General features: G+C 48.9%; 34 protein-coding genes. 23 read left to right on the top strand and 11 right to left on the bottom strand.

Annotated elements, in window-relative coordinates:
* Positions 1 to 151: 151 nt before the first annotated feature.
* The 13 genes from OCU21_RS09390 to OCU21_RS09330 all read left to right on the top strand — a co-directional run bounded on the left by OCU21_RS09390 (position 152) and on the right by OCU21_RS09330 (position 15,178).
* Entirely contained in the window at positions 152 to 1,117 is a 966-nt protein-coding gene (locus OCU21_RS09390; protein ID WP_261807152.1) for an ATP-binding cassette domain-containing protein, read from the top strand.
* Positions 1,107 to 2,636 carry an ABC transporter permease/substrate-binding protein gene (locus tag OCU21_RS09385; protein ID WP_261807151.1) on the top strand — a complete coding sequence of 510 codons (1,530 nt, stop codon included), beginning with the start codon at positions 1,107 to 1,109 and terminating at the stop codon, positions 2,634 to 2,636. The genes OCU21_RS09390 and OCU21_RS09385 overlap by 11 nt, the downstream gene beginning before the upstream one ends.
* Positions 2,637 to 2,638: 2 nt before the next feature.
* Entirely contained in the window at positions 2,639 to 3,520 is an 882-nt protein-coding gene (locus OCU21_RS09380) for an NmrA family NAD(P)-binding protein (protein ID WP_261807150.1), read from the top strand.
* A 2-nt stretch (positions 3,521 to 3,522) separates the two neighbouring features.
* Complete coding sequence (locus tag OCU21_RS09375; RefSeq protein WP_261807149.1) at positions 3,523 to 3,951, top strand: Rrf2 family transcriptional regulator; 429 nt, start codon at positions 3,523 to 3,525, stop codon at positions 3,949 to 3,951.
* 714 nt (positions 3,952 to 4,665) lie between these two features.
* Positions 4,666 to 5,535: a ribosome biogenesis GTPase YlqF gene (ylqF, locus tag OCU21_RS09370; protein ID WP_261807148.1), complete on the top strand. Its 870-nt coding sequence runs from the start codon at positions 4,666 to 4,668 to the stop codon at positions 5,533 to 5,535.
* Positions 5,528 to 6,334, top strand: coding sequence for a ribonuclease HII (gene rnhB / locus OCU21_RS09365; RefSeq protein WP_261807147.1), 807 nt, complete (start codon positions 5,528 to 5,530; stop codon positions 6,332 to 6,334). Before ylqF ends, rnhB begins: the two co-directional genes overlap by 8 nt.
* A gap of 183 nt (positions 6,335 to 6,517) precedes the next feature.
* Positions 6,518 to 7,369 carry a DNA-processing protein DprA gene (gene dprA / locus OCU21_RS09360; protein ID WP_261807146.1) on the top strand — a complete coding sequence of 284 codons (852 nt, stop codon included), beginning with the start codon at positions 6,518 to 6,520 and terminating at the stop codon, positions 7,367 to 7,369.
* A gap of 157 nt (positions 7,370 to 7,526) precedes the next feature.
* Positions 7,527 to 9,605 carry a type I DNA topoisomerase gene (topA, locus tag OCU21_RS09355; RefSeq protein WP_261807145.1) on the top strand — a complete coding sequence of 693 codons (2,079 nt, stop codon included), beginning with the start codon at positions 7,527 to 7,529 and terminating at the stop codon, positions 9,603 to 9,605.
* A gap of 156 nt (positions 9,606 to 9,761) precedes the next feature.
* A complete protein-coding gene (gene trmFO / locus OCU21_RS09350) occupies positions 9,762 to 11,111 on the top strand; it encodes a methylenetetrahydrofolate--tRNA-(uracil(54)-C(5))-methyltransferase (FADH(2)-oxidizing) TrmFO (RefSeq protein ID WP_261807144.1) in 1,350 nt (449 codons plus the stop codon).
* Between the two features lie 183 nt (positions 11,112 to 11,294).
* Complete coding sequence (xerC, locus tag OCU21_RS09345; RefSeq protein ID WP_261807143.1) at positions 11,295 to 12,287, top strand: tyrosine recombinase XerC; 993 nt, start codon at positions 11,295 to 11,297, stop codon at positions 12,285 to 12,287.
* Between the two features lie 48 nt (positions 12,288 to 12,335).
* On the top strand, positions 12,336 to 12,860 hold the full coding sequence (gene hslV, locus OCU21_RS09340; protein ID WP_261807142.1) for an ATP-dependent protease subunit HslV: 525 nt from the start codon (positions 12,336 to 12,338) through the stop codon (positions 12,858 to 12,860).
* A 15-nt stretch (positions 12,861 to 12,875) separates the two neighbouring features.
* Positions 12,876 to 14,285 carry an ATP-dependent protease ATPase subunit HslU gene (hslU, locus tag OCU21_RS09335; RefSeq protein WP_261807141.1) on the top strand — a complete coding sequence of 470 codons (1,410 nt, stop codon included), beginning with the start codon at positions 12,876 to 12,878 and terminating at the stop codon, positions 14,283 to 14,285.
* A 14-nt stretch (positions 14,286 to 14,299) separates the two neighbouring features.
* Positions 14,300 to 15,178 (top strand): aldose 1-epimerase family protein, encoded by an 879-nt coding sequence (locus tag OCU21_RS09330; RefSeq protein WP_261807140.1) that lies wholly within the window; start codon positions 14,300 to 14,302, stop codon positions 15,176 to 15,178.
* A gap of 117 nt (positions 15,179 to 15,295) precedes the next feature.
* On the opposite strand, the gene plsY is transcribed toward OCU21_RS09330, so the two are convergent.
* Positions 15,296 to 15,919, bottom strand: coding sequence for a glycerol-3-phosphate 1-O-acyltransferase PlsY (plsY, locus tag OCU21_RS09325; protein ID WP_444979784.1), 624 nt, complete (start codon positions 15,917 to 15,919; stop codon positions 15,296 to 15,298).
* 382 nt (positions 15,920 to 16,301) lie between these two features.
* Here plsY and parE point away from each other — a divergent pair, with 382 nt between their 5' ends.
* From parE to OCU21_RS09275, 10 genes are all read left to right on the top strand, one after another.
* Positions 16,302 to 18,317, top strand: a complete 2,016-nt coding sequence (gene parE / locus OCU21_RS09320; RefSeq protein WP_261807138.1) for a DNA topoisomerase IV subunit B — start codon at positions 16,302 to 16,304, stop codon at positions 18,315 to 18,317.
* Positions 18,318 to 18,322: 5 nt separating this feature from the next.
* On the top strand, positions 18,323 to 20,800 hold the full coding sequence (parC, locus tag OCU21_RS09315) for a DNA topoisomerase IV subunit A (RefSeq protein WP_261807137.1): 2,478 nt from the start codon (positions 18,323 to 18,325) through the stop codon (positions 20,798 to 20,800).
* 339 nt (positions 20,801 to 21,139) lie between these two features.
* Entirely contained in the window at positions 21,140 to 23,401 is a 2,262-nt protein-coding gene (pflB, locus tag OCU21_RS09310; RefSeq protein WP_261807136.1) for a formate C-acetyltransferase, read from the top strand.
* A gap of 105 nt (positions 23,402 to 23,506) precedes the next feature.
* Positions 23,507 to 24,283, top strand: a complete 777-nt coding sequence (gene pflA / locus OCU21_RS09305; protein WP_261807135.1) for a pyruvate formate-lyase-activating protein — start codon at positions 23,507 to 23,509, stop codon at positions 24,281 to 24,283.
* 193 nt (positions 24,284 to 24,476) lie between these two features.
* Positions 24,477 to 25,439 carry a LysR family transcriptional regulator gene (locus tag OCU21_RS09300; RefSeq protein WP_261807134.1) on the top strand — a complete coding sequence of 321 codons (963 nt, stop codon included), beginning with the start codon at positions 24,477 to 24,479 and terminating at the stop codon, positions 25,437 to 25,439.
* Between the two features lie 384 nt (positions 25,440 to 25,823).
* The gene (locus tag OCU21_RS09295; protein ID WP_261807133.1) at positions 25,824 to 26,753 is read left to right on the top strand and encodes a manganese-dependent inorganic pyrophosphatase; all 930 of its coding nucleotides are present in this window, start codon (positions 25,824 to 25,826) and stop codon (positions 26,751 to 26,753) included.
* A 413-nt stretch (positions 26,754 to 27,166) separates the two neighbouring features.
* Positions 27,167 to 27,616 (top strand): GNAT family N-acetyltransferase, encoded by a 450-nt coding sequence (locus OCU21_RS09290; RefSeq protein ID WP_261807132.1) that lies wholly within the window; start codon positions 27,167 to 27,169, stop codon positions 27,614 to 27,616.
* Between the two features lie 143 nt (positions 27,617 to 27,759).
* The gene (locus OCU21_RS09285; RefSeq protein ID WP_261807131.1) at positions 27,760 to 28,686 is read left to right on the top strand and encodes a metallophosphoesterase family protein; all 927 of its coding nucleotides are present in this window, start codon (positions 27,760 to 27,762) and stop codon (positions 28,684 to 28,686) included.
* Between the two features lie 39 nt (positions 28,687 to 28,725).
* Positions 28,726 to 28,884: a hypothetical protein gene (locus OCU21_RS09280; RefSeq protein WP_261807130.1), complete on the top strand. Its 159-nt coding sequence runs from the start codon at positions 28,726 to 28,728 to the stop codon at positions 28,882 to 28,884.
* A gap of 28 nt (positions 28,885 to 28,912) precedes the next feature.
* Positions 28,913 to 29,251 (top strand): GNAT family N-acetyltransferase, encoded by a 339-nt coding sequence (locus OCU21_RS09275; protein WP_373875484.1) that lies wholly within the window; start codon positions 28,913 to 28,915, stop codon positions 29,249 to 29,251.
* 593 nt (positions 29,252 to 29,844) lie between these two features.
* On the opposite strand, the gene pyrE is transcribed toward OCU21_RS09275, so the two are convergent.
* From pyrE to OCU21_RS09225, 10 genes are all read right to left on the bottom strand, one after another.
* On the bottom strand, positions 29,845 to 30,480 hold the full coding sequence (pyrE, locus tag OCU21_RS09270; protein ID WP_261807155.1) for an orotate phosphoribosyltransferase: 636 nt from the start codon (positions 30,478 to 30,480) through the stop codon (positions 29,845 to 29,847).
* 139 nt (positions 30,481 to 30,619) lie between these two features.
* The gene (pyrF, locus tag OCU21_RS09265) at positions 30,620 to 31,402 is read right to left on the bottom strand and encodes an orotidine-5'-phosphate decarboxylase (protein WP_261807129.1); all 783 of its coding nucleotides are present in this window, start codon (positions 31,400 to 31,402) and stop codon (positions 30,620 to 30,622) included.
* Complete coding sequence (locus OCU21_RS09260) at positions 31,399 to 32,385, bottom strand: dihydroorotate dehydrogenase (protein ID WP_261807128.1); 987 nt, start codon at positions 32,383 to 32,385, stop codon at positions 31,399 to 31,401. The genes pyrF and OCU21_RS09260 overlap by 4 nt, the downstream gene beginning before the upstream one ends.
* Positions 32,382 to 33,170, bottom strand: a complete 789-nt coding sequence (locus tag OCU21_RS09255; protein ID WP_261807127.1) for a dihydroorotate dehydrogenase electron transfer subunit — start codon at positions 33,168 to 33,170, stop codon at positions 32,382 to 32,384. The genes OCU21_RS09260 and OCU21_RS09255 overlap by 4 nt, the downstream gene beginning before the upstream one ends.
* The gene (gene carB, locus OCU21_RS09250) at positions 33,167 to 36,361 is read right to left on the bottom strand and encodes a carbamoyl-phosphate synthase large subunit (protein WP_261807126.1); all 3,195 of its coding nucleotides are present in this window, start codon (positions 36,359 to 36,361) and stop codon (positions 33,167 to 33,169) included. The genes OCU21_RS09255 and carB overlap by 4 nt, the downstream gene beginning before the upstream one ends.
* 93 nt (positions 36,362 to 36,454) lie before the next feature.
* Complete coding sequence (locus OCU21_RS09245) at positions 36,455 to 37,534, bottom strand: carbamoyl phosphate synthase small subunit (protein WP_261807125.1); 1,080 nt, start codon at positions 37,532 to 37,534, stop codon at positions 36,455 to 36,457.
* Positions 37,531 to 38,850 carry a dihydroorotase gene (pyrC, locus tag OCU21_RS09240; protein ID WP_261807124.1) on the bottom strand — a complete coding sequence of 440 codons (1,320 nt, stop codon included), beginning with the start codon at positions 38,848 to 38,850 and terminating at the stop codon, positions 37,531 to 37,533. Before pyrC ends, OCU21_RS09245 begins: the two co-directional genes overlap by 4 nt.
* A complete protein-coding gene (locus tag OCU21_RS09235) occupies positions 38,847 to 39,809 on the bottom strand; it encodes an aspartate carbamoyltransferase catalytic subunit (protein WP_373875483.1) in 963 nt (320 codons plus the stop codon). The genes pyrC and OCU21_RS09235 overlap by 4 nt, the downstream gene beginning before the upstream one ends.
* Positions 39,810 to 40,075: 266 nt before the next feature.
* Positions 40,076 to 40,612, bottom strand: coding sequence for a bifunctional pyr operon transcriptional regulator/uracil phosphoribosyltransferase PyrR (pyrR, locus tag OCU21_RS09230; protein WP_373875482.1), 537 nt, complete (start codon positions 40,610 to 40,612; stop codon positions 40,076 to 40,078).
* Positions 40,613 to 40,741: 129 nt separating this feature from the next.
* The coding region (locus tag OCU21_RS09225) for a hypothetical protein (RefSeq protein WP_261807123.1) at positions 40,742 to 40,927 on the bottom strand (186 nt) is incomplete at its 5' end.

Raw genomic sequence — 40,927 nt, 5'->3', positions numbered from 1 at the left:
TCATTATACAGGGAAGATGAGATTTGTTTCCGGAAATGGTTTAAGGAAGGCGGTGCCTTCCTTTGAGTTTTTTGTGGGTTAAAAAGCTTGCAAAACTACAAAATGGTGTTATTATTAAAACAACAAGTTATTAATATAGTTACAAGTTGGAGTGAGAATCTTGATCGAATTTAAAAGAGTTACCAAAGAATATGAAAACGGCCCCGCGTTAGCAGCTATTGATCTACGTGTGGCCTCGCGGGAATTGTTTGTTTTAGTAGGACCATCCGGCAGTGGCAAAACCACCTTGTTGAAAACAGTCAATCGGCTGGTGGTGCCAACTAGCGGTCAAGTATTGATCGACGGGGTGGACGTTGCCGCTGGCAATTTGCAAGAATTGCGGCAACACATTGGGTACGTGCTACAATCCAGCGCGCTTTTCCCTAATATGACGGTACTACAAAACGCCAGCGTACAGTTGGAGGCCTTGAGTTGGTCTAAGGCGAAGATCCGGCCGCGGATCGAACGATTGTTGCAAATGGTGGATTTGGATCCGACCATTTACGCGAACCGGAAGCCGGCAGAGTTATCTGGCGGCGAGGCACAACGAGTTGGGATCGTCCGCGCCTTGGCCGCAGATCCGAAATTGATGTTGATGGATGAACCTTTTTCCGCGTTGGATCCTGTTTCCAAGCGGCAGTTGCAACAGCTGATTTTGAAATTGCATCGGGAGCTCGAGACAACGATCATTTTTGTGACTCATGATATGCATGAGGCAATGTTGTTGGCTGATCATGTGGCGGTGATCCATGGTGGCCATTTGCAACAAGTAGGGCGGCCGCAAGAAATCATCAACGCTCCCGCCAATGAGTTTGTGGCCAACTTTTTTAAAGATATTATTGAAGATCATCAAACACTGCGCCAAGTCGTAAAAGCGGGCTTTGGCCAAGCAGCGGGCCCCTCGCCCAGTCCAACGCTAGTGGCTTTGCCGCCAGAAACGACGATCTATCAATGGGCGGCGTTGATTCAGAACCAGCCGTTGCTTCAGGTCAAGGTTGACCAGACTACATTGGCCGCGACCGATTTAGTGAGTTACTTGGCCAGTTTAGAAAAGGAGGCTGTGACCAATGTTCAATGAAACGATCCATTACGCCCAAACTAATGGGCATGAGATCTTGGTGGCGTTAGGGCAACATATCGAGGTGGCCTTGATCGCCACGATCATCACCATCCTGATCGCGATCCCCTTGGCCGTGGTTTTAATGAACCATCGCCGCGGTGGTGAATTTGTACTACAAGTGGCTAGCGTCATTCAAACGATCCCTAGTTTAGCGATTTTGGGCTTGTTGATCCCCTTGGTGGGTATTGGGACCGTGCCAGCGATTATCGCGTTGGTCTTGTATGCGATCATGCCGATCTTCCAAAATACATACGCAGGTTTGACCAATATCGATCCTTTATTGATCGAGGCAGCTGATGCCATGGGGGTGTCCAAGCGTTATAAATTGTTGCGGGTCCAGATCCCTTTGGCAATGCCGATGATTCTGTCAGGAATCCGGATCGGCGTGGTGATGATCATTGGCACCGCTACTTTAGCGGCGTTGATCGGCGGTGGTGGTTTGGGAACCTATATTCTCTTGGGAATTCAAACCAATAACAATCCGGCCTTGCTGATCGGGGCGATTTTGGCGGCGGCCTTGGCTTTGGTGGCCAGCTGGTTGATCAAATTGCTCTCCCACACCTCGATGAAACGATTGCTGATCGGTCTGGTCGCCTTAGTGGCGGTTGGTGGTGGTGTTTATGGTGTGCGGGCAGCGACCGCACCGAAAACAGAAACCATCACCATCGCCGGTAAAATGGGGGGCGAACCGGAGATCTTGATCAATCTGTATAAAGATTTGATCGAAGCCGACAATAAGAATGTCAATGTGGTGCTCAAGCGGAATTTTGGCGGGACCAGTTTCCTATTCAAGGCGTTGAAGGCGCAACAAATCGATATTTATCCTGAATTTACCGGAACCGTGTTGCAATCGTTGGTCAAGAACGATTCGGCGATCAGTCATGATCCGCAAAGTGCTTATCAGGACGCGAAAAGCGGACTGGCCCAGCAATTCAAAATGAGTTTATTGCGGCCGATGGCTTATCAGAACGGTTATGGGATGACCGTCACCCGCCAGACCGCGGCGAAATATCAGCTTAAGACCATCAGTGATCTGGCCAAGTATCCACAACTGCGGGCGGGGTTCGATCCAGATTTCTTCCAACAAAGTGATGGGTACCCTGGTTTACAGAAAACCTATGGCCTGAATTTCAAAAACGTGAAAACTTTGGAGCCAGCTTTACGCTATCAGGCCTTGGCCCAAGGTGATCTGGATGTGAGTGACGCCTATACCACCGATCCACAGATCAAAAAGTACGATTTGGTGGTATTAACGGACAATAAGTCGTTCTTCCCACCTTATCAAGGTGCGCCCTTGATGTTAACGAGTTTTGCGCAGGATCATCCACAGATCGTGGCCAGCCTGGATCGGATCGCGGGGAAAATCTCCACGAAAGACATGCAGGCGATGAATTATCAGGTGACCGTTGAGCATCAAAAGGCTGCGGTGGTGGCGAAACAATATTTACAAGAACATCATTTACTTAAGGAGGACTAATCATGAAGACAGATTCGCAGCGATATTTGGTGACTGGTGCGACAGGTCATCTGGGCCAACGAGTCGTAGCTGATTTAGTGACGACAGTAGGCCCAACGCAAGTGACCGCCGCAGTCCACACCGTTGCTAAAGCAACGGCATTACAAGCTCAAGGGGTGGCTTTAACAGCTTTAGATTATGCTGATGTGGCCGGGATGACCAGCGCTTTTACTGGGCAAGACGTCGTGATCTACATTCCTAGTAAAACCTATGATCTACAACAACGGATCAATGAATTTGAGAATTCCTTACAGGCGTTGCAAGTGGCCCACGTTCCTAGTGTGATCTTTGTTAGTTTTTATGCAGATCAAGAAAACGATCCCTTTACCATGGCCCCTTACTATGCATATGTGCCGCGGCGTTTAGCTAGTAGCGGCCTACATTACGCGATCATCAAAAATTCTCTTTACGCCGATCCACTAGTTCCTTATTTTTCAGAACTGATCCAGCGCCGGGCCTTGATCTATCCCGTGGGCCAGCAGGCATTAACGTTCATCACTCAAGACGATAGTGCTAAGGCGATTGCGGCTCTGGCGACAAAATCACAACTACGGGATGCTGGACAAGTGTATACTATAACACAGGAAGAAAGTTTAACGATGCCTGAATTAGGTCGGATCATGACGACAGTCACTGGTCGACCGATCGGTTATCGACCGGTCACGAATGAACGCTTTCAGCAGATCTACGCTGCGGAGGGCGATGGCGCTGAGTTGGCCAGCATGTACGCTGCCGCCGCTTTAGGCCTGTTCAATATCGTAACTGACGATTTTGTCAAGATCACAGGTCATCGTCCTGAAAATATGAGCGACTTTTTATCGAGAAGTTACCCGGAGAGTGATTAAAAATGAAGTTTTCCCATAAATTAAGCGACGCGGTCCATATCTTAGCTTTTGTTTATGTTTATGCAGACGGTGATCTGTCCAGCAACGCGATCGCGGCCAGTATCGAAGCCAATCCCAGTATGGTCCGGCGGATGATGTCTACTTTAGTGAAGGCAGGACTACTCAATAGCCAGCCTGGAAAAGTGGCCTTACATTTAGCGAAAGCACCGGAAGATATCAGTTTGTTAGATGTTTATCTGGCGATCGAAGACAACCGTAATTTGCTCCACGTTGATGAGAAAACAAATCCGCTTTGTATCGTTGGGGGCAATATTCAGGGAACCTTGAACGGGATCTATGCCCAAGTGCAAAATGCCGCTGAAGCGAAGATGGCCCAAGTTTCGCTTCGCGAAATAATCGATGATATTTTGACGCGCCAAGCCCAAAAATAAGACCGGTTAGTAAGAAATCGACAAGTCGGTCAAATGTGATATTATGCTGATTTACTGGGTTGACCGGCTGACTGTTTTGAGTGACAGAGACAGGAAAATTTTAGTTGGGAACTTTAGCGATGGGACATCAGCAATGGCAGCAGAATTTATTTACGGGTGAAAAAAACTGAAGAGCTCCTGACTCAGATCCTTAAAGTGTGTGTCGTTGCTGACGTGCGGTCCATGGAAATTTGATGAGAGGACTGGTATTTCCGGAGGAACTTAGCCTAGGCGCCGACCACCGTCATGATTACAGTAAAATTGTTCCAGGAATGGGGTTTTCCGCATGCGGTAAGACCTCTTTTTTGGTCTTTTCAGTAATTATTGGCCAGAAGAAACTTCATTGCCCAAATTTATTTATCAAGCCATTAAGTGGTAATTCACGGACGAATAGCGCGTCACTTGATTAAAGGTGATCGCCGCTCCCTTATTTTAAGAAACACTTGACCAAGCAAAATGACACTGAAAATAATGAGGTTAGATGGTAAAATAGAAGGTGCTAAAATAAAGTTTGCTGATGCAAAATCAAGCTTGAGTTTTTTGCGCCTTAGAAAAACTCAAGATGAAATTCAAAAACGTCCAAGACCGCAGTCAAGGCGCTAGGCGTTAACTTACAATCTTTATAAAAAGACGACCCAAGGCAATCAGATCCTTGGCAAAAAGGAGTTAGATATTATGGCAACGATCCAATGGTATCCCGGACATATGGCGAAAGCCAAGCGAGAGATCCAAGAACGTTTGAAACAGGTCGATCTTGTTTTGGAAGTGGTCGACGCTCGCTTACCAGAAAGCTCACGTAATCCAATGTTGCGGGAATTGATCGGGGACAAGGCGCATTTGCTATTGATGAACAAGTCTGATTTGGCTGATCCACAAATGACTCAGGCTTGGCAGAAATATTACCAAAGTGAACAGCAACCGGTTTTGGCTTTAGATTCTCAGCATGGGCAACCCCTGCGTCCAGTTCTGCAGGCGGCCAAACAGATCCTAGCACCTAAGCTCGCCGCGCAACAACAAAAAGGGGTCTTGAAAACCACGATCCGGGCGATGTGTATCGGGATCCCCAATTCCGGTAAATCAACATTTCTCAATCGTCTGGCCGGCAAGAACATCGCGCCGATCGGCAACCGTCCTGGTGTGACGCGCAAGCAAAATTGGCTCAAAACCAAAGAAGATTTTGAAGTGCTGGATACACCGGGAGTCCTTTGGACCAAGTTTGAGGATCCGGCGGTGGGCCAGAAATTAGCGCTAACAGGCGCAATCAAGGAGGGGCTCTATCACGAGGATGACATCACTTTGTTTGCGCTGGACTTCTATCAGAAACAATATCCGCAGATCTTACAGCAGGCTTATCGATTGAGCGCGGAACAGTTGGCGTTGCCCGCAGTAGAGCTGCTATTACTTTTAACGAAACAAGCGGGGTTGCGTGATGATTACGAGCGCATGGCGACTAAGTTCTTGCTTGATTTCCGCAAAGGTAAACTAGGGCGGATCACTTTGGACCTGCCACCAGTCAGTTCGGAGGCGACTAACCCAGATGACTGAGCTAAGTTCATCAGAAAAGTCGTTGCAGGCAGGAACGACCTTGGCCGCGATCAAGGCTCGTTTAAACAATGCCGCAGTTGAACCGGTGGATCCGCAGTGGTTGCTTAGCTTACAGGCAGACCCAAGAGTTGGGGTCCAGCGGGCGCTTCAACAGTATCAGCACCGTTTAGTGGTTGCTCAACAGGCGCAGGTGGCGTTACAGGCACGTTTACGATTGGAACAGCACTTTTGGCCACAATATCCCTTGATCGCAGGTGTTGACGAGGTCGGGCGTGGGCCCTTGGCTGGACCAGTGGTGACGGCCGCGGTTATTTTACCGCATGATTTCAATGTAACAGGTGTTGATGATTCCAAACGGCTCAGTGCCAAAAGACGTGCCGAATTATATCCCCAGATCCTCAGTCAGGCTGTAGCCGTCGGGATCGGGGTTGGCGATGCTGCTTTGATCGATCAAGAAAATATTTATCACGCGACCGAATTGACTATGGCACAAGCCATTCATAATTTGACTTGGCGGCCACAATTGATTTTGGTGGACGCCATGACCATTCCAGTACCGATCAAACAAGAAAAATTGATCAAAGGCGACCAGAAGTCGGCCAGTATCGCCGCCGCCAGTATCGTGGCCAAACAGATCCGTGATCATTTGATGGCGATGTATGACCAAGTTTATCCTGGCTATGACTTTGCCCATAATGCCGGCTATGGTACCGCCGCACATTTGGCCGGTTTGACTCGGTTAGGTCCTTGTCCGATCCATCGTCATAGCTTCAGTCCCGTTCAAGCGGTCACACCATAAACGCCATTTTTAAATCCACGTTGTAGTAAGGGGAACTGCTGGGACTCCGGCACCAAGCCTGCTAACAGATAGCGGGGACAGTCAATTTGATTTTTTAAAGTAAAAATCAGTCCAGAAAAAACGAAAACGAAATCATCTGCGTACTTGGTCATGAGTGTATGATTAAGAATGTGGGTGATTTTTTTGGAAAAAGAAGCGGTGCTCTTGGCGGCGTCAACACAGGCAAAATGGCGTTATCGTGACCAGCTCTGGTTAGCGTTGTGGCTACGCACGGTGGCAGCGGCGGAAATAGCGACTTGGGATTGGCTTCGCTTGGATCGATGTTTATTAGCAAGCTGGCCCCAACGACCTGAACGATTACAGGCCACACCACGACCGCAAACGCCTTTTCTAACGATTTTAGACCAAGTCTATCCCCAAGGATTGGCAGAGATCTACCGGCCACCGCTGATCTTGTATTATCAAGGAAATCTTGAGCTATTGGCAACGCCAAAATTAGCGATAGTAGGCGCACGGGCTTGCACGAATTATACGCAGTACTGTTTACGTCGTTTGATCCCGCCTTTAGTCCAAAATCAAATCACGATCGTCAGTGGGTTGGCGGCAGGCGCCGATCAATTGGCGCACCAAGAAACGCTCTTGGCCCATGGTCAAACTATCGCCGTAATCGGCACAGGGTTAGACGTCTATTACCCACCAGCTAACCGTTCGCTACAACAGCTGATCGGGCAAAAGGGATTATTGCTCAGTGAATATCCTCTGGGGACAGCGCCGCGTCGTTATCATTTTCCCCAACGGAATCGGATCATCGCAGGTTTGAGTCAAGGCGTCTTAGTCACCGAGGCGCAACATCACAGCGGTTCTTTGATCACCGCAAATCTAGCCTTGCAGGAAAACCGCAACGTTTACGCTTTACCTGGTAATATTTTACAAGAAACTTCGGTGGGGACGAACGAACTTTTGGCTGCGGGAGCGACACCGGTTTTGACCGCTGCTGATCTACTAGTGGACTTTCAGGATCGTCGCGCGAAATAGCGATTTTTTTGGGAAAACCGCTGGTCGGTAAAATTCTTATGGTTGACAAGCAGTTGAAAACTAGCTTATGATTATTTCCGATTTGACCGTTGCTTTTTGAACGGGCTAAAAGTTTGAAGAAATAAATTTATCCAATCGGAAAGAAAGGAGTTTTTGCATGGCCACCAAGAAAAACTTGGTTATTGTCGAATCGCCGGCAAAAGCTAAAACCATTGAGAAATACCTGGGACGTAATTATCATGTCGTTGCCAGTTTAGGTCATATTCGTGATTTACCAAAAAGTCAGATGGGCATTGACTTTGACCATGATTATCAGCCTAAGTATATTTCGATCCGGGGCAAGGGTGATGTGATCAAAGGCTTGAAGGCCGCCGCAAAAAAAGCAGATCATGTTTATCTGGCTGCCGATCCGGACCGTGAAGGGGAAGCGATCGCTTGGCATGTTTCCCACATCCTGAATCTTGATCCGCAGGCGAATAACCGAGTCGTTTTCAACGAGATCACTAAAAATGCGGTCAAAGACGCCTTTAAAGAACCACGAAGTATCGATATGAACTTAGTCGATGCTCAGCAAGCGCGCCGAGTCTTGGATCGGATCGTCGGTTATTCGATCAGCCCGATCCTCTGGGCCAAAGTCAAAAAAGGGCTTAGCGCTGGTCGGGTCCAGTCAGTTGCTTTGAAATTGGTGATCGATCGGGAAAGAGAGATCAAGGCCTTTGTTCCCGAAGAATATTGGAGTCTGGCCGCTGAATTCCAAAAAGGTCGGGGTAAGAAATTCGCCGCGAATTTTTATGGTTATGATGGCAAGAAGCGAGCGTTGCCTGATAACGCCGCTGTGCAAGCCGTTTTAAAACGGATCGACAAACAACGTCCTTTTGATGTGACCAACGTGACGAAGAAGGAGCGTAAACGCTTTCCGGCCGCACCTTTTACGACCAGTTCAATGCAACAAGAAGCCAATCGCCGCTTGAACTATAAGACCCGCAAAACCATGATGATCGCGCAACAACTTTACGAAGGGATCAATCTTGGCAAAGAAGGCACCGTTGGGTTGATCACCTATATGCGGACCGACTCAACGCGGATCTCGAGTGTGGCCAAGCATGAGGCGGCGACCTATTTGCACGAAACTTTAGGTGAGGCTTATGCCGCAACAAAATTACGCAAGAACAAGAATCCAGAAGGGGCGCAAGATGCCCATGAGGCGATCCGCCCTAGTTCCGTGATGCGGACGCCAGATTCTTTGAAAGAGATCCTGACCCGGGATCAATTGCGGTTGTACACCTTGATCTGGTCACGCTTCTTGGCTAGTCAGATGACACCAGCAGTTTATGACACCATGATGGTCCAACTTGAACAAAATGGGGTCATTTATCGCGCGAATGGTTCGCAAATGAAGTTCGCTGGCTTCACCAAGATCTATCAAAGTAGCACCGAGGAGCAAAAAGAAAATAAATTACCTGATCTTGTTATCGGTGATCAGGCCAACTTGGTCAAGACCGATCCAGAACAACATTTTACTCAGCCCCCCGCACGTTACACCGAGGCCAGTTTGGTCAAGGCTCTAGAAGAAAACGGTGTCGGGCGACCGTCGACTTATGCCCCAACGATCGACACGATTCAGAAACGTTATTACGTCAAGCTTCAAGGTAAAAGTTTCGAGCCAACAGAATTAGGTGAGATCGTTGACAAATTGATCGAAGAATTTTTCCCAGATATCGTCAATATCGACTTTACGGCTAAGTTAGAGAATGATCTGGATGGCATTGAAGCAGGTCAAGGCGACTGGGTCAAAGTGGTCGATCAATATTACCGCCCATTCGCGATGGAATTGAAGACCGCCGAGACACAGATCGAGAAAGTTCAGATCAAAGATGAGCCGGCCGGTTTTGATTGCGATATTTGTGGAGCGCCGATGGTGATCAAAATGGGCCGTTTTGGTAAATTCTATGCTTGTAGTCGTTTCCCAGATTGCCGTAATACCAAGGCAATCACCAAAGAGATCGGGGTCGAATGTCCAAAATGTCATCAAGGTCAAGTTTTGGAACGCAAGTCGAAAAAGAACCGGATCTTCTACGGCTGTTCACGTTATCCTGACTGTGACTTTGTCTCATGGGACAAGCCGGTTGGCCGTGATTGTCCCGTTTGTCAGCATTATCTGGTCGATAAGAAGGTCAAAGGTGGCCATCAGGTCCTTTGTCCGAATGGTGATTATCAGGAACAAGTTCAAAAATAGCTTGGTCAGTGGAATCAAGTTGGCTAAGCGGGCTAGTTCTGGCCCGCTTTGAGCTGGTTGAACTTAGAGCGTTCAGCAAGTCGGAGCGATCCAATAAAGTTTAAGAACGATTTGATCAAAAAAATTTAAGAGATCAAGAATGAATGAGGTCTATCGATGACAGCAGATTATGTAAATGTTGTTGGTGCTGGTTTAGCTGGCAGTGAAGCGACTTGGCAATTGATCCAACAGGGGATTTCAGTGCATCTTTATGAAATGCGACCAACTAAGTCGACCCCAGCGCATCATACCAGTGAATTCGCCGAGTTGGTCTGCACCAATTCGCTACGCGCTGATCAACTCACTAATGCAGTGGGACTTTTAAAAGAAGAAATGCGCCGTTTAGATTCTTTAGTGATGACTGCGGCGGATCGGAGTGCAGTCCCTGCTGGTGGCGCTTTGGCAGTGGATCGGGAGCAGTTTTCTGGATACATCACGGCAAAATTGCGGCAACACCCGCTAGTGACTGTGATCGAAACGGAATTGACTGATTTCCCCGAGGGACCAACGGTGATCGCAACTGGTCCGTTGACCTCACCAGGTCTGGCCCAAGCGATCCAAACGCTCAATGGTGCTGAAGGGCTGCATTTCTTTGATGCGGCGGCGCCGATCATCACCAAAGAATCGATCGATTTTGATCAAGTTTATTTGAAATCGCGTTATGACAAAGGCGAAGCCGCTTATTTGAATTGTCCCATGGATGAAGCAACTTTTATGGCATTTCGTGAGGCCTTGGCGACTGCGGAACAAGCGGAGATGCATGATTTTGAAGATGATCAGGTTTTTGATGGTTGTATGCCGATCGAAGTCATGGCGCGACGTGGGGTCAAAACGATGACCTTTGGCCCGTTAAAGCCAGTTGGTTTAGAAGATCCGCGGACAGGCAAGAAGCCCTTTGCGGTGGTGCAACTCCGCCAAGACAACGCTGCTGGTAGTCTTTATAATCTCGTTGGTTTTCAGACCCATCTTAAATTTGGTGAGCAACGACGTGTTTTCCGCATGATCCCAGGCTTGGAAAAAGCGGAGATCGTGCGTTATGGCGTCATGCATCAAAATACGTTTATGAACTCGCCGGAAGTATTGGAGCCCACTTACCGTTCGCGGAAACGTGAAGATCTATTTTTTGCGGGTCAGATGACGGGGGTCGAAGGCTATGTTGAAAGTGCCGCTAGTGGTTTGTTGGCGGGCCTGAATGCTGGTCGGCTCATTCGCGGTGAAACTTTGATCATCGCTGACCCGGCCACATCACTAGGATCGATGGCCCATTACATCACCCATGCCAATAGTCGCCATTTTCAACCGATGAATGCTAATTTTGGTATTTTCCCAGAGCTGGGATCAAAAATACGAGATAAGAAATTACGTAAAGAAGCGCTGGCTGAACGTGCATTGGATCGTATCGATCAGCTGGCCCAAGAGATCCAGACTGATCGAATCGACCAAAAGCAAAGCAGTCCTTTATCTTAGCGTGACCTTGGCTGTCAAGCATGTCTGAGTGTTGATCGTTGGACCGGCGAGTTGCTGGTTTTCTGGTGATTCGGGCTGTCGTACGGAAATCGTTCCGTACATTCCGGTAGTTTTTGAACTTTAATCCTATTCATTCCTTTCGCCAATATGGTACAGTATACTTATTGGATGAGAGGTTTTTTTATGGCAGAACAGCAGTGGGTCACCGATTTCGGCCAGTATTTGGTCGTGCAACGGCAATATTCAGTGTTGACGCAACAAGCTTACTTAGAAGATATCGCTGACTTTACTAAATTTCTTGTGAATAATGGTGGGTTGAATTCTTACACGCAAGTTGGTCGCCTTGAGATCGAGACTTTTTTGGATGAGTTGACGCGACGTAAACTGGCGCGCGAGACGATCAGTCGAAAAATCTCAGCCTTAAGGTCCTTTTATCGGTATTTGGAAAATCATAAACTGGTTAAAGACAACCCATTCGCGACAGTTCGAATCAAAGGACAAGCCAAAACGTTACCCCGATTTTTTTATGAGCAAGAAATGGCGGCACTGTTTGATGCGGTCACTGGCGATGATCCCAAAGCTTTACGAGATAGCGCCTTGTTGGAACTGTTCTATGCCACGGGTATGCGGGTCAGCGAGGTCAGTGACTTGACGCTGGCGCAGCTTGATCTGACGATGCGGATCGTCTTGGTCCATGGGAAGGGCAATAAAGATCGTTATGTGCCATTTGGCCATCATGCCCAGCAAGCCTTACAGCGTTATCTGAAGGAAGCGCGCCCGGTCTTACTTGAGAAACTAGCGCAGGGAGCGGTTGCTCACGATTATGTTTTTGTTAATCTGCGGGGACAGCAGCTGACCAGCCGGGGAATCGCCTATATCTTGGATCAGATCGTCAAGCGTTCCAGCCTAAAGAGCGATATCCATCCCCATATGTTGCGGCATACCTTTGCCACACATCTGCTTGATCACGGTGCTGATTTACGGACGGTTCAAGAACTGTTAGGTCATGCCAGTTTGTCGACGACGCAGATCTATACCCATGTGACGATGAAGCATTTGCAGGCAGACTATCGCCGTTATTTCCCCCGAGCGCAGGCGGCCGATCCTTCAGCAAGGTCGCAAGTAAAAGAGTCACCGATCACAGATCCGCCAAAGGCACCACCTGAATCGAAATGAAACTGAATGGCTGTTGAAAAATAAATGTAAAATAAAGAGGTTAATGATATGACAACGATCGTTGCGGTTAAACATCATGATCAAATCGCCATTGCTGGCGATGGCCAAGTCACAATGGGCGAGAAATATATTATGAAGGCGACGGCACATAAGGTCCGCCGGATTTTTAATGACCAAGTGATCACCGGCTTTGCTGGTGGGGTCGCTGACGCGTTCACACTATCCGATTGGTTTGAGAAAAAATTGCAAAGTTATAGTGGCGATCTGCGGCGTTCGGCCGTTGAATTGGCCCAAGATTGGCGCAAAGATCCCACTTTGCAAAAACTGGAAGCGATGCTGATCGCGTTTGACCAAGAGCATTTGTTACTGATCTCTGGAAATGGCGAGGTGATCGAGCCTGATGAGAATGTGATCGCCATTGGTTCTGGTGGTAATTTTGCTCAAGCAGCAGCGATCGCGATGACGCGGCATGCGCCGGCAATGTCTGCGACCGAGATCGCCCGTGAAGCGATCGATATCGCGGCTTCGATCGATATTTTCACGAATCATAATATCATTACGGATCAATTCTGATAGGAGGCTAAGTCAATGTCTTTAGAGAGAACCCCCCGCGAGATCGTCGCGGCCTTAGATGAGTATGTGATCGGGCAGAAGTCGGCTAAGCGTGCGGTGGCCGTTGCTTTATATAACCGTTATCGGCGGCACCAACTCAATGAGCAGTTACAGAAAGATATCACCCCCAAAAACCTGTTGATGATCGGCCCGACTGGGGTAGGTAAAACTGAGATCGCGCGGCGATTGGCGACGATCGTGAACGCGCCCTTCGTGAAAGTCGAGGCCACTAAATTTACCGAAGTCGGTTATGTTGGTCGAGATGTGGAAGCAATGGTCCGTGATCTTGCTGACGCGGCTGTTGCCATTGAAGAAAAAGCAGCTTATGACCGGGTTCGCGAGCCAGCCCTAAAAGAAGCCAATAAAAAATTGATCCGCCTTTTGGCTCCAGGTGAAAAGAAGCAACAGAAACAAAACAATTCCAATAATATGCTCCAGATGATGAATCAATTGATGTCAGGCCAATTGCCCAATCAGGAAGAAGAACAACAACCTGAAAAAGTGTCGGATCAAGTTTTAAATGAGCGCCTTGATTTAGCGGAAAAGCTTGATCGTGGTCTTTTGGAGAATCGCGAAGTCACGATCAAAGTCGATGAGGCTAAAAAAAGCAATCCGATGATGGATACGATGGGGACTATGGGCGTGGACATGGGTGATATGTTAAGTTCCTTGGCACCCCAACGTAAAGTCAGTCGTACTTTGCCTGTTAAGGAAGCCCGTGAACTTCTGGTGCGTCAATATTCAGAGAAAATGGTCGATCGTGATCAATTGCAACAGCGAGCGATCAAACGGGCGCAAGACGATGGCATTATTTTTATTGATGAGATCGATAAATTGACTTCAAAGCAACAACGTAATTCAGGTGAGGTTTCGCGTGAAGGTGTTCAACGAGATATTTTGCCGATCGTTGAAGGTTCTCAAGTCAACACTAAATATGGGCCGCTGGACACCAGTCATGTGCTCTTTATCGGATCGGGCGCGTTTGCCCAAACGAAACCTAGCGATCTGATCCCAGAGTTACAAGGGCGTTTCCCGATCAGAGTCGAGTTAGATGATCTGACCACGGCCGATTTCATCGCGATCCTGACGGAACCGCATACAGCCTTGATCAAACAATATGTGGCTTTAGTGGGTGCTGATGGGGTCAAGTTGACCTTTACTAAAGAAGCAATCGATAAAATCGCTGAGGTGGCTAATCAAGTCAATAAAACCAGTGATAATATCGGAGCGCGGCGGTTGGCGACGATCCTAGAAAAGGTATTGGAAGAAGTACTGTTTGACGGGCCCGATATGCAGATGGGTGAGATCATGATCACCGAGCAATATGTGGCTGAGCGAATCGATGAGATCGCGGCGGATCGTGATCTCAGCAAATACATTCTTTAAGGTGGTGGCAGTTAATGGATATCAAAGTACAAAATGAATTTTATCAACTAACGGTCAATACTAAAGGTGCAGAGATGCAAAGCTTGATCAATCGACACACTGGTCAAGAGTATTTATGGCAGGCTGATCCTCAAGTTTGGCGGCGCCATGCGCCAAATCTTTTCCCGATCGTTGGTAAATTGAAAGATGATCAATATACGTATCAAGGCAAAACTTATCGAATGACGCAACATGGGTTCGCTCGCGATCTGGAGTTCTCGTTGGAACGAGAAACGGATCATAGTTTGACCTTCTTATTGATGGATACGCCAGAAACACGTGAAGTTTATCCATTCGTGTTTGAGCTACGGATCAAATATTCGTTGATCAATCGTTTGATCAATGTCACTTACTATGTTACCAATCCTAGCACTGAGCAACCATTGTTGTTCGCGGTGGGCGGTCACCCTGGCTTTCGAGTGCCGATGACCCCTGATCTGAAATTCAGTGATTATTATTTGCGTTTCAAACCAAGTAAGAGTCGGATCCAGATCCCCCTTAGTTCTGATGGCGTCGATTATGCGGCGCGAACCTTGGCACCGACGGATGTGGACTGGCGGATCGATCATGACGTCTTTAAGCGTGACGCTTTGATTTTTCAGCTTACTGGCACGAATGAGGTCCAGATCCGCTCTGATAAAACACCCCATATGATCTCGCTGAATACGCGGGATGCGCCTTTTGTCGGGATTTGGACGGCTTATCCACACGAGGGGGATTATATCTGTATCGAGCCGTGGTGGGGCATCGCCGATCTTAATACTGCTACCGGTGAATTAACTGAGAAATTTGGAATGAATAGACTTGCGCCTCAAGAACGTTTTCGCGCCAAATATCAAATCAGTTTTACTTAAACGATTCGTTGCCGTCAGCTGAGCGACATTCAAAAAAGCTGTCACTATTGTTCGCTTGATGCGACACAACAGGACAGCTTTTTTCATCGGATCAGACCGTCATTCAGTTTTGCGTGGTCAGTGCTGATGTTTTTGGCGATAATGATAGTACCAGCCAAAGGGGACTAGATTTTCTTCACCCTTGCGGATCCGTTTGATGTTTTCCCGATGTCGGATAAAAATAAAAATCGTTAAAACCACCGCTAGCGTCGTTAAGAATACATCGTGATAGAACACGGAGAAGATCGTGATCAAAATCATACCTAACATGCTGGCCACGCTGACCATGCTACTGACCAGCATAATGATCACGAAAGTGCTGGCCGCGATCACAAAAAAGCTTGGATTGTAAGCCAGTAAAACCCCGGCGCTGGTAGCAACTGCTTTACCACCAGCAAATTTGATAAAGATCGAAAAAGAGTGGCCTAAGATCGCAGCTACGCCAAAAGCGAGGATCATATAATGGGGCAGGCCCAAGTGAAACCAAACAGGTAGACTAGCAGCAGCAGTCCCTTTCAAAATGTCCAAGGCCAAAACAATCAAGCCGGCAGGACGACCAAGCACACGAAAAGTATTGGTCGTTCCGATATTGCCACTACCGAATTGACGAATATCCTGATGATAAAAAAGTTTCCCGACGACCACTCCTGACGGGAACGCGCCTAACAGATATGCTAAAATAATCAAGACTGCGATTTTCAAGGTAAGTCCTCCCAAATGATTGCGTTCATATTGTACCATGTTTTGCCAGTCAGTGGTACGGTGGGTTGGCCTTCGTGGCGTTAGTAGCGAGCTAGCGGTGTTGTCTTCACCTAGATTAGCGATTAGCGAGACAAATCGCGGATCGCAAATCTGCCGCTTATTGGAAAAGTGCGACGTTCACAAGCAAAGCATGATCGAAATCAGATTTTGCTCAGAATCGTTCGATCTTTAGCTGAGGATCATGTGAAGCACGTGAAGCCATGGGAAAAAGTTTTTATTTCCGGGCCGGCGCGATCGAGACCTACCTTGACTTATACCTAAATTTAATTTAATGTTTTTAAAGATGAACATACATTCGTATGGACCGATAGTGGGGGTTTAAATGGTTAAACAGGAATATGATGATAGTGCGATCCAGATCCTTGAGGGCTTGGCGGCAGTTCGCAAACGCCCCGGGATGTACATTGGCTCGACCGATAGTCGGGGCCTGCACCACTTGGTTTACGAGATCGTTGATAATGCTGTCGATGAAGCGTTAGGCGGTTATGGTAAAGAAATCGATGTCTCGTTGAACGCAGATGGTAGTTTGACTGTCAAGGATCAAGGACGGGGGATGCCCACGGGGATGCATCGCTCTGGGCGTCCGACGATCGAAGTGATCTTGACGGTGCTCCATGCTGGCGGTAAGTTCACTGAGAATAATTACAAAACTTCTGGCGGGCTCCATGGGGTCGGTGCCTCAGTAGTCAATGCCTTGTCTTCTTGGCTAGAAGTTGAAGTTTCGCGGGAGCATCGTCTTTACCGTGAACGTTTTGAAAATGGTGGTCAGCCGGTCGGGACCTTGACCGAAGTCGGTAAAAGCAAAATCGCCTCTGGCACGACCGTCACCTTTATGCCAGATCCTTCGATCTTCGTCAATACGAGCTTTAGTTATGATGTGCTGGCGGAGCGTTTGCGCGAGTCAGCCTTCTTGCTGAAGGGGATCAAGATCACGTTGACTGATCTTCGCGTCACGCCAATGCGGTCTGATATTTTTCAATACGATGATGGGTTACAGTCATTTGTTCGTTATCTCAATGAGGGCAAGGACACGTTGACTGATGTGATCAGTATTGAGGGCAGCAAAGATGAGATCGAGATCGAATTTGCCGCGCAATACAATGATGGCTACTCAGAAAACATTATTTCTTTTGTCAATAATGTGCGCACAGGCGATGGTGGTTCTCATGAAGTGGGGATGAAATCGGGCCTGACCAAGGCGTTCAATGACTATGCGCGCAAGATGAATCTTTTGAAAGACAAGGATAAAAACCTTGATGGTAGTGATGTCCGCGAAGGAATCAGCGCGGTGATCTCCGTACGGATCCCCGAGGAGATCTTACAGTTCGAAGGTCAAACGAAGGGCCGGTTAGGGACACCGCAAGCACGTTCTGCAGTCGATGGTTTGATCTATGAGCAATTTACTTTTTACTTGATGGAAAATGGCGATACTGCTCAAATGCTGGTGCAAAAGGCTTTGAAAGCTCGTGAGGCCCGCAATGCCGCTCGTAAGGCTCGCGATGAAAGCCGTAATGGCAAGAAACGCAAGAAGAATGAAGGTTTACTTTCAGGCAAATTAACGCCCGCTCAATCCCGCAATCCCAAGAAAAATGAACTTTATTTGGTCGAAGGGGATTCCGCCGGTGGTTCAGCCAAGCAAGGCCGTGACCGCCGTTTTCAGGCGATCCTACCTTTGCGGGGCAAAGTCCTGAATACTCAAAAGGCCAAGTTACAAGACATCATCAAAAACGAAGAGATCAATACCATGATTTATACGATCGGCGCTGGCGTTGGTGCGGAGTTTGATCTTCAAGCCGCTAATTACGATAAAGTCATTATTATGACCGATGCTGATGATGATGGCGCTCATATCCAGATTTTGTTGCTGACCTTCTTTTATCGGTACATGCGGCCCTTGATCGAGGCCGGCAAAGTCTATATCGCATTGCCGCCCTTGTACAAGTTACAAAAAGGCCGAGGCGCTAAAACGCAGATCCGCTATGCCTGGACCGAAAATCAGCTGAGTTTAGCCACGAAAGAATTGGGTCATGGTTACAGCTTGCAGCGGTTCAAAGGGTTAGGGGAAATGAATGCGGATCAACTTTGGGAAACAACGATGGATCCCGCGCAGCGGACATTGATCCGGGTCAAGATCGACGATGTCACCGCCGCAGAGCGTCGCGTGACCACGCTGATGGGCGATAAAGTTGAACCACGGCGACGTTGGATCGAAAAGAACGTTAAGTTTACCTTGGCGGAGTCTGGGAGTATTTTAGATACCACTGCCGCTGAAGATGTGCAACAAAGTACGGGGACGCAGGATCTATTGAAACAAGTCGAACAACATAAAGGTGAGTGATCAGTGTGGCGGAACAACCACAAAAGATCGAAGAACTCTCTCTCGAGAAAGTGATGGGGGAACGCTTCGGTCGTTATTCAAAATATATTATTCAAGAGCGCGCCCTGCCTGACATTCGTGATGGGCTCAAACCAGTCCAGCGCCGGATCCTTTACGCGATGAATCTGGATGGCAATACGTTTGATCATGAATTCAGAAAATCGGCCAAATCTGTGGGGAATGTTATGGGTAACTTCCATCCTCATGGCGACAGTTCGATCTACGAGTCTATGGTGCGCATGAGTCAAGATTGGAAACTGCGAGCACCTTTGATCGAAATGCATGGGAACAATGGCTCGATGGATGGTGATCCACCGGCAGCGATGCGTTATACAGAGGCACGACTTAGCAAGATCTCTGGCCAGTTACTGAAAGATATCGAAAAAGAGACCGTCAATATGGTCTTGAATTTTGACGATACGACTGAAGAGCCGACTGTTTTGCCAGCCCATTTCCCCAACCTGCTGGTCAATGGCTCATCGGGGATCTCCGCCGGTTATGCGACGGAGATCCCGCCTCACAATCTCGGCGAAGTGATCGATGCAACGATTTATTTGATGGCCCATCCGCAAGCGGAGCTGGCAGCATTGATGAAATTCGTTCCGGGTCCAGATTTTCCTACTGGCGGTATTTTACAAGGCGCGGCAGGGATCACCGAAGCATATGAAAGTGGTCGGGGCCGCGTGATGTTACGGGCGCAGACTGCTATTGAAACCACCCGGGGGCAGCGTGAACAAGTGGTAGTCACGGAATTACCCTACGAAGTCAATAAAGCTTTGCTTGTCAAAAAAATCGATGAATTGCGGATCTTAAAAAAGGTTGATGGAATCTCCGAAGTCCGTGACGAAACGGATCGAACTGGCTTACGGATCGTGGTCGAGCTGAAACGGAACGCGGATGCTCAGGGTATTTTGAATTATTTGTTCAAGAATACCGATCTTCAGATCTCCTACAACTTCAATATGGTAGCGATCGCGGATCTACGACCACAACAGATCGGGTTGAAACAGGCTTTAAGTGCTTATGTGGCCCATCAGCGCGAAGTGGTCACTAAACGGACCCAATTTGATTTGAATAAGGCGGCTAAACGACAACACATCGTGGCTGGTTTGATGCGCGCACTGTCGATCCTCGACGATGTGATCAAGACGATCCGTGCCAGTAAAAATAAGGGCGATGCTAAACATAATTTGGTCAACGCGTATCAATTTAGTGAAGCGCAGGCGGAAGCAATCGTTTCATTACAGCTTTATCGCCTAACGAATACTGATGTGACCGCGTTACAGGCTGAGTATGAGCAATTATCGCAGGCCATTGCTGGTTATCAGAAGATCCTGAATGAACCAGCGGAATTGGATCGCGTGATCCGCCGTGAACTCCAAGCGGTCAAGCAAGAGTTTGCGACGCCACGTTTGACCAAGATCGAGGCCAAAGTTGCTAGTTTGGAGATCGATACTAGCGTAATGGTCACGTCTGAAGATGTGATGGTGATGGTCAGTCATGATGGTTATATCAAACGGAGCAGTCTACGATCATATCAGGCAACGGACGTGACGGATAATGGGTTGAAAGACGAGGACTTCCCGATCTACGCAGGTCCGGCCAATACCTTAGAACACCTGTATATTTTCACCAACCTAGGCCGACTGATGTACCGACCGGTTCATGAGTTGATGGATTCAAAATGGAAAGACACGGGTCAACATTTATCGCAAGATGTGGGTCTGGACGCCAATGAGTCGGTCTTGGCCGTCTTTAAATTTAAAACGTTGGATCAGGGCGGCAATTTCGTTTTGACCACGTCTGATGGTTATATCAAACAAGTTAGTTTGAATGATCTGCAACCGAGTCGGACTTATCGTTCACGACCGCAAAACGCAATCAATCTTAAGGCCGGCGATGCAGTCGTCTTGGCCGTTGATTATTTGTTGCCAGAGCAAATCCCATTTGCAGAGATCTTTACCTTTACTCGACAAGCCTATGCCCTTCACTTTGCCTTGGCTGATGTGCCAGTAGTAGGGGCGAAGGCAGCCGGCGTTCGTTCGACCAGTTTAAAGAACGAGGATACAGTCGCGGCGACTTTGCTTTTGACTAGCGAACAATTAGAAGCGGGACCTGTTTTCGGCATCGTGACGCAGCGGGGTGCCTACAAACAAATGTCCGCGACTGAATTACCGTTAGGCAATCGGGCTCGTCGTGGTCTGATGGTGCTACGCGAATTGAAAAATAAACCGCATCGGATCATCGGTGTTGTTTTAGTCGATGATCAAGTGGCCGATTTACAGATCCAAACGGATTCTGGTCAATTTCTAACCGTCTTGCCGCAAGCTTATCCGATCGGTGATCGCTATTCTAACGGAAGTTTCGTCTTAGATACCGACCAAGTTGGGGTACCAGAAAAAGTTTTACCACAAAAAATTTCACCAAAAAGTGATCAGATCTAGAAAAGAATAATTTAATTTTTTTGATTTTTTAGAAAAAAAGAGACTAACACAGCCATTTGACCGTCAAATCAAGACGCTTGTCAGATGGCTGTTTTGCACATTTGTTATAATACAACTCCGACGTACTGTATCATAATATATATTATTTTAGCATATTTTTTTGTGATTCCGATAACAGTATTACATCATAAATAGTCATAAACCTTGTAATGGTAGCGTTTTACCCTGTTCCACTTCTTGAAAATAAGGCAAAGAAAAGGCTTGCAAAACTAATGTGATATGTTATACTTTAATTGTCAAATGTGTTGTAACTATTTTGTTTAAATGGAGGCTATATAAATGAAACAGATGGAAAAAACGGCGACCCCTGCTTATTGGGAAGGCTTCGTCGGCGGTGATTGGCAGACAACGATCAACGTTCGCGACTTCATTGAGAAGAACTTGAACCAATATGAAGGTGACGAAAGTTTCTTGGCTGGACCTACTGCCGCAACAACTAAATTAAATGATGAAGTTCTGGCTTTGAAGAAGCAAGAACGCGAAGCAGGTGGTGTTTTAGACGCTGATAACAACGTGGTCAGCACGATCACTTCCCACAAGCCTGGTTATATCGAAAAAGACTTGGAAACGATCGTTGGTTTGCAAACTGACAAGCCTTTGAAACGTGCTTTCATGCCTTTCGGTGGGATCCGGATGGCTGAGGATGCATTGAAGGCTTATGGCTTTGATGTTGACGCTGAACAACATAAGATCTTCACTGAAGATCGCAAGACTCATAACCAAGGTGTTTTCGATGCTTACACACCTGAAATGCGGAAATGCCGTCACTACAAGATCATCACTGGCTTGCCTGATGCTTATGCACGTGGTCGGTTAGTTTCTGACTTCCCACGGATCGCCCTTTATGGGATCGACCGTTTGATGGCTGCTAAGGCTCACGACTTTGAAAATATTGGCGACGGCGAAATGACTGATGATGTTATTCGTCTTCGTGAAGAAGTTCAAGAACAATATCGTGCTTTGAACGATATCAAGAAGATGGCTGCTTCTTACGGCTTCGACTTGAGCCGTCCTGCTGAGAACGCTCAAGAAGCGATCCAATGGATCTACTTCGGCTACTTAGCTGCTGTTAAGACTCAAAACGGCGCTGCTATGTCCGTTGGCCGGATCGACACAGTTATCGATGCTTATATCAACCGCGATTTGAAGCGGGGCACGATCACTGAAGAACAAGCCCAAGAATATATCGATCATATGGTCATGAAGTTACGGATGGTTCGTTTCATTCGGACTGAAGATTACAACTCATTATTCTCTGGCGACCCGATCTGGGCAACCTTATCACTTTGTGGCATGGGCATTGATGGCCGTCATCATGTTACTAAGACTGCTTTCCGTTTCTTGAAGACTTTGGATAACATGGGCGCTGCGCCAGAACCTAACATCACTTTGTTATGGTCAGATCGCTTACCAGAAGGCTTCAAACGCTATGCGACTGAAGTTTCGATCAAGAGCTCAACGATCCAATACGAAAACGATGACTTGATGCGTAACGAATGGGGCACTGATTACTACGGCATCGCTTGCTGTGTATCAGCACAACCGATCGCAACAGGGATGCAATTCTTCGGCGCTCGGGCTAACTTAGCTAAGGTCATTCTTTACACGATCAACGGTGGTGTTGATGAATTAGGTAAAGCACAAGTTGGACCTGCTTACGAAGGCATCACTTCTGAATATATCGATTACGATGAATTCATGAAGAAACTTTCACCAATGATGGACTGGTTGGCTGACGTTTACGTTAACTCTTTGAACGCGATCCATTATATGCATGACAAGTATTATTATGAAGCTGCTCAAATGGCTTTGAAGAACACTGATCTTGATCGTACTTTTGCGACTGGGATCTCTGGCTTCTCACATGCCGTTGACTCGATTTCTGCAATCAAGTATGGTCATGTTAAAGTTATCCGTGACGAAAATGGTATCGCTGTCGACTTTGCTGCTGACAAGGATGATTACCCACGTTATGGTAACAATGACGACCGTGCTGATGATATTGCAAAATGGTTGGTTCAAGCCTTCTTTGAGAAGATGAACAAGCATCATTTGTATCGTGGCGCGAAGTTATCAACTTCAATCTTGACGATCACTTCTAACGTTGTTTACGGTAAGAATACTGGGACAACTCCTAATGGTCGTAAAGCTGGCGAACCATTCTCACCTGGTGCTAACCCTGCATACGGTGCTGAAAAGAACGGTGCCTTGGCTTCCTTGCTTTCAACTGCTAAATTACCATACCACTACGCACGCGATGGCATTTCCAATACCTTTGGCGTAACACCAAATACTTTAGGTCATGATGATGAAGCACGCAAAGATACTCTGGTTAACATGGTCGATGGTTATATCGAAAATAATGGGATGCATTTGAACATCAACGTATTCAACCGTGATACGCTGATCGACGCACAACAACATCCTGAAGAATATCCAACTTTGACTGTTCGTGTTTCCGGGTACTGTGTCTACTTCGCAGACTTGACGAAGGAACAACAAGACGACGTTATTTCGCGGACTTACTTCGAAACAATGTAGTTCTACAACACATTTTAGTTAGGGAGCGCTGTCCAAGCGCTTTCTACAAAAGGCAATAAACAACTACGGTTTATTGCCTTTTGTAGTTTGAAAGGAATGACTGTTATGGTATTAGCAACAACAACAAAACCGGTGACGGGTTATGTACATTCGATCGAAACCTTTGGTTCTGTGGACGGCCCGGGGATCCGCTACGTGATTTTCCTGCAAGGCTGTCGCATGCGCTGCGAGTTTTGTCACAACCCGGATACCTGGAACATTGGCACCGGTGATGAAATGACCAGTGATGAGATTTTGGCAGAAGCAATCAAGTATCGGGCTTTTTGGGGCAAACGTGGCGGCATCACCTGTAGTGGTGGCGAATCCTTATTGCAGATCGACTTTCTGATCGACTTGTTTACCAAAGCCAAAGCTGAAGGCATCAATACTTGTTTGGATACTTGTGGTCAACCCTTTACTTATAAAGAGCCTTGGTTTAGTAAATTCAAGCAATTGATGGCAGTCACTGATGTGTCTTTGGTGGATATCAAACAGATCGACACTGATCGTCATAAACGTTTGACTGGTTTCAATAACGAAACAGTCTTGGCAATGATCCAGTATATGTCCGATAATGGTCATCACATGTGGATCCGCCACGTCTTAGTACCTGAGCGAACCGATTACGATGAGAACCTGCGTGATTTGGGTCAGTATATCAAAACTCTGAATAATGTTGATAAAGTTGAAATCTTGCCTTATCACACGATGGGTGTAGTCAAATATGAGACGTTGGGCATTGATTATCCTTTAAAGGGCATCGAACCACCGACTCATGAACGTGTCGTTAATGCCGAGAATCTGTTACATGTTGAGGACTATCAGGGCTGGCGAACACGCTGATTTTGAGAACGAACCTAAGTGCGAAATAAAAATCTGGGTCGACAAGCCTAGACAAGTTGGGGCATTTTTACTGGAGTAGGCTTGTTTAAAATGGCTTAAAAAGGGGCAACAATCAAAATTGTTGCCCTTTTTGGTCCCTTATATTATCATAATGTTAAAGTTCCGAGGATTTAAATTCAGTGGGGGGATTTCAATGAAAACACGTCAAGAGAATCTGTTCGCCTCGAAAACGCTAACTTATTTTCTTCAGTTAGCCGAGACGATGAACTACACGCAGGCTGCCCAGATCTTGGGAATCACGCAACCGGCGTTGACACAACAGATCAAGAAGTTAGAGCGAACTGTGGGGGCTCCGGTCTTCTTCTCGATTGGGAAAAAATTATATCTGTCAGATGCGGGACGCACGATGTTAGCAACGACTCAGTCGATTTTTTCGCTGGTCAATCAGGCCTTGGATAAGGTACAACAGTCGACCAGCCCGACGAGTGGTTCAATCAATATTGGCTTTTTGTCTTCCATGGAAGACAGCGCTTTCGAGGCGTTCTTCATTCATTTTTCGGAAAAATATCCTGATATCAAGGTCCGTTTTGTGTTGTTGACTCGCCGGGAGATCTGGGATCAATTAGAGAATAATCAGATCGATTTGGCCGTCATGTATGTGCCAGATCAAAGTATCAAGAATTGGCGTTCTTATGGTAGTCGCAAAATTTTTTCAGATCATTTGATCTACTTCCATCAGGATGAAAAATTGGCTAATAAGAAAAAAGTTCGTTTACCGGCAACAACGAAAACTGACTGGGTCACTTATCCGCCAGATTATTTTATCTCGCAGTTATTGACTGAGGTCTATAAGAATAAGATGGTCGATGAACCGGTCAGCCGAGCACAGTTTACCTCGCCGTTTCAGATCTTGCGCTTTGCTCAGGCTCGGGGGTTGTCAACGGCTTTACCGTATAGTTTCTGGTTGGCGCATCAAAGCGAATTTAAATTGGCACAGGCGACTTTTGATCCGGCGATCAATTTCGATATGGCCTTCGTTTATCGCCAAGATAAGCTGAAGATCCCGCGGATCGAGCGGTTCTTCTCTGAATGGGATGAATTTTTCAAAGAACGGGACTATGGTGAAGTCCTTAGTGATGGCGTCGCGCTCCGCTAATAGATCAGTTGTGGGCGGGCGTTGACTTGGTTCGATCAAGTTAGTTTTAAGATTTTTAAGTTTGTTTGAATGAAATGTTTTTGGCGCGAGCCAAGAAGTTTGGCAAACAGTGATCGTCATTCGACTAGATGAGGGTACTACTGTTTGAAGGGAGACGCTGTGGCGTCTCTTTTGTTTTCTGCGCTTTTATTGGCGTGTTGCGCATTAGGGCAAGTGTTCTGTGCTGAGTTCAGTCAGTCTTCGTTGCGGTCAAGTCACGCGACTTCGACTGATATTTTTGGAAAAATTAGCGTGAATGGGTCACAGTCCGCCTTTTTTGCGGTAGAATGAAGATGTACGGATTTCATCAATGATATCATGATAAATAAGTGAGGGAGTTTTTGTATGGCAAAGGAACTTGTCTTCGGACACCAAAATCCAGATACAGATGCGATCGCCGCAGCGATCTCATACGCTTATCTTGAAAAGCAATTAGGTTGGGATACAGAAGCAGTCGCTTTAGGCGAACCTAATGAAGAGACGGCTTACGCGCTGGCTCATTTTGATGTTAAGGCGCCTCGAGTGATCAAAACAGCGGCTAATGAGGTTGCAGCCGTGATGTTAGTCGATCATAATGAACCTCAACAAAGTGTTAGTGACATTGCTGCTGTCCGGGTCTCCCATGTGGTCGACCACCATCGGATCAGCAATTTCAATACGGCTGAGCCTTTGTATTATCGTGCCGAGCCAGTTGGCTGTACGAGCACGATCTTGTGGGAAATGTATGACGAGGCTGAAATCACGATCCCTAAAGCGATCGCCGGCTTGATGTTATCAGCGATCATTTCTGATACGCTGTTATTCAAGTCACCAACAACAACTGAGCTTGATCGCCAGGCCGTTAAAGCATTGGCTAAAATCGCCGCTGTTGATTATGAAACATATGGATTGGCTATGTTGAAGGCTGGTACCGATCTTTCTAGCAAAACTGAGGCTGAATTGATCGATCTTGATGCTAAAAGTTTTGAGATGAATGGCAATGCTGTTCGGGTCGCTCAGATCAATACGATCGATCTGGCAAGCGTTTTGGCTCGACAAGCGGCCTTGGCACAAGCAATCAACGCGGAGATCAGCAAGAATGACTATGCCTTGTTCGTGGTGATCATTACTAATATCTTGACCAGCGATTCGCAAGTTTTGGCCTACGGTGCTGAGCAGGGCTTGGCAGCATTTGAAAAGGCCTTTGATAAAAAATTGGTGGATCATGTCGTTGAATTACCAGGCGTTGTTTCTCGCAAAAAGCAAGTTGTCCCACCATTGACAGCCGCTTTTTAGCAAATGGTCCCAAGGTGCTTTCGTATTAGCTGATAGTTGTTAAAAAAGGAGTCGCGGATCTTAAGGTTCGCGCTCTTTTTGTCTGGGAAAAGAGTTTGGTTGAAGCTAAAGTGATTGCTCACACCGATTTTGGTATTTTAATTTAGACTAAAAATTGTTAGAATGAATAGTTAAGGATAGCTTATTTAGCGTTGTCAAATGATCAGTTAAGTTAAAATTGATCGTTGATCTGTCACGGAGCACTACTCAAGGATCAATTGACTGATCGATCAGCAGATCGAACGATCATCGACTGAGCATTTTTTAGAAGATCAATATACAGTATGAAAATATTAGGACAAATACCGAGCGTGCTACTTGATGTCGAATATCAACGTTAGTAGGCATTGCTTAGTGTCCTGGGAGGTTGACTCATGATCAACGAACTATTGGTGCCAACAATGGCTGAGATCACTACGATCGCCGATATTTGGTTACAGGGCAATTTGGATGCTCATCATTTCATCGCGGCCGACTATTGGCAAGAGAATCTTATCAATGTGCGTGAGCAATTACCACAGGCACGACTTTTTGTGGCCCGTGAAGCAGCCACAGAACCGATCATTGGTTTTTTAGGGTTGATCGAAACGGAGATCGCCGGTCTGTTTATTAATTCAGAGCATCGCCATCAAGGGTGGGGCCAACGTTTGGTGACAGAAGTGAAGGCAGAAGTTCCACAATTAACTTTGTATGCTTACGAGGCCAACGCCAGCGCGATCAATTTCTATCTGCGCCAGAATTTTGTTGTTTGCAAGCATCAAATCGATCAGGCCACCGGTTTTCCTGAATTATCCATGACTTGGCAGCGTGAGCTTAGTGCGTGAAGGTCAAATCAATCCTGAACGCGCTACCAGCGCCACCATGTCAGCCGTAATAACTGTAATAAGTAATAAACTGTAATAAATTGGTAAACAAATAAGTGATAAGTAATGACTAGTAAGAATGAGTTAAGTAAGGAAATGACATAATGAAGCATAAAATCGCGATCTTATCGGATGTTCATGGGAATGTTCAAGCGCTAGAAGCGGTCTTGGCGGCAGCTCAGGCCGAAAAAGCAACGGAATACTGGTTTTTGGGTGATCTATTGATGCCGGGCCCCGGGACCAATAGATTGTTTGAATTATTGAATCAAGTTCATCTAACCGCTTTTTTACGAGGTAATTGGGATAATTTCGTTGCTGAGATCAGTCAAAAAGGCCCCGATTTTGTTGATTTGAGCAATACCCAGGATGTTTATGTAACGAATCTGGTCCAGTACGTTTGGCGTGATCTGCGGCCGGAATATTTCCGACAGTTGATGGCGGCGCCGATCAGTACGACCTTAACGCGCAATGGCTTAACGATCGCGCTGAGTCATAATTTACCGCAGATCAATTACGGTCATCAGTTGTTGCCTTATCAACAGCAAGATCAGTTTGATGAGCTTTTGACGCAGGCTCAGAAAAAGGCTGGCAAGGCTGTGGATCTTGCGATCTATGGTCATGTTCATCATCAGTTACTTCGAACCAGCAGTCAGGATCAATTGGTGATCAATCCTGGGGCCATCGGGCAACCTTATAGTGGGTGGCAGCCTTTATTTCAGGAACATCGTGCGCAATTCGCGCTTTTGAACATCGATGACCTCGGTTTTGCCGGTGTCGATTTTCGCCGTGTGGCCTATGATGTTGATCTGGAGTTGGCTAACGCGCGTCAGGCTGAGTTGCCATATTTTGAACTTTACCGAAAAGTTTGTCTGACGGGATTTTCTAGCACGCATGACCCGGTGGCTTTAAATGCGTGCAATCAAGAGACACCGTATGTGGCGCGGGCACGCGCTTATTTACAGGACATCGCAGTCAAACGTGAGCGACAAGGCAGGCCAGATCAAGATCAGCCTTTTTCAGAAAATAACTAAGTGACCCAGTGGCTGATGCAGGTTGATGGGAGTGGTTTTTTGCCAGATCAGGAACAGAATAAGAAAAAAATTCACATACGCCCATACCAAGATACAGATGAGCCAGCAGTCTTGGCCATGATCCGCCGGACGATCCTTGAAATCAAGGTTACGGACTATACGTTAAGCGCAGCGGCGCGCTTGGGCCAGCTTTTCTGATGCGACTTGGCGTACAACTGTGGCTAAAATGACTGCCTTGGTTGCGGTGACGGCGGCTGATCAGGTCGTAGGCTTTGCAGCAATGACTATAACTGGCTATTTGGACTATCTTTATGTTGCTACCAAATTTCAGAGACAAGGTATTGCAGCGGCGCTGTTAGACATATTGGAGCGGCGAATACCGGTGACCAGATGGACGACCGCAGCATCGATCACGGCACGGCCATTTTTTGAAGCCCATGGATACCGATCGGTACGGCGTAATCAAGTGCAGCGGCATTCTGAAAACCTGATCAACTTTACCTTGATCAAGCAAAACAAGCTGATCGACAATTTAACAAAATATGATTTAGATGAAACCACTTAGTCGTCAGAGCAGCTGAGTGGTTTTTACTTTAGGGACGAAGATCGAGGTTATGTTTCGATTTTATTGTTTGTTGTTGATAGTTGATGTTTGGTTAGAAGTTGATTTAACTTAATCTGAATGACTGAGTTGTTGATAGTTGAAATTGACTATGGGGATCAAGAAGCAACATTATATTATTAATTAGGCTTCTGGTAGCGTCTGATTAACCTCTGACGTAACTTCCGATAATATATATTATGTTAACTTAGGCTTATCGAATGGCTCAGTCAGTTCGCGCTACCTAACCTACCCACCCATATCTGACCATTCTCGAGATTGTCCTGCAAACGACTATGCGAAACCGAGAAGAAAATTTTAGCGCCGGCTGGGAAGATCTAACCGAATTACTTGAACGTTTAATCTGGACGCAAAAAATGACAAGAAGAAAATCTGCTACTGCGAAGGATTTTCTCTTTGTCATTTTATTTATCCTTATTATTGCTTTACTCGAAGACTGCCCCATGAAATAGCTAACCGCAGCGGAACTCGTATCATCACTTCGGTACTCAGCACTTGAGGTTCCGCACCTCATCAGTTTGCGAAAGTTTGCGAAATCAGTTCGCGAACTGTGCACCCCAGGCCTGTGGATCTTGGCGCCATTGCTGCAGGATCTCGCGGTCTTGAGCGCTGATATACCCTTGAGCGACGGCGGTCTCGATCAAGCTGGTGTAGTTGGTCAAGGTGGTGCACGGCAGGTCCGCGCTGACAAAATTAGCCTGGCCCACTGGCAGTTGATAGCTAAAGATCCCAACCACGCCTAAGACTTGCGCGCCTTCACGTTGGGTGGCTTGGACGGCCTGGAGGACACTGCCACCAGTTGAAATCAAATCGTCGATCACGACAACTTTGCTATTGCTGGCTAGATGACCTTCGATTTGGCGACCCTGACCGTGATCTTTGGGTTGAGATCGAATGTAGATCAAGGGTAGATCCAACAAGCTAGCGACGATCGCGGCATGGGGAATGCCCGCTGTCGCGGTGCCGGCAATCACATCGACTTGCGGATAAAGTTGCTGAATCGTCGTGGCGAGGCCTTGGGCGATTCGTTGCCGAATGGCGGGATAACTGATCGTTAGCCGATTATCGGTGTAGATCGGACTTTTCAAGCCACTGGCCCAGGTAAACGGTTGTTGCGGACTAAGTGTGACTGCTTTGATGTGTAGAAGGTCAGCGGCGATCTGGTGCGCCAGCACTTGACTGTCAGCGGCCGCGCCACCAGTTGTAGCGGAAGTGACCGAAGTAGCGGCTGCGTTATTGGTCTGATTGGTATTGATCTGATCGGTGCTCGAAGTGGTTGCGGTTTGCTTGTTACTCATCTGGTTACTCGCTTTACTCGTTTGATTTTTCGCTTGATTGATTGAGACCATGATTGGCTTCCTCCCAAAGTTGTTTGATTTGGTGATAGATGCTAACGGGATCGGCGGCTGCGGTGATCGGGCGCCCGACGACCAGTTGACTACTCCCCTGCGCAGCGGCCGCTTCCGGGGTCATGATCCGTTTCTGATCATCACTGCCGGCCTGGTGCGTAGCCAAGCGGATCCCCGGTGTGACCCGGAGAAATTCAGGGCCGGTGATCTGGGCCAACATGCTGGCCTCTTGCGCGGAACAAACGACGCCGGCTAACCAAGCCTTTTGTGCTAGGCGGGCATAATGACTGACGCTGGTAGTCAGCGTGGCATTGACCAATTGCTCGGACTGCATCTGTTGCTCGCTGGTCGAAGTCAATTGGGTGATCGCCAATAATTTTGGTACCGGCTGACCGGCGGCGGTGCCATCTTCCAAACCCGTCCGCGCCGCCAGCATCATCTCGCTGCCCCCCGCCGCGTGAACGTCGGTATAGCGGACCCCTAAGCCGGCGATCACGCGCATCGCCCGTTCCACGGTGTGAGGAATATCATGTAATTTGAGATCAAGGAAGACATCGTGGCCTTGCTCGATCAACTGTTCGACGATCACCGGACCAGCGCTGTAATACAATTCCATGCCGACTTTGACGAAAAGGTGTTCATCTTGGGGGAATTTTTTTAGAAAACGTAAGGTCGCTGTTTTACTGGGGAAATCAAGGGCAATGATCGGTCGCCTTGAATCACTTGGATCAATCGTTGGTTTCATCTGACTACCGCCGTTTCTTGGATCAGTTGTTGAATACTACTGATCTGATATTGGTCGAGCACTTGAGGCAATTCATTAATGATCCGGGGACAAGCTTGAGGATCAGCGAAGTTGGCGGTCCCCACCGCCACGGCGCTGGCACCGGCCATGATCAATTCTAAGGCGTCACTGGCGGTCATCACCCCGCCCATGCCAATGATCGGCAGATCGGTGACTTGATGGACCTGGTGGATCAAGCGAACGGCCACTGGCTTGATGGCGGGACCGGACAAGCCCCCGGTGCCATTAGCTAGGATTGGTTGGCGGGTCCGTAGATCCAGCCGCATACCCACCAAGGTGTTGATCATGGTCAAGCCATCCGCCCCTGCCGCGGCTACTGCCAGGGCAATCGGACGAATATCGGTGACATTCGGTGAAAGTTTGACGTATAGCGGAACTTGACTGACGGCGCGACACGACGCGGTCAAGGCGGCGGCCGTTTTAGGATCCGTGCCAAATTCTAGTCCGCCGTGGGCCACATTGGGACAGGAAATATTTAATTCGATGGCTTTCACATTAGGCGCTTGACTGATTCGTTGGCAAACCGTCACATAATCGGCTTCGGTTGTGCCCGCGACATTGGCAATGATCGGTAGGTCCGGGAAATTAGCTGCCAACCAAGGCAACTTCTCGGCCATGATCACCTCAAGTCCCGGGTTCTGCAGCCCGATCGCGTTTAGCATACCGCTAGTCGTTTCAGCAACGCGCGGGGTCGGATTGCCTAACCGCGGTTCATTGGTCGCCGCCTTGATCATGATTGCGCCCAACTGGTTCAAATCGTACAGTTGAGCGTAATGTTGACCAAAGCCGAAGCAGCCGCTGGCAGGCAGGATCGGATTTTTCAGATCAAGGCCAGGTAAATGGACGGCTAAACGGTCAGCCGACGCTAGGTGGTGGGCATGTTGCTCTTTGGTTGCCTGATGATCATGATTGCTTGTTGTCATAGTTTGACCTCCCCGGTGGCAAAAACAGGACCCTCATCGCAGACTTTATAAACGGCCGTGGTCACCGCATCTGAGGCCGCGGGCACCACGCAGGCGTAACATTCGCCGACCCCGCAGGCCATCCGACTTTCTAAAGAAATGTATGCGTGGGGATGTTCACGATAACGGTTGTTGACCGCCATCAGCAGGCCGGTGGGGCCACAGGCGTAAATCGCCGCGAAACGTGTCTGGGCGTCCGCAAATTGCGCGTCCAACAGTAACCCTAAATGCCCGCAAAAACCAAGACTACCATCATTGGTAGCACAGGCCAGATCACCTAAGGCCGCGAATTCGGCTTGATAAAAGAATTGTGACTTGGTCACAAAGCCCAAGGCGCTGGTGATTTGGATCCCCTGTTGGTGGAGTTGCCGGCCTAACGCGTAAAGTGGCGGGATTCCTGTTCCCCCACCGATCAAGAGCGCTTGCTCCCCTGCTTGGAGAAAGTCACTAGGGAAGCCATGGCCCAAGGGACCCAAGACCGCCAATTTTTCACCGGGCCGGGCCTGACTCAGCGCGGCGGTGCCGGCGCCGATCGTTTTGTAGAGTAAGGTCAACTGACCTTGGGCGGGATCTAAGGCGGCCACCCCAAACGGGCGCCGCAAGAGTAGCCGGGGATCAGGGACTTGCACTTCGACAAATTGCCCCGGGGTCCAAGGCAAGCGTGCCATCGCCCCAGCCAAAACTAATTCATAGACATCGTCGGTCAATTGTTGCTGGCGGACGATCGTCATTTGTTCTTGGATCATCGCACTGTTCCTCCTAACGGATTGGTGGTAAACGTCCGTGATTCTAAGACGCGTAAAATCGCCGCGGCGGTATCAAGCGCAGTAAAGAGCGGCACATTGTGTTCGGTGGCCGTTTGCCGGATCTGAAAACCATCAGAAGCGGCATCTTGATCACGATTCAAGGTATTGATGACCACTTGGATCTTTCCTGCCCGTAACTGGTCGAGGATGTTGGGCGCCGTGGTTACGGGTAACTTGGCCACTGTTTGCCCGTTGATCCCGGCCTTCTGGAAATAGGCGGCGGTACCAGCGGTAGCCATGATTTGATAGCCCAACTCACGAAAACGGCGGGCCAGTTGACTGGCTTCGGCCTTATCTTCGTCGGCCACGGTGAACAAGATCGTGCCATACTCAGGTAACACCAATTTGGCGGCGGTGAAAGCCTTGAAGAGCGCCTTTTCTAAGGTAGTATCGGTGCCCATGACCTCGCCGGTTGATTTCATTTCCGGGCCTAACAGACTATCGACATTGTGCAGTTTACTGAAGGAGAAGACCGGCGCCTTGACGTGGATCAAGGGACCTTCAGGATACAGACCATCTTGGTAACCGAGTTCTGCCAAGCTGGCGCCTAAAATTACCCTAGTGGCGACGCGGGCCATGGGGATCCCGGTAACTTTACTGAGGAAAGGCACGGTACGGCTGGCCCGGGGATTGACCTCGATCACGTAGACTTGCTGATCATGGACGATAAACTGAATATTCATCAAGCCGACACAGTTCAGCGCTAGCGCTAATTGCCGGGCGGCGGCAACGATTTTGGCCTTGATGGCGGGACTGAAGGAAGGCGCGGGATATACCGCCATTGAGTCGCCGGAATGGACCCCGGCCCGCTCAATGTGTTCCATGATCCCAGGCAGTAAAACTTGCTGGCCATCTGAGATCACGTCAACTTCGCATTCCTTACCCACCAAATAATGGTCGATCAAAACCGGATGTTCGTGGGAAACTTGGACAGCGTCATGAATGTAGCGCTCAAGTTCATTGGGATTGGCGATGATTTTCATCGCCCGCCCGCCGAGCACGTAACTTGGTCGGATCAAAACGGGATAACCCACCCGTTCAGCAACGGCTAACGCAGCTGGCGCGGTGGTGGCGGTGTCGCCTAGTGGTTGGGGGATCCCCAGTGCTTGGATCACCTGCTCGAATTCATCTCGATCCTCCGCCCGGTTCAAATCGGCCAGCTCGGTTCCTAAAATTTTGACCCCTGCCGCTGCTAAAGGCGCCGCCAAATTGATCGCGGTCTGACCCCCGAATTGGACGATCACGCCCAAAGGTTGTTCCAGGTCAATGACATTCAGCACATCTTCCAAGGTCAAAGGCTCGAAATACAGCTTATCTGAAATCGAGAAATCCGTGGAGATCGTTTCCGGATTATTATTGATGATGATCGCCTCGTAACCAGCAGCCTGGATCGCCTGAACGCAATGAACAGTCGCGTAATCGAATTCAATCCCTTGGCCAATACGGATCGGACCCGCGCCTAAAACCAAGACAGCCGGTTTGCCACTGGGCTGGCTTTCATTCTCATGTTCATAACTGCTGTAAAAATAAGGCGTTTGCGAGCTGAATTCCGCCGCGCATGTATCGACCATTTTGTAAACTGGGGTTAGGCCTAGGGCTTGCCGCTGTTGGCGGATCGCCAGCGCCGTTGTTTGCCAAAGCCTGGCGATCGTCTCATCGCTGAAACCATTGCGTTTAGCTTGCCGTAAAACTGCTTGATCTTGGGGATGGGCCGCCAGCGCTTGTTCCAGCTCAATGATGTGTTGGACCTTATCCAAGAAGAACAGATCGATTTTGGTCAACTCCTGCAATTCCGTTAGGTCATAACCTCGGCGCAAAGCCAAGGCCAGATAGAACAAGCGATCATCTTGGGGATGGATCAATTGGTCGCTTAATTGTTGGTCACTGACTTGAGCCAGTTCAGGCAGTTCCAAATGATGGGTACCGATTTCCAGCGAACGCACGGCCTTCAACAAGGATTCCTCGAAATTTCGCCCGATGGCCATGACTTCTCCGGTGGCCTTCATTTGGGTGCCTAAACGGCGTTCACCTTGGGCGAATTTGTCAAACGGCCAACGGGGGATTTTCGTCACCACATAATCCAAGGTCGGTTCAAATTCCGCCAAAGTCGTTCCGGTCACCGGATTGACGATCTCGTCTAGGGTCAGGCCGACCGCGATTTTGGCGGCGATTTTGGCGATGGGATAACCGGTGGCCTTGGACGCCAGCGCCGATGAACGCGAAACGCGGGGGTTGACCTCGATCACATAATATTGAAAGCTCTGAGGATCTAGCGCCAACTGAACGTTACAGCCACCTTCGATCTTCAAGGCGCGAATGATCTGCAAGGACGCGTCGCGCAACATTTGGTTCTCGCGATCGGTCAAGGTCTGCACTGGCGCGGTCACAATCGAATCCCCGGTGTGGATGCCGACTGGATCAACATTTTCCATGTTACAGATCACCAAGGCGTTGTCGGCGGCGTCGCGCATGACCTCATATTCGATTTCTTTGAAACCGGCGATGCTTTGCTCGATCAAGGCTTGGGTGATCGGCGAGAGGCTTAAAGCGTTGGCGCAGATCTCCACCAGTTCGGTTTGATTGGCGCAAAGTCCCCCACCAGTGCCCCCCATGGTAAAAGCGGGTCGGACGATCACGGGGTAGCCATTTTGTTGGGCGAATTCTAAAGCGGCCGCCACGGTTTGGACCGTTGTTGAGGCAGGGATCGGTTGCTGCAAGTCAGTCATCAATTGCTTGAACAATTCCCGATCCTCGGCCTGATTGATCGCGGTCAGTTTGGTACCCAGTAATTCGATCTGCAATTCGTCTAAAATCCCACTCTCCGCCAATTCCAGGGCGAGATTCAACCCCTGTTGGCCACCTAATGTGGGTAAGATCGCGTCAGGCAGTTCCTTGCGTAAAATCCGACTGACGAAAGGACAGGTCAAGGGTTCTAAGTAAACCTGGTCGGCGATCTCGGGGTCGGTCATGATCGTCGCTGGATTCGAGTTGACCAAGACGACCTGGTAGCCTGCTTCGCGCAGCGCTAAGCAGGCTTGGGTGCCGGAATAGTCGAATTCCGCGGCCTGACCAATAATGATCGGTCCGGAACCGAGGACCATGATTTTCTGGATATCTGTACGTTGAGGCATGAGGCAACTCCTTTTTTTCTGCTGATGGCATTTAACTGGGGCTTGGTTGGGCGACAGGCGACGGCGGATGATCACCGTCCGCCTACGCGTGACTCAAGCACGTTTCGTGGCCGTGATCATTTCGATGAACTCATCGAAGAGATGCGTGGCGTCGTGAGGACCGGGAGTGGCGTCCGGATGAAACTGAACGGAGAACGCGGAATAGCGGCGATGGCGAAGGCCTTCGATCGTTTGATCGTTTAATTCTTCGTGGGTCACCAGGAGATCGGTGCCAGCCAAGGAAGCGGGATCGACCGCAAAACCGTGATTTTGTGAGGTGAAGTCGATCCGACCGGTGGCGATTTCGCGGACAGGATGATTGCCGCCGCGATGTCCGAATTTCATTTTGAACGTGGTGGCGCCATTGGCCAGCGCAAACAGTTGGTGACCCAGACAGATGCCCATCAAAGGTATTTTACCTTGGATCCCGCGGATCAACGGCAAGGCGGCGGGAACATCTTGAGGATCTCCGGGGCCATTACTGAGCAACACGCCATCAGGAGCCAGCGCTAACAGCTCAGCGGCGGTGGTCGTCGCCGGTAAGACGATCACATCGCAATTCCGCGCGGCTAATTGGCGCAAGATGCTGTGCTTCAAACCGAAATCGATCACGGCGATATTGTAACCTTTACCAGGACTTGGATAGGCCTTGGTCGTGGCAACTTGGGCGACTTGATCATGAGTCAAGGGGGTCGCGCTGACCGCTTCAATCTGCGCCGGTGTGGGCAACTCGTCAACTAACCGCGCCTTGAGCGTCCCTGCTTGGCGAATCAGTTTAGTCAATTCGCGCGTATCCACCTCGCTGATCCCCGGAATCTCCTTTTGCCGGAGAAAATCTGCCAAGGTCTGGCGTTGGCGCCAATTACTGGCCAAGCGCGCCACCTCACGGACAACGACACCGGCGCAAGTGGGATCGATTGCTTCAGAATCGTCGCGGTTGATCCCACAATTCCCGATCAGTGGATAAGTAAACATGATCAGCTGACCGCAAAAGGAGGGATCGGTCAACGATTCTTGATAGCCGGTCATCCCGGTGGTGAACACCAACTCACCGGTAACCGCGGCCTGGGCTGCCCCGAAAGCCACGCCGGTGAAGACTTGCCCCGTTTCTAAAACCAAATAACGTGCGGTCATCTTTGGACCTCCTGACGTTGATAGACAAATTGCCCGGCCACCATGGTCGCGACTGTGTGGCCAGCAACGGTCCAGCCAATGAAAGGTGAATTTTGACCTTTGGAGGCAAAGGTCTGAGCCGTGATTGGCGCAGTGTGATCCAGGTCGAAAAGGGCCAGATCAGCGGGACCACCAACAACTAAACGGCCAACCTGATTGAGTTGGAACAGCGCTGCGGGTCGTTGGCTAAGCCAGTTCAACAATTGGGCCAAGGTAAAGACCCCGGTTTGGACGAATTTCGTATACAACAACGCGAAGGCTGTTTCACTGCCAACAATCCCGAAAGGCGCTTGGCGAAAGCCTTGATCTTTTTCGGCCTGGCTATGAGGCGCGTGGTCGGTGGCGATGCAGTCGATCGTTCCGTCTAATAGCCCCGCGATCATGGCTTGGCGGTCGGATTCGGTGCGTAGCGGCGGGTTCATTTTGTAATTGGCGTCATCACCGGGAATGTCTTGGTCGGCTAGGAGCAGATGGTGGGGACTGACCTCACAAGTGACCTGAACCCCCGCGGCTTTGGCCTGGCGGATCAAGTTCAGTTCCGCGGCGGTGGCCACATGGCAGACATGGTAATGGACCCCGGTCGCTTGGGCCAAAACTAAATCCCGCGCCAATTGGGCCGTTTGGACGACCTCTAGTAAACCTGGCAGTCCTAATTCCTGAGCTTTGGCCCCGGCGTTGAGGACCCCACCATGGCGCAGGCTGTCATCTTCCACGTGAGCGGCCACCGGCTTATTCACCGCTTTGGCGGCCAACATCGCCCGATACATGGTATCAGCGGTTTGGATCCCGGAGCCATCATTGGAGAAAGCCAGCACCCCAGTAGCGGCGAGCCCTGCAAAATCCACCAACTGATCCCCACGGCGGTCGGTGGTCAAGGTGGCATATTGCCCGATGTGCACCACGCCCTCGGTCTGGTTACGTTGATTCATCACGGCCAGTTGCGCCGGTGTATCTGGCGCTGGGGTTAGATTCGGCATGGCGCCAATATAGGTGAAGCCACCCCGAGCCGCGGCCTGGCTACCAGTGGTGATCGTTTCTTTGTAGGTTTGACCAGGATCTCGCAGGTGCACGTGCAAGTCGACTAAGCCGGGACTGACCAAATGGTGCCCCGCGTCAAAAAGCTGCCCCCGAAAGTTAGCGGGGATCGGGATCTCGGTGGCCATGGCGGTGATTTTGCCCGCTTGGATCAGCAGTTCTTGTGGTTGCAGCTGGTTGCCGTCGGAATTGATCTGGGCGTTTTTGATCAGGATCGTGGTTGATTCAGAGCTGTTCGTCATTGCGTTACCCTCCTATTTGATTTGAATTTGATGCCATTGGCCTGCAAAACAGTTTCGATCATGGCCATGCGCACGTAAACGCCATTTTGCATTTGTTCGTAGTAGCGAGAATGGGGACTTTCCACCAGGCTGCTGGCCAGCTCCACATCGCGGTTGATCGGACCAGGATGCATAATGATCGCTTGGGGCTGTAATCGTTGCGCTCGCGCCACCGTCAGTCCATAAGCTTGATGATAGGCGGCCGCGCTGAAGGTCTGGTTTTCCGTTGCGCCCAAGCGCTCATGTTGGACCCGCAGCAACATGAGCACATCGACGGCGCCCACCAACTCATCCAACGGGCGATATTCCCCATAACGATCGAATTGCGTTTGGTACCATTGCGCCGGACCGGAGAAATAAATCTCGGCTCCCAGCGCTTGTAAAATTTCCATATTGGATCGAGCGACGCGTGAATGGGCGAGATCGCCGACGATCGCCACCTTTAAACCAGCGAAATGGCCAAACTCTTCGCGAATCGTCAACAAGTCCAGCAAACTTTGGGAGGGATGTTCGCCACTACCATCACCGGCGTTGATCAAGGCCACTGGCAGATGCGCTTGCCCCAGCAATTGTTGATAATAGGCGTTCTCGGGATGACGGATCACCAGCAGTTGTACGCCTAACGCTGCCATGGTCAGGCAGGTGTCATACAAGGTCTCCCCTTTCTGGACCGAGCTACTTTGCGGTGAAAACTCGATTGTTTTAAGCCCCAAGCGCTGTTCGGCGATGCTGAAGCTGGTGTGGGTCCGGGTGCTATTTTCGAAAAATAAATTGGCCGCGAAAGTTGGAACTTGAACTTGTGCCTGGGCGCCGGCTTTGAAAGCACTGGCCCGATCGAGTAATTGTGTCACCGCGGTTGTTGAGAAATCGGCCATTGAAGCAATGGCTTTTTGCTGATTTAGCTTAGATAAAAAGATCATACTGGTCACCTCATGATGGATTATTCAATGCTTTTTGGGTTATTTAGGCGTCTTGAACGTCTAGTTGGTTGCTTTTGGTGGACGGCCGTGTTGGGGCTGCTCGTCTGACGATGGGACTGGGGTTTTCCGCGCAAAATCAGCGCGGGTTTTCCTACAAAAAAACGGTCACCCCACTAGTTTCCCAGCAGAATGACCGTTCGGTAAGAGCCCGACGCGAAACCATTCTGCCTCTCTCTGGGGACAATTAAATCGTTACGGTTGGTGATTTATGAATTTTTTTGAATGTAGATGCCGTCGCGACCATCGTGTTCCATGACCGCAACTTTGATTTGTTCGTCTAACGATGTGGGAATATTTTTTCCGACAAAATCAGCGCGGATCGGCAATTCTCGATGGCCCCGGTCGACTAGTACCGCTAATGAAATTCGTTGCGGCCGTCCCTGACTAAGCAAGGCGTCCAAGGCCGCGCGGGCAGTCCGTCCGGTGAAAAGAACGTCGTCGATCAGCACCACATGCCGGTTTTCAATCGAGACGGGCAACGAGACCCCATGAACTTCGGGATCGTTAGGACCAGGTTGATGGTGATCATCGCGATAAAGCGTGATATCAAGCTCCCCCACCGGGACCTGCCGCCCTTCCAACTGAGTCAGGCGTTGGGCGATCCGCTGCGCCAGATAGATCCCCCGCGTTTTGATCCCGACTAAGACCAGATCATCAAGTTGGGCGTTTTGTTCGATGATCTCATAAGTGATTCGGGTCAGCGCTCGTTTCATGGTTACCCCATCAACAACTTCTTTTTCCATCTGGATCGGCTCCCTTTCCATAAAAAAATCCCCTGTCCAGTGGGCAGAGGAAGAATCCGTTTTGACACGGTTGTTGCCAAGTCTAGGCAGACTTGGGCACTTATTCCTTGCTAGCCTCACGGGACTATTTTAAAGGACTGACTGATTGCAACTAGCATAGCGAACAAATCCGCTGCTGTCAAGAAGTTTTTTTGCGTAGCGCCCTACGCAGGTGACTTTGATTGAGTTCATTTGGTCGAAAAGTAGGTTGGCCGCAGCTTGCGCTGCGAAATTCGGGGTGAGCTCGCTGTGGGCGTCACTTTGAGCTTCGCAAAA

Origin of the sequence: Lapidilactobacillus luobeiensis (genome assembly GCF_024345205.1) — a bacterium.
GTDB classification, from domain to species: Bacteria; Bacillota; Bacilli; order Lactobacillales; family Lactobacillaceae; genus Lapidilactobacillus; species Lapidilactobacillus luobeiensis.
The sequence above is the reverse complement of the archived record's forward strand: the minus strand, read 5'-3'. Positions and strand labels throughout refer to the sequence as shown.

Bases quoted from the DNA above. Each gene is read 5' to 3' on its own strand.
- OCU21_RS09290 (WP_261807132.1), top strand. From the start codon at position 27,167: ATGATCAACGAACTATTGGTGCCAACAATGGCTGAGATCACTACGATC.
- hslU (WP_261807141.1), top strand. From the start codon at position 12,876: ATGTCTTTAGAGAGAACCCCCCGCGAGATCGTCGCGGCCTTAGATGAG.
- OCU21_RS09235 (WP_373875483.1), bottom strand. From the start codon at position 39,809: ATGATCTTTTTATCTAAGCTAAATCAGCAAAAAGCCATTGCTTCAATG.
- topA (WP_261807145.1), top strand. From the start codon at position 7,527: ATGGCCACCAAGAAAAACTTGGTTATTGTCGAATCGCCGGCAAAAGCT.
- OCU21_RS09275 (WP_373875484.1), top strand. From the start codon at position 28,913: ATGACTGCCTTGGTTGCGGTGACGGCGGCTGATCAGGTCGTAGGCTTT.
- pyrR (WP_373875482.1), bottom strand. From the start codon at position 40,612: ATGGAAAAAGAAGTTGTTGATGGGGTAACCATGAAACGAGCGCTGACC.
- OCU21_RS09260 (WP_261807128.1), bottom strand. From the start codon at position 32,385: ATGACAACAAGCAATCATGATCATCAGGCAACCAAAGAGCAACATGCC.
- OCU21_RS09330 (WP_261807140.1), top strand. From the start codon at position 14,300: ATGGATATCAAAGTACAAAATGAATTTTATCAACTAACGGTCAATACT.
- pflB (WP_261807136.1), top strand. From the start codon at position 21,140: ATGAAACAGATGGAAAAAACGGCGACCCCTGCTTATTGGGAAGGCTTC.
- OCU21_RS09385 (WP_261807151.1), top strand. From the start codon at position 1,107: ATGTTCAATGAAACGATCCATTACGCCCAAACTAATGGGCATGAGATC.
- OCU21_RS09255 (WP_261807127.1), bottom strand. From the start codon at position 33,170: ATGATCCAAGAACAAATGACGATCGTCCGCCAGCAACAATTGACCGAC.
- rnhB (WP_261807147.1), top strand. From the start codon at position 5,528: ATGACTGAGCTAAGTTCATCAGAAAAGTCGTTGCAGGCAGGAACGACC.
- hslV (WP_261807142.1), top strand. From the start codon at position 12,336: ATGACAACGATCGTTGCGGTTAAACATCATGATCAAATCGCCATTGCT.
- pyrF (WP_261807129.1), bottom strand. From the start codon at position 31,402: ATGAAACCAACGATTGATCCAAGTGATTCAAGGCGACCGATCATTGCC.
- xerC (WP_261807143.1), top strand. From the start codon at position 11,295: ATGGCAGAACAGCAGTGGGTCACCGATTTCGGCCAGTATTTGGTCGTG.
- parE (WP_261807138.1), top strand. From the start codon at position 16,302: ATGGTTAAACAGGAATATGATGATAGTGCGATCCAGATCCTTGAGGGC.
- OCU21_RS09295 (WP_261807133.1), top strand. From the start codon at position 25,824: ATGGCAAAGGAACTTGTCTTCGGACACCAAAATCCAGATACAGATGCG.
- OCU21_RS09300 (WP_261807134.1), top strand. From the start codon at position 24,477: ATGAAAACACGTCAAGAGAATCTGTTCGCCTCGAAAACGCTAACTTAT.
- OCU21_RS09285 (WP_261807131.1), top strand. From the start codon at position 27,760: ATGAAGCATAAAATCGCGATCTTATCGGATGTTCATGGGAATGTTCAA.
- trmFO (WP_261807144.1), top strand. From the start codon at position 9,762: ATGACAGCAGATTATGTAAATGTTGTTGGTGCTGGTTTAGCTGGCAGT.
- OCU21_RS09245 (WP_261807125.1), bottom strand. From the start codon at position 37,534: ATGACCGCACGTTATTTGGTTTTAGAAACGGGGCAAGTCTTCACCGGC.
- OCU21_RS09380 (WP_261807150.1), top strand. From the start codon at position 2,639: ATGAAGACAGATTCGCAGCGATATTTGGTGACTGGTGCGACAGGTCAT.
- pyrC (WP_261807124.1), bottom strand. From the start codon at position 38,850: ATGACGAACAGCTCTGAATCAACCACGATCCTGATCAAAAACGCCCAG.
- OCU21_RS09375 (WP_261807149.1), top strand. From the start codon at position 3,523: ATGAAGTTTTCCCATAAATTAAGCGACGCGGTCCATATCTTAGCTTTT.
- ylqF (WP_261807148.1), top strand. From the start codon at position 4,666: ATGGCAACGATCCAATGGTATCCCGGACATATGGCGAAAGCCAAGCGA.
- pflA (WP_261807135.1), top strand. From the start codon at position 23,507: ATGGTATTAGCAACAACAACAAAACCGGTGACGGGTTATGTACATTCG.
- carB (WP_261807126.1), bottom strand. From the start codon at position 36,361: ATGCCTCAACGTACAGATATCCAGAAAATCATGGTCCTCGGTTCCGGA.